Below are 53,601 nucleotides of genomic sequence, written 5' to 3' on the forward strand. Positions count from 1 at the left end.
GCAGACCATTCTTGCGCAGGTAATCCACCACGCCCGTACGGATGCCGTGATCGTCATCGACAACCAGAATATGGTCGATGTGCTCCATGGCGTGTCTCCAGTGGCTGATAGGGATGCGTGTGGAACGGGTCAGTGCTTGGCGAGAAGCTGGCGGACACGTTGCTCGGTAGTGTCGTAGTTTCCCTCGCCATAGTGGCGATAGACAATGCGCCCGTCGCGATCGATCAGATAGAGCGCCGGCCAGAAACGATTGCCGAAGGCCTTCCAGATGCGGTAGTCGTTGTCGATGACGATCGGCCAATGGATGTCGAACTCGCGCATGGCCGCTTTTACGCCATCGGGATCGCGCTCCTCTTCGTACTCAGGCGTATGGACGCCGACGATAACCAGCCCGTCCTTGCCGAACGTGTCATAGAGCGCCCTGGTGTGCGGCAGCGTGTGCACGCAATTGATGCATTCACGACTCCAGAACTCGACCAGCACCACCTTGCCGCGAAGCTCACCCGACGATAACGGCGGCGAATTGAGCCAGGCCTCGGAGCCTGCAATTTCGGGCGCGATGGCAACAGCCTGGGAATCCCCGGCGCCGGCGGTCGCCCAGCGGCCGGGCCACGCGGCGACAAGCGCCATGCCTATGGCGATCAAGGTGATGGCGGGACGTAGAAAGGTCATGGTGTGGATCTCTGCAAGAGGCAAGGGGCGCGCTGCGCCCGGACGTGCCTATTGAACGAGCCCGGCTTGTCCCGAACGTGTCCGCGATACCGGCGATTTGTATCTCTATGTACAGACGAGGCCAGGCCCGGTCGAGGGGCCGGCATGGCCGATTTGTACCGAAATGTATCGGGCGGTCGCCGCGACACATTTCGATGCGCTTGGGCACCTGGCGGGACACATCGACGATACGTGCGGATCGTCTCCTATGCACACCGGCTGGCCAACAGCCCATCCCTTCTACGCACAGGAAACCGAACCATGAGCAAGATCGATACCGTTCTCTATACCGGCCGCACCTATACCACCGGTGGCCGCGAAGGCGAGTCGCGCAGCTCCGACAATCGCCTCGACATCAAGCTGTCCACGCCCGGCTCGGCCGGCACGGGCACCAACCCCGAACAACTGCTGGCCGCTGGCTGGTCAGCCTGCTTTATCGGCGCCATGGGCCATGCCGCACGCACGCTCAATGTCCGCTTGCCCGCCGATGTGGCGGTGGCGACCGAAGTGGATCTGGGCACCGGCGAAGGCGGCTACTTCATCCAGGCCCGTCTCGACGTGAGCCTGCCGGGCATCGAGCGCAGCGTCGCGCAGAGCCTGATCGAAGCGGCCCATCAGACCTGCCCTTACTCCAAGGCGACGCGCGGAAACATCGACGTCGCGATCACCCTGGTCTGACCTCCGACCACAGCCACTCAACTTCCCAAGGAGCTTATCCATGAAAGCCACACATTCCGCTCTTGCTGCCGCCTTTGCGCTGGGCCTGGCCACACTCGCCTCGGGCGTGCATGCCGACCAAGCCAAGAAGCCGATGGAAAAGTGCTACGGCGTCGCGCTTGCCGGCAAGAACGACTGCGCCGCCGGCGCGGGCACCAGCTGCGCCGGTACATCGAAGGCCGACTACCAGGGCAACGCCTGGGTGCTGGTTGAGAAAGGCACCTGCACGCAGATCAAGACGCCCAAGGGCTACGGCTCGCTCGAGGCCAAGTCGTGATTTCCACGGTCGAACAGGCGACGTCTTCGTCGTCATGGCGCCATGCCGGTTCGGCAGTGGCGACATGGCGGTCGCGGATCTTGTCGGACGACTTGCTGCTGGCGGTCGCGCGCTGGGGCGTGGCTTCGGTGTTCTTCCTCTCGGGGCGTACCAAGGTCGAAGGCATCCTGACGATCAAGCCATCTACCTATGACCTGTTCGCCTCCGAATACGCGTTGCCGCTGATCCCGTCCGAGTGGGCGGCTCGCCTGGCGACAGGCGCCGAGCATCTGTTTCCTCTGCTGCTGGTGCTCGGTCTTTTTACCCGGACATCGGCGCTTGCACTGCTTGGCATGACCACGGTCATCGAGATCTTCGTCTATCCCGATGCATGGCCGACGCACCTGAGCTGGGCCGGTTTGTTGCTGCCGCTGGTGGCGCGCGGTGGAGGCAACTGGTCGCTCGACCGTGTCTTGCGCTCCTGGCGCGCTCATCGCTGAACGCTGTCTTCCTTTCACAACCACTGCAGGTAAAACACCATGCGTAAACTATTGAGCCTCGCCATCGCCATGATGGCACTGACCGGAACGGCCGCTGCCGCGGATGCGCCGACCGGCGTAAAGAACATCGTGATCGTGCCTGGCGCCTTCGTCGACGGTTCCGGTTGGCGTGTCGTCCACGACATCCTGGTGCACAAGGGTTACACGGTAAGCGTCGTGCAGCCGCGTATCGAAACCCTGGCCAACGATATCGAGCAGACCCGCGAACAGATCCGCAAGCAGGATGGCCCGGTGGTCCTGGTCGGCCACAGCTATGGCGGTGCGGTCATCACCCAGGCCGGTAACCGCGACAAGGTCAAGGCCCTGGTCTATGTCGCCGCAGTGCAGCCGGACGTGGGCGAGAGCCTGGCGCAGCTGGTCGCGTCGATGCCGGCGCCCAGCAACGATGTCGTTGCGACACGCGATGGCCATCTGTTCTTCGACGAGAGCAAGTTCGGCGCCGACTTCGCCGGCGACCTGACGCCGAACCGCACCAACTTCATGGCCGTTTCGCAGGTGCCGGCAACCGCCGCCGCCTTCGGCGCCACGATGCAGGTAGCTGCCTGGCACACCAAGCCGACCTGGGCGGTCGTGACCACCGATGACCGCGCACTCAGCCCCGATCTGCAGCGCTGGATGTACAAGCGCGCGGGCTCGAAAGTCACCGAGATCAAGGCCAGCCATGTCGTCTACATCTCGCAGCCCGAAGCGGTCGCCCAGGTGATCGAAGACGCCGCGCAGAGCGTGAAGTAAGCCGGCACCACCATAACCAACCATCCACTACTCAAGGTCCATCCGGGCCATATCCCTAAGGAGAACATCACCATGATCGCCACCAAGACCCGCACCAGCTTTGCCGCCGCAGCCGCCCTCTTTGCCTTCGCAGCATCGATCAGTTCCATCGCCAGCGCCGCCGATCAAAAGACCGCGCCGAAAGAAGAGCTGGGCCGCTGCTACGGCGTCAACACCTGCAAGGGCACCAGCCTCTGCGCCACGGCCAAGAACGATTGCAAGGGCCTGAACACCTGCAAGGGGCAGGGCGTGATCGTCAAGACCAAGACCGACTGCCTGGCCGCCGGCGGCACGCTGACCGAGCCGAAGTAATCACACGGCGGGCTCGCACTCCGGGCCCGCCACCTATGATCCGACAGGAGCCGTCATGTACACACCACCACCAACGTTCTCCGGTTACGGCCTGGGCTTGCGCAAGGAACACTACCGCGACTTTCTCGACACCGAGGTGCCGGTCGACTTTGTCGAAGTGATCTCCGAAAACTTCATGGTGGATGGCGGCCAGCCGCGGCACATTCTCAGGCAGGTGCGCGAACGCCATCCGGTGGCGCTGCATGGCGTATCCATGTCGATCGGCTCGGCCGACGGTCTCGACCGGGCCTATTTGAATCGTTTGCGCCAGCTTGCGGACGATATCGATCCGCTGTTCGTCTCCGACCATCTGAGCTGGTCGCGTATTGACCGCTTCAACTCGCACGATCTTTTGCCTCTGCCGTATACGGAGGAGGCTCTGGACGTGGTCTGTCGCAACATTGCGATGGCGCAGGACGTTCTGGGTAGGGCGATGCTGTTCGAGAACCCGTCGAGCTACATCGCATTCGATGGCGCGTCGATGAGCGAGTGGGAATTTCTCGACGAAATGTCTCGCCGTACGGGCTGCGGACTGCTGTTGGATATCAACAATATTTTTGTCAGCGCGAGCAACCACGGCCTGGATGCGCATGCCTATCTGCGCGGCATACCTGCAGATCGCGTACGCCAGGTGCATCTGGCAGGCCACACGCAAGGCCCTGGCATTCTGATCGACACGCACGACCAACCGGTGTGCGCAGACGTATGGGCACTGTATGCCATGGCGTCATCCATGCTTGGCCCGGTGGCGACGATGATCGAGCGCGACGATGCGATTCCGCCGCTGACTGAATTGCTCGACGAGCTCGGTACGGCGCGCGAGATCGGTCATCGCCGGCGTGGCCTGCGGGAGGCTGCATGAACCTGATCGACATGCAGCGGGACTTGCGCGCGTGGCTGGTCAGCTCCGCCACCGATACGCAAGAGCGCCTGGGCAAGAGCGCTGCAACGGGTCTGACCGTTTACCAGAACAACTATCGTGCGCAGCTTGTCGGCTGTCTTCAGGCAAGTTTTCCGCAGCTGCATGCATGGCTGGGCGACGAGCTCTTCCTCAAGGCCGCCATAGCCCACATCGACACCCACCCACCCCATGCCTGGACACTGGATGCCTATGGCATCGACTTCGGCGACACCTTGAAGTCGGTGTTTCCACACAATCCCGATGTGCATGAGTTGGCATGGATCGAATGGGCGCTTTCCGAGTCGTTCGTTGCTGCCGACGCGCCACATCTATCCGGCGATGTATGGCATGAGGTCGATTGGGATACCGCTCGCTTGTCGCTCAGCCCAAGCTTGCGTCAGCGCGCCATGTCGACGAACGCGAACGACATCTGGTCGGCGCTGGAGGATGGCGCTGCGGCACCGGAGAGCGAGATGCTCGACACGCCTGGCGGCCTGATCGTGTGGCGCAACGGCTTCACGTGTCGAATCAAGTCGATCGATAGCGCAGAGCACGCCGCCCTGTTGTCGCTGCGCGATGACGCGCGTTTCAGTGCGTTGTGTGACGCCATGGTCGAACATCTGGGTGAAGAAGCGGGAATCGCCAAAGCTGGCGCCTTTCTCGCCGATTGGATTGCTGGTGGAATTGTCGTGGGTGTCAGTTAGCCGGCTTTGTGCTCTACCATCAGATACCCATCGATAGTCACAGCCGAGCACCACTCATGCCCTCACCCATACGCGCGGCCCTGATCGGCTACGGCTACGCCGGCAAGACCTTTCATGCGCCGCTGATCCGCAGCGTCCCCGGCCTGGAACTCGCCACCGTGGTATCGCGCGACGCGGCCAAGGTACATGCGGACCTGCCGCAGGTGGCTGTCGTAGCTGACGTGCACGCTGTTATCGCAGATCCGGGCATATCCCTGGTGGTGATTGCCTCGCCCAACGATACGCATGCTCCCTTGGCGCGCGCCGCCTTGGAAGCGGGCAAGCATGTTGTCGTGGACAAGCCTTTTGCGCTCGATCTTGCGCAGGCGCGCGAACTGGCGGCCGTCGCGGAGCAGCAAGATAAGCTGTTGTCGGTATTTCAGAACCGCCGCTGGGATAGTGATTTTCTGGGTGTGCAGCAGGCGATGGCAAACGGTGTGCTGGGTGGGGTGAAGCATTTCGAGTCGCATATCGATCGCTTCCGCCCACAAGTGCGCGTGCGCTGGCGCGAACAGCCCGGAGCGGGCAGTGGCCTTTGGTACGACCTGGGGCCTCATCTGATCGATCAGGCATTGCTGCTGTTCGGCCTGCCCGATCGGGTACTGGCAAGTCTGGCCATACAACGTGATGATGGCGAAGTAACGGACTGGGCGCACGTCGTGCTGATGTACGGTACGCGCCGCGTCATTGTGCATGCCAGCATGCTGGTGGCCGGCGGTAGCGCGCGTTTCACGTTACACGGCACGCAAGCCAGCCTGGTCAAGACACACGCCGACCGGCAGGAAGCCCAACTGCTCGCAGGTGTTCACCCAGGCAGTGCAGGTTGGGGCGAAGACCCCGACCCGATCTTGATCTACGACGGCGAAGGCAAGGCGACAACGTTGCCTGCGCCCTTGGGTGACCAACGTCAGTACTACATCGCCTTGCGCGATGCGGTGCTTGGCAGAGGCGCCAATCCCGTTACCGCCGCACAGGCGATTACCGTGATGGCGGTGCTCGAAGCCGCCATGGAATCGTCCGCCAGCGGTCAAGCTGTCGCGCTGTCGTTGTCCGAGCAGGAGCGTCGAGCATGGTTCGCCTAGGGGTGCGCGGTCGCCACGTCACAGCGTTCGGGGGCGGCCTGACTGAATGTCACCACCGCGGTGCGGACAATCACGTGCACGCTATAGGCGCCGGTGATGTATGACGCCGGTACGGTGCAGGTTTGCGCCAGCATGCGCGAGATCAGCGAAAGGTTCGCCGGACTCTCGTCGACTCGCATATCCGTCACGCCCGAAACGTAGTAGCTGAGAAACGCATGCGAGTGGAAGCGATCTTCGGCAGAAAGATACGGGGAGATCAGCTGATAGATGATGGGGAACTGACTGGCGACATGCGCGGTAACCGGTGAATATCCCGCTGATCCATCCAGCATGAAAGCATCGATGATGCCGTCACCCTTCAGGCCAGCAAGATCGTCTGCCAGATGGGCGGCGATACGCGTTTCGTAGTTCTTTTGCTCACGCAATGCGTTGCCATATGCGCTGGCTATGACGCACATGCCAAGGGCAAGAATGCCTCCGACGGCCAACGCCCACTTGTCCGAAACACGCCATTGCCGCAATGCGGCCTGCGCCAGTATCAGACCGGCCGCCAACAGTGCGCCGAAGCCGATCAGCACGCGCGGCACAAAGAGTGGTTTCTCCAGGATCAACATGGGTCCAAGTGCGCATGCAAGTGCGGCGAGGGGTGTAAGCAGGCCGGCCGCAAAAAGGGCCACTCTCGTCCGGGCCGTCGCAACATCGACGCGGAGCGCATAGCGAACGCTGACGATTGCCGGAAGCGCCAGCATGCAAAGCAGAATCGGCGAGAAATAGAGCTGCCATTGCTCGCTGAAGTTGGCGCCAATGTAGGTGTAGAAGTTGACGAAGTTCGAGGCAATCAGGGGCAGCTGTTGCAAGCTGTGAATCTTCTCGCTGTGCATCCTTACCCAGCCATTGATATGAACCCCAATGATGAGCTGATACAAGAGCATCGCCAGGCCTGCCTGAAGTACCCGTGATGCAAACTGTCTGATAAGTTGCCGCGGCGTTTTTTCTTCAAGCTGTCCAAGCAGAACATCTAGGATGACAAAAACCAGATACGCATTGATGGCGGCTTGATAGAAATCCAGGCTGACGAAAATCGATGCGATACCCAGCCACCATCGTTGGCGCGACTGTCGAAGCATGACGATGGGGAGCAGCGCAAAGAATATCGCCAGGCTCATGCTCAAGGCATCGAACTTGTAGGACAGGTTCTCCAGAAAGAAAGGCTGCGCCCCGAGCGGGAATGCGGCCAGCGCCGCGATCCAGGGCGAAGCGAAGACGTAGCGTCGTGCGATGAGCACACCGGTCCAGGCAAGAATGAGGATCGCCCCCATCTGCGTCAACGGCGAGATATCGACCATGGCAGGGTCGTAGGCCTGCAGCATCCTCATCAATAACGTAGTGAGAGGTCGCCCGGTAGCATCCCAGGAACCGTGGCCGATCAGTGCGCGCTTCAGGTCATCGTTGTAGTACTGGTCCGCGCGCAAGATCGGGAAAATAACGAACGAGTAGAGCCCAAGCAACGTGAGCAGGACGCGGCTGTCGGTGCTCGACGGAGTAAAGCTTGTGTTACCTGGATTCATGGCAGCCGTCGCGGTTGGGCAAATGGCTTTGCCGGCAAAGAAAACGACGTCCCGTCGATGTGATGTTCTATCCGAACGTTGGCTACTATCCTCGCTGTCTCTTTCTTTTCTCTTAGGCGGTCAGAAAGATTGCCGCAAGAAGTCCTATGGCGAAACGATGGGTGTCGCTCCCACGCTGCTCCTTGCGTAGTGAGGCATGCGATCGTTCAGGCACTCCCAGGCGAGTTTCTCTTCCACCCAGATTTCCTTGGTGGGCGCAAAATCACCGGCTGCATCGAGGGTGGCCGTGGTGACATCGATCGTGTTTGCTTTTGACGGACGCCGGTAGGTCAATGGCGTTCCGCACGTATCGCAGAAACTACGCACCACATCGGGTGATGACGAAAACTCCTTGGGCTGCCCCGAGACGAAGACGAAATCTTCCTTCCGGAAAACGGCCCATGCGACAGAGGGTGCTCCGGTCGCAAGGCGGCAGCTTTTGCAGTGGCAGAGCGTAGCCGCGATCGGCGCACTCGTAGCACGATAACGGATGGCGCCGCACAGGCAGCCGCCTTCGATGAGGTTGCTCATGATGTCTCCGTTGACGGGTTCTTTGAAAAGGTTATAGGTTCATGACGATGACGATGACAGGCGCCTTCCCAGACATCTCTCCTACTCGTCATTCCGGCCTTCGCCGAGATGACCCGTAGGAGAGATTGCTTTTAGTCGCGACGAGCTGCAACGCCAGGGCCGGTTGCGGCTGATACCGTTCCTGAAAAACTCAGCGAGCATTCCGAGTCGAAACCTCTTGTCCATGCAGAGAATCCCATGTTCGTCAGGCAACTCCACTATCTCGTCGCGCTAGCCGAACACAAGCATTTCGCGCATGCCGCCGAAAGCTGCTGGGTGTCCCAGCCGGCATTGTCGGCTGGTATCCGTCAGCTCGAACGCGAGCTGGGGATCATGATCATTCTCCGTGATCGTCGTTTTCAGGGTTTCACGCCCGAAGGCGAGCGGGTGCTGGTGTGGGCACGGCAGACGTTGGCCTCACTGGAGGGCCTTCGCCAGGAGGCCGCGCTTGCGCAATTAGTCGCCGGCGGTCATCTGGCCATCGGCACCGTGCCCTCGGCGCTGCGCGCCGTGTCCATGCTGGCCAGTGAATATCGCCGTGCGATCCCGAAGCTTACGCTGGAAGTGTTTTCCTTGAGCACGCGCGATATTTTTCATCGTTTGAAGAACAAGGAAATTCATCTCGGCATTGCCTATGCGGATGGCTCCGATGCGGCCATAGAAGGCATCGTGCTGTATTCGGAACGTTTCGTCCTGCTGTCCAGCGACCAGGCCGGCCTGCCCAACAAGTCTTCTTACAGCTGGGCGGAGGCTGCCCGTCTTCCGCTGTGCCTGTTCAATCACGAGATGCAGAACCGCAAGATCGTCGACGCGGCATTCCTGCAAGCGGGCGTCGCGCCCAACGTCGTGGTCGAAACCAATACCTTGAGCGTGCTTTACGAAGAGGTGCGTACAGGCGAGGTTTGCAGCATCGCGCCAGTCAGTGCTCTGCCGGATTACTTCCTGGCGAGCGGCATCAATATCCGTCCGCTCGAACCACAGCAACTATCTGCCATGAGTTTGTTGCGGCTGCGCCAGGAGACGCCGCCCGCCGTCGTCGGCGCTGCGTGGGATATGACCCCGCAGCTGGACTTGCAAGGACGATTGGATGGTGTGCTTGAAAGGCCAGCCCCCTGGCTCGCCTCTTGAGTAGAACTGCTGCGCCGCGCCATGGCTAGATAAGTAACGCTTATCACGGCATACCGACAAACGATTGGCCGTCGTCGAAGATGCGCATCCAGACTGCTGGGACAACGTGGCTGCCACGTCATCAACCCACCACTGGAGTGTTTCATGGCCAAGGTTCTTTGCGTCCTGTATCCCGATCCGGTTACCGGCTATCCGCCGGCCTATGCGCGCGATGATGTCCCCGTCATCAAGGGCTATCCCAATGGCCAGACGGTGCCTTCGCCCGCCGGCGAACTCGGCTTCAGGCCCGGCGAACTGATCGGCTGCGTATCGGGCGAACTGGGCCTTAGAAAGTACCTGGAAGCCAACGGTCACGAACTGATCGTGACCAGCGACAAGGAAGGCGCCGATTCGGTGCTGGACAAGCACCTGCCGACCGCCGATGTCGTCATATCGCAGCCGTTCTGGCCGGCCTACTTGACCGCCGAACGCATAGCCAAGGCCAAGAACCTCAAGCTCGCCATTACCGCCGGCATCGGTTCGGACCATGTGGATTTGAAGGCGGCCTCCGAACATGGTCTCACCGTCGCGGAAGTCACGTTCTCCAACAGCATCAGCGTTGCCGAGCATGTGGTGATGATGGTGCTGTCCCTGGTTCGCAACTACCTGCCATCTCACCAGATCGCCAACAACGGCGGCTGGAACATCGCCGATTGCGTCAGTCGCAGCTACGACGTCGAAGGCATGCATTTCGGCACGATCGCCGCCGGGCGTATTGGTCTGGCCGTATTGCGTCGCATGAAACCCTTCGACGTACACCTGCATTATTACGATCCGCACCGTCTCTCGCCTGAGATCGAGAAAGAACTGAATGCGACCTTCCACGAGACACCCGAGTCGTTGGTCAAGGTTTGCGACGTAATCAATCTTCAGACGCCGCTGTATCCGTCCACGCAGGGCATGTTCGACGACAAGATGTTTGCCCTGGTCAAGCGTGGCGCGTATCTCATCAATACGGCGCGAGGTGCCTTGTGCGATCGCGATGCAGTAGTGCGTGCGCTGGAGTCCGGCCAGTTGGCCGGCTATGCCGGTGATGTCTGGTTTCCGCAGCCGGCACCGATCGACCACCCGTGGCGCCGCATGCCCAATCAAGGCATGACGCCGCATATATCGGGCACGTCACTTTCCGCCCAGGCGCGCTACGCGGCGGGCACGCTGGAAATCCTGCAGAACTTCTTCGAGAAGAAGCCGATTCGCCCAGAGTACCTGATCGTCGACGGCGGCAATCTCGCCGGCACCGGCGCCGCCTCCTACAAACTCACCTGAGCGGCCGCCGCACGCATGACGGAAATCAACAAGAACCCCGGGGCGATGGTCCCCGGGGCAGCAAGCGTGTCCCTGCCCAAATTCAACTTCGCCATACGCGGCTTCATCGGCGGTACGGCAGCAATCGTTGTGCTGGGCCTTGCGGGCCAAGGTTTGCATCAGACCGTGCTGATCGCCCCGTTTGGCGCATCCTGCGTGCTGCTGTTCGCCGCACCCGAGAGCCCGTTTGCGCAACCACGCAATCTTGTGTTCGGCCATCTGCTTACCGCGTCCGTAGGCTTGGCCATGCTGTGGCTTGCCGGCAGCAGTATCTGGAGTGTGGGTCTGGCCGTCGGCCTGGTGATCGCTCTGATGGAGCTGACGCGAACCGTGCATCCGCCGGCCGGCGCGAATCCCATCGTCATCATGCTGGGCGGCAAGGCAAGCCTGCTGTTCCTGCTTACCCCCGTACTGTGCGGTGTGGGCTTGTTGCTGGCGCTTGCCCTGGTCGTCAATAACGTGGGCGGCAAACGGTGGCCCTTGCGTTGGTCGTAGCATTTCCCGATCGCAAGATTTTCCCTCGGTATCGTCGGGACAATGAAACGCGCCTCCCAGCCGTCAGTGGGATATCGGCCTCGATATGGGTATTGTTAGCCGCCAAGGAGCTGCGTGCGACTATCGAGACATGAAACGAATCATTGCCCTGTTCGCCCTTATCGCACTGTGTGCCGGTTGTTTTCTGCAGGCAAAGGACGCCACCCCTGTGTACGGCTACACAGTGGTGCACACCTATCCGCATGACACCCGCGCCTATACCGAGGGTCTGTTCTTTCAGAACGGTTACTTCTACGAGGCGACCGGCGAGATACATCACTCGTCCATCCGCAAGGTGGATCCGAAGACCGGCGAAGTGATCCAGCGCGCCAATCTCGATACGTCCGACTATGGCGAAGGCATCGTTGCCTGGAAGAACAAGCTGATACAGCTCACCTGGCAGTCGCACCACGGCTTTATCTACGATCTGGACAGTTTCAAGCCGATCGGGCAGTTCGACTATCCGGGCGAAGGCTGGGCGCTCACCCAGAATGGCCATCGCATTTTCATGAGCGATGGCACGCCGACCATTCGCATTCTCGACCCGGAGACGTTGCAGCAGACCGGAAAGATCGATGTCACCGTCAACGATCAACCACTCGCCAACCTCAACGAAATAGAGTGGGTCAAAGGCCAGCTGTATGCGAACGTGTGGCTGACCCATCGCATTGCGCGCATCGATCCTGCCACCGGCAAGGTCGTCGGCTGGATCGATCTGACCGGCCTTGGACCAAAGCCGGAAGAAACCATCGATCCGAACAATGACGTACTCAACGGCATCGCCTACGACGCTGCGCACGATCGTTTGTTCGTCACTGGCAAACGCTGGCCGCTTATCTATGAGATCAAGCTGACGGCACCGAAGCCCGATTGATAAGTCGGGCATCTCGATAGCAAGCTTTCCCGCCTAGAGCCCCTTAGGTAACGGCCACTCGCCGGACCACGTCGGGTAGTTGCCATGGTCGCCCATGTGCAGACTCCTGTTATCGGGCGAGAGTTTCAGGCCTCGATCGCTGGACACCTGCATCCATGCAGGGCGTTGCGCCAGTCGCGCGTCGAGCGGCCGGTGGTCATTATGCGTCTGGCGCAACCACAGTACCGTCGCGCCCAGACGCAGGACGGCAGCCGTATCTTGCTGGCGATTGTAATAAGCGTTGAAATTGATCGTGGATATATCAAGGCGGATGACACCGGCCCAGTTGGATACCCAGTCGAACAAATCCGGGTCGGGATTCATCGACTGTGCCTCGAATCGCCGGTCGGACAACAGTTGCTCGCGCGCTCGCTCGTTACACGACACGGCGTAAACCGGAGCCGCCAGACGCTGCATGCCAGCCTCGGATAGTCGCCAGTTTTGGTACCACTTGCGATCCAGCTTTAACAGGCCGGAGCCAAGGAAACCAGCGAACTCCTCTCGCATGACGGTGCACAAGTCCACATCATCCGGAGTGACCGGTGCGAACGCCATGGAGCAGCTATCGGGCACGGCCTCGTCGGGGGGCAGTTCGCTCAGCATCTGCAAGAACAGTCGGGTGGCACCCTGTAAGCGCGCAGCGAATACCATGCTACCGATCATGGTGTTGCTATAAGCGTGGAGGCGACGCATGGTCAGCGCCTGGGTACAGGCACTTTCCAGGCCCTGCTGCGTACGTCCTTCAACAAAATCGAGTGCGGCTGCACTGGACCACAATCCTGACGAGCCGCCATAGCTCGGAATCGTCGCGAACAAATGCGAAGGCACATCATTCCAGGCGTAGTCGTAGCGGCTAAGCGCCTGATCGCGCTCAAGCCTTGCATGATGACGATCCAGCGCAGCCCGTAGCGCTTCGGGATGGGCACGGGCCTTGCCAAGGCAATCGTCGTCTCGCATGGCGCATAACAGGCTCTTGTCCTCTCCCAAGGCTGCCAATGCCGGATAAGGCGCGTGAGGACCCGGCGCATCTGAGATTGTTGCGTGATCCAAGCTAAGGTCTGCCATCCAGGCCGCTATGCGTTCGCTATCCTTGGCGTAGAGTGAATCGATCTGATCGTAGGGCACATCGAAATCAGAAAACCACAGCAAGGGATAAGCATTGCGTCCCTGCACGGGTTTCCATGGAGCGTGAAGCGTCGCCAACGCTGCAGCCTGCACTTCAGTGGGCGGTCGCAAGCGTCCCCATGCAAAGGCGAGCACAAGCAACATGCAAGCGCCTACCACAAGCCACGCCAATCCTTTCAACAACTGCTGCATAGCCTTCCCCTGGATCCCATAGGAATTCTAGCGCTATCCACTCATGCCACGTTGTTACGCAGAGAGGCCGTAGGTCCGTGCATTTACCGCTAAACAGATTTCACCTCACCGCCATCCATGCGAAGCATGGTGCCGGTCATCCAGCGCGCCGCAGGCGACACCAGAAAAGCCATGAGTTCTGCGATCTCTTCCGGCTCGCCGTAGCGGGCAATGCCCGCCTCGCGAGGAAAACGATCCATCGCCTCGGCCACTGTCATGTCATGCAGCGATGCCCAATGTTCGAGATAGGAGCGGCGGCGGCCGGTCATGACCGGGCCGGGCAGTACGCTGTTAACCTGCACACCATCGGGGATACCTCGATCCGAAAAGGCTTTCGCCAAGGCGGCAATGGCTGCATTGATAGTGCCGACGGCAGCGTAGGGTGCTTTCGGAAAAATCGCCGAGTTACCTGACGTGAATACCACCGAGCCACCTGCTTTCTTGAGAGCGTCCCAGGCTTCGATCGTCAGGCGCCGTGCACCGTGCAGCTTGAGTGCCATACCGCCGTCCCATTGCTCATCGGTCATCTCGAACAAATCGACCTGCGGTACGGCACCGGCGATATTGACCAGGGCATCGATGCGGCCGAATGCGGACAATGTCGTTTCGACAACAATTCGTGCAGACGCCTTCTCTGCAAGATCGATATCGATAACCAGGGGTTCTGCGCCGTGCGCGATAACGGCTTTCGCCGTCTCCAGCAGGTGTTCGCGATTTCTCGCCACCAGCACAACGTGGCGGAAATCCTTGGCCAGGCGAATGGCCGTGGCTTGACCGATGCCCTGGCTGGCTCCGGTGACTATGGCAGTTGAGTTGGACATGGCAGTGCTCCGGATTTCCAATCAATCAGCAAAGAAGGTGCGAATGGCATCCGCGATCTCGCTCGCATGCGTCTCCAGAGCGAAATGCCCGGTATCGACGAAGCGAATCTGCGCATCCGGGATGTCGCGCTTGAACGCTTCGGCACCCGGAGGCAGGAAGAACGGATCGTTCTTGCCCCACACTGCCAGGAAACGCGGGTGGTGCTTGCGAAAATAAGCCTGGAAGGTCGGATAGAGCGCAAGGTTGCTCTGGTAATCGAGGAACAGATCCAGCTGGATATCGTCCATGCCTTCGCGAGCGAGGTAGTAGTTATCCAGCGCGATGCCGTCGGGCGATACCAGGGATTCTTCGGCGACGCCATGGATGTACTGCCAGCGTGTGGTCCCCGGTGCCAGGAACGCACGCAGTGCCTCGCGGTTTGCGTCCGACGGGTTCTCCCAGTAGGCGCGCATGGGGCTCCAGCCGTCACTCAAGCCATCTTCATAGGCGTTGCCATTCTGAGAAATGATGCCGGTGATGCGCTCCGGATGCTTGACGGCGATACGGAAGCCGGTCGGTGCGCCGTAATCGAAAACATAGATGGCGAAGTGATCAAAGCCGATGACTTCGGTAAAGCGGTCGATCGCGTTGGCGATGTTGTCGAAGCTGTAGGTGAATTTATCGCGCGACGGCATGTCCGATCGACCAAAGCCCGGCAAATCCGGCGCGACGATATGAAAGTTCTCGCTCAGCAAGGGAATGAGATCGCGGAACATATGGCTGGAGGTCGGGAAGCCATGAAGCAACAACAGTTTCGGCTTTCCGGGTGTGCCGGCTTCGCGATAGAAAATATTGAAATCATCGACAAGAACCTGGCGATAGCGAATCGTGGACATGGCGGCTTTCCTCTATGTGCAGTTGGAATGGGATGAATTACGGTGTGTTTTTTTGTAGGAGCGACTTCAATCGCGACCAGTCGTGACGTAAACGTGGGTTACGGCTGAAGCCGCTCCTACAAACTCAGGCGGTGCTTCGTCATATGCCAGCGGCCCGGCACGTCCGGCCGCAGATAGAGCAGGAGGGCACCAAAGATCATGCCGAAGCCGGCAAGTGGCGCGACCATCGATATGAGCGACGCACTGGCGAAGATGACGAGCGTGGTCAGCGAGCGGCGCCGCAGCATGCGACGCATGGGTCCGCACATTTGCGTGGCACCTGCCTGTTTGAGGACTTCTTCCTCAAACATCCGATACGCCAGATTCACGCAAACAAAGATCGCTGCATAAACCACGACCGGTGCTGTCGCCAGTTCGGTACGAGCAACCCAGGCGGTAGTGAACGGAACCAGCGACACCGCAAACAGATGTGCGAAGTTGACCCAGATGAGCCGCGGTGTCGTGCGATGCGCCAGTTGCAACAGGTGGTGGTGATTCACCCAGACGATCGCAATGAACAGATAGCTCACCGCATAGCTCAGCAACGTCGGCCACAGCAGCCAGAGTGCAGTAAACGTGCCTGCTTCCGGCGCCTTGAGGTCTAGCACCATGATGGTGATGATGACGGCGATCACGCCATCGGAAAATGCAGCAATCCGGCTATCGAGTATCTTCTGTACGCGCATGACACGTCATCGTTCGATGCTGTGAGAGATTGAATACGGACTTCAAGCTGCGCTCTGTTGTATGGCGTCGACGATGACGTCCACGACCAGCGAAGGCGCGGTTACGCTCGGCAAGTGATCGACCGGATAGGCACTGATGTGTGCGTTCATGCGTTCGGCCATGAAACGCTGCGTCTTTTCGGGAATCATGTGATCGCGTTGCGCCACCAGGTACCAGCTGGGGACGCGCTTCCACAGTGGCGCTCCCACGGGGACCGTGATGCTTGCCGGCGAAATGGGCCGCTGGGCTGCAGCCAGCAGCTTGAGTTCCTGCGTTGTCGCGTGTTGCGCGAACGCGGTTTCAAAAGCTTCCACCGGCAAGCGGATCCAGCCGTCGCTGTCCGGCGCCAGGGCCGGCGCCTTGCTGTCGTGTTCGTAACGATAGAACACATCCGCGACCGTCTCGCCCTCGTCCGGTGCCAGGCCCGCGACGTAGACGAGCGCTTTCACCTTGTCGCTCTGCGTCGCCGCGATGACGGCGCCCGCATAGGCATGACCGACCAGGATCGCCGGCCCATCGGCTCGTTCAAGAGCGCCATCGAGCGCCGCCACGTCGTCGGGCAACGAAGACAGCGGCAATGCGAAAGTAACTGTCTTGATCCCTCTGGACTGGAGCAGGTCCACCACCTTGGTCCAGCTCGACTCGTCTGCCCAGGCGCCGTGGGCGAAAACTACGGTGACGGCCTTTGCGTTCATTTGTGCCAGTTCCTATGTGGTAATGCCTCAACGGCGGAGGCGGGCCGGCGGCTTGAAATTCACGTAACCGCCTAAATGTTGTTTAAGAGGTTACTCAAGGGAAAGTAACTTGTCAACATGCCTTTGGATGGTTACTCTAAACTCAGGAGAACGCCTCATGACTTCATCAATGCCCGCCCTTTTCCTCGCCGACTCGCTCGGACTGGACTTCCTCAATTCCGTCTTCACGCCGGTGGAGACGCCGGTCGATACGCTCGAAGACGGTGAGGGACTGTTGAGCTGGCTTCAGCAAGCGGGGCTGGTGCCCGAAGAGGTGCTCCGCTCGGCACGCGAGCGGGCCATTCCCGGAGAAGTCGACCGACTTGCGGCGCAGGCGAGGGCGCTTCGCGAGTGGTTTCGTGCTTTTGTGCGTGAGCACAAGGGGCGTCCGCTGGCGGAAGCGGACCTGATGGAACTTGCGCCGCTCAACGAGCTGTTGACTCGCGATGAGCGCTACACAGAGATCGTCGCGGGGGAATCGTCGATATTCACGCTGACCCCGATGCGGCGTTGGACGTCACCCGATGCCTTGTTGCTGCCGATCGCCGAGGCCATGGCGCGATTGGTTTGCGAAGAGGATTTCTCGTATGTGAAAGCGTGCGAGGGACCTGCATGCACCTTGCTTTTCGCCGATCACACGAGAGGTCATGCGCGTCGCTGGTGCAGCATGGCGATCTGCGGCAATCGTGCGAAACAGGCGGCGCACCGGCTTCGTCAGAAGCTCCCTGCCGCGTAATCTACTGTCAGGGCAGTTTCGCCTGGGAAGCGCCGCCAAATAGCTCGACCATCCAGTCGACGAACAAGCGCACCCTGGCGCTGAGATGGCGTGTCGGTGCAAAGACGATGGAGATCGGAATGGTTTCGAGCGACCAGTGATCGAGCACGGTGGTGAGCCTTCCTTCATCGATATGCGCCTTGGCAATCGCTGCAGGGGTCTGCACGATACCGAGTCCTGCGACACCCGCAGCCAATAGTGCGTTGGCATCGTTGACCGCGATCTGATAGCGCCCATGGACGGTGATTTCCTCGCCCGCCGCACGCATCACGATGGGCTGCGTGCGTCCCGTTCCGGCGAAGAAATAACGCACGACGACATGATCGCGCTCGAGATCGGACGGATGCGCTGGAACACCATGGCGCGCGAGGTACGACTTCGAGGCGCAGAGCACGAGCGGCAGGTCGCCAAGATGACGGGCCACCAGGCCTGGATCGGTGACTTTCCCTCCGCGCACAAGGCAATCGATCTGATCGCCGAGCAGATCACTGGGCCTGTCGCTGACGCCGATATCGAGTTGCAGATCCGGATAGCGCGCGTAGAAGTCCGGCAACGCCGGTATCACGATCTGCGTGGCCATGGCCGATGCCATGTCGACACGTATGCGTCCGCGAGGGCGTGCGTGTTTCACCGCCAGGTCCGCCTCCGCCTCCCGCCATTCATCGAGTACGCGGGACATGCGCTGGTAGTACGCAACGCCTTCGCTGGTGAGCGACACGCGACGTGTCGTGCGGTTCAGTAGTTGAACGCCGAGTTCGCGCTCGAGAAATTGCACCAGCTTGGTAACGGAGTTGCGTGGCAGCTCCAGGGAGTCGGCCGCGCGCGTGAAGCTGCCGGCGTCGACCACGCGGATGAAGGCAACCACGGCGTTGAAGCGATCCATACGGAGCTCCCGAGGGGGGCTTTATTGTCACCCATATGGGAACATAGTTGCATATTTTCCCATCTTTATCCTCACCGTCATGACAATGACAATTCGCTCCGTTGGTTGAGAGCGAAGCATCCCTTTGTCTATCCATGAGGCGGCGACATCCGACCGCCGAGGAGTTTTCCATGACCCACCATCGCGTTCGAATCTATGAAGCCGGCGGTCCCGACGTGCTGCGATATGAGCCGACGCCCGAGCCGATCGAGCGCCCGGGCGCCGGGCAGGTCCGGCTTCGGCATGAAGCCATCGGGCTCAATTTTGTAGACACGCTTTTTCGTAACGGCGCCTTCGCCATGCCGTTGCCTTTGGACATGGGTATCGAGGGCGCGGGTGTCATCGAAGAGCAGGGCCCTGGTGTAGCCCATCTCGACGTGGGCGATCGTGTTGCGTACTTCTTCTCACCCGGGGCATACAGCGATGTAAGGCTGATTGCCGCCGATGCGCTGGTGAAATTGCCGGCGACGATCAGCACGAAAATCGCTGCGGCCATCCTGACAAAAGGATTGACCGCGTGGATGCTGGTCAAGCGTGTGCATGTCATCAAGCCGGGCGACGTTGCCCTGGTTCAGGGCGCTACCGGTGGCGTCGGTCTGCTGGTAGCCGCATGGGCTCGTGCGCTTGGCGCCACGGTTATTGCAACGGCAGGCTCGGAGCAGAAAGCCCGGTCGCTTCGCGCTCGCGGTTTCGATCACGTGCTGTCCAGCGATTCGGCGACATTCGTCGAGCAGATTCGCAACCTGACCGGTGGTCAAGGCGTCGACGTGGTCTACGAAATGGTGGGGAAGGCCACCTTCGCCTCATCGATCGAAGTCCTGCGCAAAGGCGGTTCCTTCGTGCATCTGGGCAGTGCCTCCGGCGAACCCGAAGCAAAGGACAGTGCTGAAATCGAGCGCCGGATGATTCGATACAGCCAGCCGGTCACGGGGCAGGTCGTCAACGGTCCGACCGTGTTGGCCGAGGCGAGCGAGGAGCTCTTTGCAGCGTATGCGCGGGGCGATCTTGGCGAGATCGATCCTGTCTTCTTCAAGCTGCAGGACATTGTTTTGGCGCACAAGGCCATTGCGGACAGGCAACTGCTGGGTCCCGCCGTCATTCTTCCTTGAGCATGCTTTGAACATGCCTTGGGCGGCCCGGCGATGGCGCCTCGCACGGCATGGCCGATAGTCACGATGGCGCGATAGCGGGGGCGGCGATGGCGTCGTCCCCGCTGGTGCGCAGCGTCGATCGGAAAGCACACCACAATGCCAGGGAGCCCAAAGAGATGGTTCCCAGCAGCAGGAAAGAGGAACGGAAGCCGAAGGCTTCGGCCACCCATCCGCCGAGTAGTGGGCTCAATGCCGCGCCGATGCCCTGTATGGTCATCAGCGCCCCCTGTCCAACGTTCACACGGCCCGTGCCCTGCAGCAATTGCGCAACCATGGCGGGTACCGCCACGCTTTGCAGGCCCGCCCCCACGCCATCGAGCGCCTGGACCGGCCAGACGCCCCAGTCCGCAATGAAGGAGGCGGCAACGAGGCCGCGCACGGGTAGTGCGAGAAAAGTCAGCAGGATCACGAACCAATGTCCCCGGCTGCGCATCCACCCGATAGCCAGGATCGACATCACGACCATCACCGCCTGCGCGACGACGATGGTCAACGCCGTAAACAACGCGGGATTGCCCTGGTGAGCGGCGACCACGGCCATGCCATAGAGCGGCAGCATGGCTGCATTCCCAAGATGAAACAGCAGCAGGGCCAACGCGAGAATCAGCAGGGGCTTGCAGGTAAGCAGGACGTGTAGCCCCGATACCTGGTGCGGGTCGGCCAGCTTTTTTTCGAGGCCACGCGCAGCCTCATGGTCAATCGCATCGTGCCGGATCAGCAGCACGCTGATAATGGCAAGCACGGCAAACAGCGCGGACAAGCCAATGATCGCGACGAACCCGAACTTCCAGCCAAGCAGGCCAGACAGGCCCGCACCCACCACATTCCCGGCATGGTTGATGGCCTGATTTCGGCCAAACTGGCGGTCAAAGCCCGCCTTTCGAACCATGCCCAGGGTGATGCCCGCGAGCGCCGGACCCAGCGCGGCGCCCGCAACAGCCGTGCTCACCTGGGACAGCGACACCACCCAGACGGACGATGACACCAACAGCAAAGCCGACGCCAGCACAGTCAACACGCTACCGCTGACCACCAGCATTCGCTTGCGGGATGTGGCATCCACCAGGGCGCCTGCCGGCGCCGTGGCAAGCATGCCTACCAGGCCGCCCAGCGTCATGACCGCGCCGATCGCGCGGGGATGCCACCCTTGCGCCTGCAGGAAAACGCCGAGAAACGGTCCGATTCCCGCCTGTACGTCAGCCATGAAAAAATTGACGCTTTCGAGTGCCCGGATGCTTATGGATGGCTTGGGGCGATCGCTCATGAGAATCCCGGTGGGGGAGTTACGAAGCGACGCTATATCGCCTTGCGTGTGCACGCGGTGCAGCGAAGCTCGATGCGGCAACGAAGATGGCGGTACGCAGCAGCTTTTCTGAAGCCACTGCCATCTTTTTAAGCGCCACGCCCCGGCAGATTGCGCATGCAGCGCGCCATATGACTGGAGTGGGCAAAGCCACATTCCATGGCGATCTCGGTCATGCTTTTCTCGCCCTTCAGCAACAGCGCACGTGCGCGCTCCACGCGCCGCTCGAGCACGAAGCGATGCACCGGTGTCCCCGCCGCCTGCTTGAACAGCGACTTGAAGTGCGACAGGCTGAAACCGGCCACATCGGCGAGCTCGGCGAGCGCGAGATTCCGATCGAGGTTCACCTCGATGTATTCGATCACCCGGCGCAGCCGCCATGGCGGCAGGCCGCGTCCGGATTTGGGCTGCGGCTCATCGCGGCGTGTCTGCAGTGCGATCATGCGCGCCGCCAGCGCGGTGGCGAGGCTGTCCATGAACAGCCGTCCGGTCGGGCAACCCTCATGGTCTTCGGCTTGCATGATCCAGCCGATGCGTTCGATCTGCGCATCGCGCATCTGGATGCGCGGTGCGAGCTCGGCGACGTGCGGCTTTATGTTCATCGCATCGGCGGTTTCCTGCACGAACGCCGGTGACAGGCGAACCAGAAATGCGCCGGCCGGTCGATCGAACATCCAGCGATGCGCCGTTCCTGCCGGCACGATGGAGCAGTGCCCCTGGATCTGAAGACCGTGCCGTTCCTGCCCGTCCATGCGGCAGGTCACCTGAACGGGTTGGCCCAGGTGATAGTCGAACGTGTGGAAGCGGTCATCGACCGGGGGCTCGATATATCCCGAAGGGACTGGCACCGTCACAAGATCGGCCAGTGGCACGCGCTTCTGGCCGCCATCGGGCGCAACCGCAGACGGGGAGGGCGGTGTGGTATCGGGGTGGCGCGGGGAACCGTCGCTCATGACCGGATTCTTCTATGTCCTCCGGCGTGGCGCAAGAAAAAAACCGCCCGTGCCCGCTATCGGCCATTTATGCGCGCGAAGCGTTGGCCCGGCAACCCATATTGCCGTGACATGGGTTGCCCGGAGAATCGGCATGAGACGAAGAGAGTTTCTGGCATTGACCGGCACCACTTTGGTCGGCGCGGTCATGGGCAGTTATGCGTCGCGTGCGAATGCGCACCCGGGCGCGGCGCAAACGAATGCATCGCAACCGATGAACGCGGCGGCATACCGCGCGTTGCGGCGCTATGCGAAAACGCCTTTTGGCGATATCGCCTATGTGGAGCGTGGCAATGGCGCCGCTGCGCTGTTTGTGCACGGATACCTGCTCAACGGGTTCCAGTGGCGCGGTGCGCTGGAACGACTGTCGGCACACCGTCGTTGTATTGCGCTGGACCTGATGGGGCTGGGCTATACCGAAGTGGCCCGGGGGCAGAGCGTGACGCCGGATGCGCAGGTGGCGATGATGGTGAGCTTCCTGGATGCGCTGTCCATAGACAAGGTCGACATCGTTGCCAGCGATAGCGGAGGCCAGGCTGCGCAACTGCTACTTGTGCGGCATCCCGCCAGGGTCCGCAGCATACTGCTCACCAATTGCGACACCGAACCCGATAGCCCGCCGGCTGCACTGAAAAAGACGCTGGAATGGGCGCACGCTGGGACCCTGCCGGAGCGGCTTATAGCGCCCTGGATCGCAGACAAGGATCGGGCTCGCCGGGAGTACCGGGATCTCTATACCTATCCGACCCATCCCACCGACGAGGCGAACGAGTACTACTTTCCGCCATTGATCAGCACGACGAGGCGCAGGGAGCTCGTGCAGGCCTACACCATCGGGCTGGAACACAATCCGTTGATCGGCATTGGGCCATTACTCAAACGTAGCTCCGTGCCTGCGCGCATCGTATGGGGCACGGGCGACACCATCTTCTCGCCGGCCGGTCCGGACTATCTGGATCGCAGCTTCGGTCATTCGCTGGGCGTTCGCCGGGTCGAGCAAGCCAAGCTGTTTTTCCCGGAAGAACTGCCGGACGTGGTTGCCGAAGAGGCTCGGCGACTATGGAATGTGCCTGGATGAGCGGTGCTGCATTGCATTTGTTACGCCGGGCATGAATGGCGATACTCGCGATCGGCACGGGGCCAGCATGCAAGGCGAAAGATTCCATGAATCCATCCGAACGTATCGACCAGTTGATCGCGAGTATCGAGGATTGGCGCGGCAAGACATTCGCCGCCGTCCGCAAGAGCATCCTTGCGGCCGACCCGGAGATCGTCGAGGAATGGAAATGGATGGGCAGCCCGGTGTGGTATCGCGATGGCATCATCGCGGTGGCCAATGCCCACAAAGGAAAGGTGAAGCTGACTTTCTCCTATGGGGCGAGCCTTCCCGATCCCGACAAACTGTTCAACGCGGGTCTCGACGGCAACGCGCGACGAGCGATTGATTACTTCGAAGGCGACAAGGTCGATAGTGCCGCTCTGAAAAAGCTCATTCGGGCCGCCATTGCCTACAACCAGAGCAAGTCGAAGAAGAAAGCGCCCGCGGCTGTGCGAGCGAAAGCGACGAAAAGCAAGAAGGCGTGAAGCCGTAGCGGCAGCCCAGGCTATCGACGCGCGTACCGCGTGGTGGTCCAATCGACAACATGTCTCTACGTCCACATCGCACATTCACAGGGGGCTTTCATGGATCGCCTTGATGCCATGAAGGTCTTTATCGCGGCGCTCGATGAGGGCAGCCTCGCGGGTGCCAGTCGCCGAACCGGGCGTTCGGCGGCGGCGGTAAGCAGGGCGGTGGCATTTCTCGAGGCGCATGTCGGCGTGCCGCTGCTCCATCGCACCACCCGGTCGATCAAGCTGAGCGAGGCGGGCGAGCGTTATGCCCTGGCCTGTAGAAAAGTACTCCTGGATCTGGAAGAAGCAGACAGGAATGTCGCCGGCGAAAAATCCGTGCCCAGAGGCACCTTGACGATTACCTCCACTGTGTTCAGCGGCGTGGAGATACTGCGCCCCATCGTCGACGCGTTCATGGACGAATACCCGACGGTCAATGTGCGGATGCATATGCTGGAGCGGCCGGTCAATCTGATCGATGAAGGCATGGACCTCGCGTTGCGCATTACGCACCTGGCCGACTCGACGCTGGTGGCGCATCGGGTGGGCGAAGTTCGAAGAGTTATCGTGGCATCGCCGCGTTATCTGGCGACGCATCCGCGGATTGCGGAGATTGCCGACCTGGCCAAGCATCAGATCATCGCCATGTCGCATATGGGGCAGGAGTCATGGAGCTTTCCTCCCTTGGCGGGTTCGTCGGTTCCGCGCTCCGTCTCGCTGGTGCCGCGTCTGGTGATCAACAACGTGCGCGCCGCGGTGGAGTCGACGCTCGAAGGGTATGGCGTGTCGCGGCTGCTCTCTTATCACGTCGCACAGGAGGTCAAGCAAGGATTGCTTCGCATCGTCCTGGCCGACGCCGAGCCTGCGCTCATTCCGGTGCATCTGGTATCGCCATACGGCCGTCTTGCGGTGCCCAAGGTGCGTGCGTTCGTCGACTTCGCGCTTCCGCGTCTGCGCACGATATTCGCATCCCGGGCCAGAGAGATCGAGATGGCCCCCGATCCGGCGATTCCACCGCGGCGCGGAAGAAAGTCTGCCGAATAGCGGGGATTCGCTAATCGGCAGCGTGCTCCTAGATTGAAGACATCCCGGCACTGAGTCGGGCCCCTTCCTCTTGGAGTGATACATCATGACTAGCCAACAGAAAGTCGCCATCGTTACCGGCGCATCGCAAGGTATTGGTGCAAGCGTGGTCAAGGCGTTCCGCGATCGCAATTATCGCGTGATCGCCAATTCCCGTTCGATCAAGCCGTCGAGTGACCCCGATGTCATCGCCGTGCCGGGCGATATCTCCGATCGCGCTGTCGCCGAGCGCATCGTTTCCGAAGCCATGTCGCGTTTCGGCCGTATCGATACCTTGGTGAACAACGCAGGCGTATTCGTCGCCAAACCGTTTACCGCCTACTCCCAAGAAGACTATGCAAGCATTCTTGCGGTGAATCTGAACGGGTTTTTCCATATCACGCAGCTGGCGATCGCGGAGATGGAGAAACAGGGCAGCGGACATATCGTCAACATCACCACGACGCTTGCCGAACAGGCCATCGAAGGCGTTCCGTCGGTGCTGGCATCGCTCACGAAAGGCGGCTTGAACGCCGCGACCAAGTCGCTCGCCATCGAGTACGCCAAGCGCGGCATCCGGGTGAACGCCGTGGCGCCCGGCGTCATCAAGACACCGATGCACGCTCCAGAGACTCACGCCATGCTCGCGGGATTGCATCCGGTCGGTCGGATGGGTGAGGTTTCCGATGTCGTGGACGCGATTCTTTATCTCGATGGCGCAGGATTTGTCACGGGCGAGATCCTGCATGTCGACGGCGGGCAGAGCGCGGGTCATTGATCGCTCCCGGGGTGGGCATCTCGCCCGCCCCGATCTCGCGCGGCTGCACAGGAGTTAGTCGGCCGACGGGTCCATGGGGACCAGCAGGCCGCGTTTGAGCGTGCTCAATGCGACCCGTGTCTGGAAGCGTCGTACATTCGCGTTTTCCGTAACCATTCTTTGCATCACCGCTTCGAAATCTTCCACATCGCGCGCGACGACGATGAGCACATAGTCGCCCGCGCCGGTGACATACCAGGCTTCCTGGATCAGCGGTTCGGTGGCGATCCATTGCTTGAGACTGGCCAGCAGCTCGGGGCGCTCCCGCTCGACTTCGACATCCACGATCATGGTCAGGGGATGACCGACGCTTTTGGGATCGACCACGGCAACTTCGGCCGTAATGATGGCTTCGTCGCGCATCCGGGCAATGCGTCGTTGCACCGCCGAAGCAGAGAGGCCGATCTCGGCGCCGATCAGCTCGGCAGGGCGGCGCGTGTCCTTCTGGACAATGGCCAGAATGCGCCGGTCAAGTTTGTCGAGGTCCATGGGCATCTGTGCGTGCAGCCTGCTCAGGTCGGGGGAAAAACCCGTCTTGATATAAACAGTCGCGGACTAGCCGCGTCACGGGTAACTAGCATAGGGCATACCCCGCACCGAGTTGGAACGCGTTGACCCATGAAGCTCCTGTACCAGTCGCATTCACCCTATGCGCGCAAAGTCCTGGTCGCCGCCCATGAGATGGGGCTGGCCGGGCAACTGGAAGTGATTCATCACGAAACCAGCCCGACGCTCCGGAACGAAGAAGTGTTTGCGCTCAATCCATTGGGCAAGGTGCCCGTGCTGATCTGCGACGACCAGACCGTACTGTTCGACTCCAGCGTGATCTGCGAATACCTGGATGGCTTGCAGCAAGGACGAAAACTCTTTCCGGCGTCGTCCGCGCAGCGTTTCATGGCGCTTCGCAATCAGGCGGTTGCCATGGGCATCGCCGATGCTGGCATCGCAGTTCGTTGGGAGACCGACCGTCGCCCGGAGGTGGTTCGCTGGGCTCCGCTGCGTGAAGGCTATCGGCAAAAGATCATTGCAGCGTGCGATTTTCTAGAAGCGACGATCGAGCAGGACAGGGAGCCCGACATCGGCGACATCGCATTGGCTACCGCATTGAGCTGGATAGCGTTTCGGCAGGTCTACGACTTCGAGGTGGGGCGGCCGCGATTGCAGTCCTGGTATCGGCAGATGAGTATGCGCCCATCGATGATGGCTACGCCGTTTGAGGGCGATACGGTCGACCAGGCTCCGGTTGCTCGACCCTTATCAGGAGCGTCCGATGCCGTGGCCCTGGCGTGACTTACTGTTCCTTCATGGCCACATCGTAGATATCGACTTGGCGCGCAGGTTGGCCGAGCTATCGCCAGAGAAGCCGATTTCGTGCAGCGGCAATGTGATGCCGCCCGAAGAGCGCATTCACAGTGCGGTCGCGACTGAAATCGCTCCTGCAAGCTAGCCAAGCCTGCCTGAGTCTGTAGGAGCGACTTCAGTCGCGACCGGCGCTTGCACTGCAAATAATATCGAACTAGGATGCTAGCATCCTAGCAATGATTTTGTGGCGAATGGCAGACACCGTCAAGCAATTCAACGTGTACTTGCCCACCGAACTGGTTCGCGAGGTGAAGCATCACGCGGTTGAAACCGAGCAATCGCTATCGGCGATCGTTGCCGCCGCATTGCGCGCTTATCTCGACGCACAACAGCGAAAGCGGAGGTAGCATGAAGACCAATGGCATCGATGGCATCCTCATCGAAACGCATAACTGGGGCAAAACCGTAGCGTTCTGGCAGGACCTCGGTTATGAACTCGAATTCGAGACCGACCATCATTCCGGTCGCCTGCGCCATCCCCACGGCGGTCCCTACATTTTTGTGGCGGAGCGCCCGAGCGATCACGTCCTGCAAGTCGTGCTTGGCGTTGCGATCGACGACGCTGCGCAATTCACGCCGCCGCGCAGCGGCACGGTAACCCAGCCCTTTGAGAAACAGCATTGGCCTGCGCTGCAGATGTTGCTGAACGATCCCGATGGACGCCAGCTTGCGGTAGAAGCCCCGTTACCGCCGAATCTCTGATGCCGAAGATCGCAACCCGATCGTTGAGAAGATCGCCATGAGTGACGACCAAAGCCTGAAGCCGGAAGGTACAGCCGCGCGTGTTGCGCTGTGGCGCGCGATGCATGTTGAGGCCGATGCTGCGCCGCATGTCTTCGAAGACACCGTTGGCCTTCGGTTGATCGATCCACCCGATGATTGGCGGCAGCGTCCGGATATGGATCTTGCAGGGACATCAGGTTACCGGGCGGGTGTGGTGGGCCGGGCGCGTTTCATCGAAGACCTGGTTACGGAACAGGTCGGTCTTGGCGTTAGCCAGTATGTGCTTCTCGGTGCGGGTCTGGACACATTCGCCCAGCGCCGGGCCGGGATTGCTTCGCGTATGCGCGTCTTCGAAGTCGATCAACCCGGTCCGCAAGCATGGAAACGGCATCGCCTTGTCGAGCTTGGGTTCGGCGTTCCTGAGTGGCTGAAGCTGGTATCGGTCGATTTCGAGGCCGGGCAGTCGTGGTGGAACGAACTGCTGCGTGCGGGCTTCGATCCGTTCAAGCCGGCGGTGGTGGCTTCCACAGGCGTCTCCATGTACCTCCGGCGGGACGCGAATATCGCATTGCTGCGACAGGTCGCCCAGCTTGCGCCGGCATCCACGCTGGCCATGACGTTCCTGCTGCCGCTGGACCTGATCGATGCGAAAGAGCGTCCTCAGCACCAGGCGCTACATGAGCGTGCACGTGCCGCCGGCACGCCCTTTCTCAGCTTCTTCAAGCCGATGGAGATGCTGGCGCTGGCAAACGAGGCGGGTTTTCGGCAGGCCACTCACGTCTCCACTGCGGATCTGGTCCAGCGCTATTTTGCCGATCGAGCCGATGGTCTGAAGCCTGCTCACGGCGAATCGTTCCTGGTCGCCGTAAGTTAAGTAGAGACGCGGGTAACGCGTCACTCGTCGGCAGGCCAGCGCAACGCGCCGTTGCCTTTATCGGCAAGACAATCGGCCGGATTGCTCAGCTTGCAGCGTTGCAACGAAAGGCAGCCGCAGCCGATGCAGTCGCTGAGCTGGTCGCGCAAGGCCAGCAATTGAGCCACACGTGCATCGAGCGTGTGCCTCCATGCACGTGACAGGCGCATCCAGTCCGCGCGTGTGGGTGTGCGCGAATCGGGCAGCTGCGCCAGTGCGTCCTGGATGTCTCGTAGCGAAAGGCCAACGCGCTGGGCGATGCGGATCAAGGCAATCCGCCGCAGCACGTCCCGCGTGTAGCGGCGCTGATTTCCGGCATTGCGCATGCTGCGGATCAAACCGCGTGATTCGTAGAAGTGCAGCGCCGATACGGCCACGCCGCTTCGCCTGGCGAGTTCACCCACGCTGAGTTCGGGGGAGGGCATGGCTTGACCTCAAGTTAACTTGAGGGATTAGCCTGGGGCAACCCTCATCTGAAGTCAAACCGCATGGATATCGATGTTGCACAAATCTCGCCGACGGGTTCCCAGGACAGGCGAAGCCCGTCGAAGAATGGCGTAAGCAGGGACGAAAGCGTTTTATCGCCACGTTATCGGGCCGCGACCATCGGTATGGTTGCTCTGGTTGCGCTCGGTGCTTTTGAATCCCTGGCCGTAGCCACCGCGATGCCGACCGTCGCCGCCGCTCTGGATGGCGTATCGCTTTATACGCTCAGTTTTGCCGGTGCGCTCGCGGCCAATATCGTCGGCATGGTCGCCGCCGGGCGCTGGAGCGACGTGCGTGGACCGATATCACCGCTATGGATAGGCGTTGCGCTGTTCATGGCCGGATTGCTTGTCAGTGGCTGGGCGCAGGACATGACCTGGTTTCTGTGGGGCCGTATCGTGCAAGGTGTCGGGTCGGGCGCCATATCGGTCGTGCTCTACGTCATCGCCGCCAGGACGTATCCGGAGCGATTGCAACCGAAGATATTTGGTGCGTTCTCGGCAGGCTGGGTGATCCCTTCCCTGATCGGCCCCACCTTGACCGGCGTCATCGTCGAGCATGTCGGCTGGCGCTGGGTTTTTCTGGCGGTTCCCTTGTTGGCGCTGCCCGCTGCACTGATGATGCGTCCTGGCATGCGCTCGCTCGCATCGGCTGGTCGCAAGCCGCTGACCGGCGTACTTCGTCTGTTCGATGCGCGCGTTGCCTGGGCCTGCGCTGCGGCGGTCGGTGTCTGTCTTCTGCATCTGGCCAGCGAACCATCCGAGCATGGTCATGCGTTGTTGACGGTGGTTGCACTGATCATGTTGTTTGTATCGGCCAAACGCCTGTTGCCGAAAGGATCGTTGCGGGCCCGGCCCGGGGTGGCCAGCGTGATTGCGTTACGTGCGATCGCCGGCGCGGTGTTCTTTGGCACGGAGGCGTTCATTCCTTTGCTGTTGTCGCGCGAATACGGCCTGTCGCCGGTCTGGGCGGGAGCGGTGTTGATGATTGGCGCACTAGGCTGGTCACTGGGCTCGTGGTACCAGGGAAATACCCAGCAAGCGCAGGCGCGTAGCGGGCTGTTGCGCACAGGTATGAGCCTGATGATTGCCGGCGTGCTGATGTTGAGCGCAGCCATCGCGCTCATATATGTGTACCCCATGGAACGAGCAAGTCTTGTCGCTATCGGCGGGGCGCTGGTCGCGTGGGCGCTGACCGGTGCCGGCATGGGATTGGTCTACCCCAGCCTTTCCGTCTTGCTGCTGGCCTACAGCGCACCGGAAGAAGTAGGCAACAACAGTTCGGCGCTCCGGCTTGCCGACGCGCTGGGTGTTGCCGGCGTGCTGGCATTGGACGGGGCGATCTTTACCCGGCTGCTGTCGCACGCGCCATCGATGGCGTATCTCGCGGTTTTTTTGCTCAGCGCCGTGTTGGCTGTGCTTGGGCTTGCTCTGACGCGACGGACTGAAATCGCTCCTGCGAACTAGCTGCACCTTGCTGATCTTGTAGCAGCAACTTCAGGGAATCTCTAGAAACTTTTCCTATTCGTCATTCCGGCGAAGGCCGGAATCCACGCCTCAGCGCGGATACTTGCCACATACTGTCTGACAAGCGGCAACTGAGGAATGGATCCCGGCCTACGCCGGGATGACGAAAGGGAAACTGAGGTCGCTGGAGGCTGGCCTCAGTCGTGACCGTCGTCGCATCACCGCGATGCAAGCGTTACCAACGGCGCTTCTTACAGGTGCAAGTCGCACTCCAACTGGATGAACTGTTACAACGACGCCGACTCACGCCACAGATCGGTACCGCCTTCCGTCGCGTACTTATCGATTTCAGCGAGTTCATCGGCCGAAAAATCGAGCCGCTTGACGGCATCGAGCGAGTTGTCGAGCTGCTCCACCGTGCGTGCGCCGATCAGCGACGAGGTGACGCGCGGGTCGCGCAAGGTCCAGGCGATGGCCATCTGGGCGAGCGTCTGCCCACGCCGTTCGGCCAGCGCATTCAGTGCGCGAATGTGCCGGAGATTGGCCTCGCTCAGCATGTCCTTGCCGAGCGAACCGCCGCGCGCCGCGCGTGCATCGGCCGGAATGCCGTTGAGGTATTTCGACGTAAGCATGCCCTGCGCCAGCGGCGAGAAGGCAATGCAGCCGGTGCCCAGGTCTTCGAGCGTGTCGAGCAGGCCGTTTTCGATCCAGCGATTGAGCATCGAATAATTCGGCTGATGGATAAACAACGGTACGCGTTCCTCGGCAAGAATGGCCGCCGCCTTGCGTGTCAGTTCGGGCGAGTAGCTGGAAATGCCGACATACAGCGCTTTGCCCTGGCGATGCAGGTGCGCAAGCGCGCCCATGGTTTCTTCCAGTGGCGTGGTAGCGTCGACGCGATGTGAATAAAAAATATCCACATACTCCAGCCCCATGCGCTTGAGCGACTGGTCGAGACTGGCGATCAGGTATTTCCGGCTGCCACCGATGCCGCCATAAGGGCCGGGCCACATATCCCAGCCTGCCTTGGTCGAGATAATCAATTCGTCACGATAGGGCGCGAAGTCGCCGGCCATGACGCGACCGAAATTTTCTTCCGCCGAACCATAGGGTGGGCCGTAGTTGTTGGCCAGGTCGAAATGGGTCACGCCACGGTCAAATGCGCGTCGCAAGATCGCACGACCGGTCTCGAAGACGTCCGCGCCGCCGAAGTTCTGCCACAAACCCAGCGAGATAGCCGGCAGATCGATGCCGCTCCTGCCGCAGCGGCGATAAGGCATGGCGTGGTCATAACGGTCGAGGGCGGCTTGGTAAGGCACGAGGCGGGTCTCCAGGCATGTGGGTGTGGGGGAATCGGCCAAGTTTAGGCGAGGGGAGGCATTTGCGGATGGGGCGCCGGTATAGGAATATCGGGAGATAGCATTTCCACGGAGGCCTCACTCCGTGTGTGACATCGCAGTTTCCGTTGGGTTTCGGGGGCATGATTGAGCGATGTCGACGTTGTTGCGCATACCGCCGTTGTGCTTAGGGATGTCCGATCTCGAAGGGGTAGCCGAATGAGTGGTTTTTCACGAGGGAACGTGTGGCTACAGCATGCGGCAGTGGCTGTCGCCTATGCGCTCGGCTATGCGTTGCTCAGGCAGCTTTCCTGGTCGCACTGGGTTCTGTTTGCCGGTTATCGGTTATCGGTGTTGATGCTGACCCCCTACCGCTATTGGCCCGCGCTGATCGTGGGCGAGCTGGTGCCGGTGGGTTACACCAGCCTCTCGTGCCTGGAAACCTTCGGCTGGCTTTGGTCCAGCGTCATGATGGTGCCGCCTATCGCACTGGCGATGCCGGCGGTGAAGTTCTGCCGGGAGCGCTTGGGGATGGTGCCTGCCAAAGGGCAGATACCGATGGGTGTCGTCCTGGCGTGCACCCTGGTCGTGTCCGGGGTGTGGACCCTGGCCAATGCGGCCGCGCTTTCCGTGGCGTTGTTGCCGCCGAATGCGCCTGCGATCGACTATGGCGTCGAAATCTCCCGCTGGTTCGTGGGTAACTTTCTCGGCATTTTGACCGTCGTACCGCTGGTACTCCTGGTTCGAAGCCGGTGGTCCCGGCGCGCCAATACCCCATGGGCGATCTTCTTGCAGGTCACGCAATGCCGTCTGGTCCTCGAGGCCGCAGGCTTGTTGGTGCCCGCCCTGGCCTTGCTGGTATGGATCGGCCTGGACGCCCGAAGCGAGGGTTCTCGCCAGGTGGCCCAGATGTTGATGTTCCTGCCGGTCATCGCGCTCGCGCTTCGTCATGGCTGGCATGGCGCCGCGATTGGCGGCACCGTCGCCAGCCTCTGCATCGTGCTGACGATGCCGGAGCACTACGACACGACGACCTTGCAGTCGGAAGTCTTCGTGGCGTTCGCGATCAGCTCGATGTTGCTGTTCGGAAGCCGGATTGCGGCACTGCATTGGGCGGACAAACAGCAAGCCCACACGAGCGACCCATCGATCGAGCTGGCGCTGAGAATCCAGGCCCAGGCGGAGGAACAGTTCCGTCAGGCCGCGCAAGCCATCGAACTGGTGAGCGAGTCGGTGCATGAGACCGAAGAGGTGATGTTCGAACATCTGCGCCAACTTTGGCCGGCGGTGGACACGCGCGCATTACGGCGCCGGACCACGCTGTCCCGGGAGCAGCTGTTCCAGGTCGTCGACGGACTGCATCCGGTGACGTTGCGAGAACAGGGACTGGTCGCCGCACTCCGCCATGGCGGAGTGGCCCGCGCGCTGGATACCCATCGCATCGGCTACTGGGTGCACGCCCATGGCAACACCCAGCAACTGTCGAAATCCCTGCAACTGGCATTGCATCGCATCGTTTACGAGGCGGTCAATCACTTGTGCGCAAGCCACGGCGTCAGCGACCTCACGGTTCGGATTCGCGGCGGCCAGTTCGGCGAGCGGCGATGGGTCGTCGTACGGGTGGATGCGCTCTTCGCCAGCGATCCCACGCAGCGCATCCACGGTGGTCCCTTGCTTTATCGTCTGGGTGCCACCGGGCTGGGCATCGATGCCATCAAGGATCGTGTTGCGCTCTACGATGGAAAAGTCCGTGTGCGTACGACCGAGCACGGCGAGCTGATCAGCCTGATGCTGTATGAGGCCGGTGCTGCGCCGGAACGGACGACCAGGGTGGTGCGTGTGAATCAACAACCCAACACCACCCCGGCGTTCCTCACTTTGCGTTGAGGTGGGTGCTGCATTCCACCGGGTTGGTGCAGGTGGAGGCTTTCAGAAGCGTGGTTCCGTTGGATTGCGTGGCGGCGGTCACGCTCACGGAACTGTCCTGGTAAACCGTGACGCCCGGCGATGACGTCGATGCGGCCGTGGCCGGAGCATCCTGCGGCGTCTGCAGATTGGCGGCTTCACGCCCCATGGGCAGCGGCAGGAACGTGCCGTTCGCGGTAGCGAAGGCGGCAAGGACGTTGCCGGCGTTGTCGTTGATCTGCACGTATTTCACGCCTCCCTTGACCCAGGCATAGGCATGGAACCCAGGTGTGCGGCTGACATCCTGGGCGTCGGCGGGCCAGGCGCTACCCAAGCCGGAGGCGGGTTGCTGCTGGGCCATCGCCGGACCGGCCAGCGTGACGGCCATCAGTCCGATGAACAGGGCGGGCCGAACGGCAAATGCTTTCTTCAACATGGGTGTATTCCCCTTCGGTTATCGTGATAGTCAATCGAATGTATCACCGTTGCCGAAGGGCAAAATGTGTCATGGGCCAGGATGATTGGCTCTACGCGCCTTGCCGGAAAGGCTTATGGCTGCTCGCGATACGCATGGCTTGTGGCGCCTGATACACCCATGTCTCCGGGCCCCGGGGGTCTGGCAAGCGCATGCCGCCGGAATGCCGGCTTAATCGATCCGACCATTGCCCCTGGGTCTGCGGCAGGCGCGGTCACCATAACCGTATAAAATGGTCGTCTTTTGACCAGCCCAATCGTGCAGAACCCTCAACGGACGACTGTCCGTGGCCCGACGTTCATTCGTTTGCTTGCTCGTCTGGCGAACGTCGATGCCCCACAATCGAGTCCCTCGCTACCGGACCGGCTCAGCCAATGGCTCAGCTGGGCCCACGCCATTGCGCTGTCCACCGCGCTGGACAGCGGGCCGTCCGCGATGAATGCCGGTGCGCCAACCTTCGATAGCGCGGCGGAGGAGGAGTGTGCCCGCGTGCACGGCTCGCTGGTTCAGGCCATTGCTGGCGACCGCGACGTGGGGCTGGCCGGTGCTGCGGTCGATTACAAGATTTTTCGCCAGCGTTACCTCACCCGGCAGCGGGCCATGATGGCGGCCACGGGCAATCTGCGTGGCCGGCTGCGCGACATGCTTGCGCAGACATCGGTGGAGATGGCGCGTCTGGCGGACGTGGATGCCGTCATGGAGCTTGCACTGAGTCCGCGTGAGCAGCAGCTACTGGCGACTGTGCCTGCGCTGCTCGGAGAACACTTCGAACGCCTGCGCCAGGCCGAGCAGACGTTGGATACCGCAACGCCCGGCGCATGGCTGGACGTGTTTCGCAACGACATGCAGAGCGTGTTGCTCGCCGAACTGGACGTTCGTTTTCAACCGGTCGAAGGCCTGCTTGCAGCGCTTCGCACCAGCTAACTGGGAAGTCATGTTTAGAAATCTTCTGAATCTCACGGTGTTCTTGATCGGCTTTGTCGCCGTGTGCTGGATCGGCGTGGGCTATGTGGGCTCCAATCCGCTCGGTGCGGCCGTCGCCTTATTGATCGGCGCCTGCTATCTGGCGGGCGCGCTCGAGCTGTATCGGTATCGCGAGGCTACAGCGACGCTACAGCACGCCGTGATGGACCTTTCCGCGGCACCGTCCAGCCTCGGCGCATGGCTCGACCGCTTGCATCCGAGCCTGCGCAACGCAGTGCGTCTGCGCGCCGAGGGTGAGCGCGTGGCATTGCCGGCGCCGGCACTGACGCCTTACCTGGTGGGCTTGTTGGTCTTGCTGGGCATGCTCGGCACGTTGCTGGGCATGATGGCGACGCTGCGGGGCACTGGCATGGCACTGGAAAGCGCGACGGATCTGCAGGCGATCCGTGGGTCGCTCGCCGCACCGGTCAAGGGCTTGGGCTTTGCGTTCGGCACGTCGATCGCAGGCGTGGCCAGCTCGGCGATGCTCGGTCTGCTCTCGGCGCTTTGCCGGCGCGAGCGGCTCGCGGCGGTACAGCTGCTGGACGCGAAGATCGCCTCGACCTTGCGCATCTACTCGCAGGCCTACCAGCGTGAGCAGGCATTCAAACTTCTGCAGCAGCAGACCGAGTTGATGCCCGCGCTGATTGATCGGCTACAGACGATGATGACAACCATCGAGCAGCACAGCATGGCCACGAGCGAGCGACAGCTGGCCAGCCATCAAGCGCTTCATGCCACGACCGAGTCCATCTATACGCGGCTGGCCGCGTCGGTGGACCAATCGCTGAAAGAGAGCGCTGCCGAAAGCGCGCGCGCGACGGGCGCGGTAATGCAGCCGGTCGTCGAATCCACGATGGCAGGTCTCGCACGTGAAACAGCATCGCTACACGACACTGTCACGCAAGCCGTAAAGCAACAACTGCAAGATCTGTCGACGGGCTTCGAAACGGCGACCGCCACGGTAGCGGATATCTGGAAGAGCGCGCTGGCTCAGCACGAGCGATCGAACGAAGCGCTTGCCAAGGATCTGCGCAGCTCGCATCAACATTTCACCGAGACTTTCGAGCAGCGCTCGGCCGGTCTGCTGGAAAATGTTTCGGCCCGTCTCGATGCGACGGCCGGCAGCGTCGCGGATGCGTGGACCAGGGCGCTATCGCAGCAGGAAGCGGTCAACGAAGGCCTGGCCGTCCGCAACCAGCAGGCCATGGCCGCCGCCGCGGCAACCTTCGAGGAGCGCGCGACATCGTTGGTCCGCGTGGTGCACCAGTCGCATACGGACCTGCAGGCAACGCTCGAATCCAGAGACCAGGAGCGGCTGACGAGCTGGGCAACGACGCTCGATGCGATGACCGGCGCGTTGAGCAAAAACTGGGAACAGGCCGGCGAGCATGCGGCGAGCCAGCAGCAGGCGATCTGCGACACGCTTGCAAGCACGGCTCGCGATATCTCGGCACAGACGCAGGCACACGCCCGCGACACCATCGCGGAAATTTCGCGCCTCGTGGAGGCGGCATCGGAAGCGCCCAAGGTGGCCGCCGAAGTCGTTGGCGAACTGCGTCAGAAGCTCTCTGACAGTATGGTTCGCGATACCGCCATGCTGGACGAACGCAGTCGTCTGCTGGCGACGCTCGAAACCCTGCTCGATGCCGTGAACCACGCCTCCACCGAGCAGCGAGTCGCTGTCGATGCGTTGGTCACCACATCGGCTGATTTGCTCGATCGTGTCAGCACTCGCTTCACCGATCACATCGAGGCCGAAACCGGCAAGCTCGGCGCGGCCTCTGCCCAGGTCACCAGTAGCGCGATCGAAGTGGCGAGCCTGGGCGAGGCATTCGGCGTGGCCGTACAGCAGCTGGGCAAGTCGAACGACGGCTTGATGGACCGCCTGCAGCACGTCGCCACCGCGCTCGATGCATCGCTCGCCCGTAGCGACGAACAGCTGGCGTACTACGTGGCGCAGGCGAAGGAAGTGATCGACCTGAGCATGCTTTCGCAGAAACAGATCATTGAAGACATGCAGCGGCTCGCCGATCAGCGCGCCTCCGCAGGCGTCGAGCCGGCATGAGCGACGACATCGAAGTCGACACCGAGTCGACGGCACCGATCTGGGCCGCGTTCGGCGACCTGATGTCGGTATTGCTCGGCGTGTTCGTGCTGATTCTTGTCGGCGTGATCGGCGTGCAGCTGCAACTCTCCAACCGGCTGGACGAAGAGGTCAAGCAGCGGCAGGTCGAAGCGCAGCGCCGCATGACCCTGGAGCAGGCGCTGGCGGCGCCGCTGGCGCAGGGCCGTGTGACGCTGATCAATGGGCGCATCGGCATTCGCGGCAGCGTGCTGTTCGCCTTGAACTCCGATCAGCTCCAACCCGAAGGGCTGGATGTACTGAAGAGCCTGGCGGGCCCGCTTTCCAACTACCTCAAGTCCCGCGACGAGATCCTGATGGTGAGCGGCTTCACCGACGACCAGCAAGTGCACGATGGCAACCGCCATTTCGCCGACAACTGGGAGCTTTCGGCACAACGCGCATTGACCGTCACGCGTGCACTGATCGCCGAAGGCGTCCCCGCCTCGTCGGTATTTGCCGCCGCGTTCGGCTCACAGCAGCCGGTCAGTTCCAACGTCAACGACGAAGGGCGAGCGAAGAATCGTCGCGTGGAAATCGCACCCATTCCCAAGCCGTCGGCAACCGATACGAATGCCCATGAGTAAACGCGGCATGGGCGTCCGGGCAACCATCGACGCGTGGCGCGAACAAGGCGCCGATCGCCTGGATGCCATTCGCTTTCATTACATGGACGCGCTGGAGAGGCGCGCTGCCGGTCATGAGGGCGAGGTGCGGCGCGTGCTGGACGAGAAACTGGCCGTGTTGCTTGACGCGTATGCGGCCGATCTGAAAAAAGCCAAGGCACGGAAAGCCAACACATCGGCATCGCCAGCCGCGCCTGCTCGTGAGACGCTGAGTAGTCTGGTCGAGCACATGACCGGCCACAGCGCTGCATCGTTTCCGGAACTGGAAGCGCTCGATACGTTTCGAAACATCTGGTCCAAGCTCCGAAGCGAGAACCAGTTGCGGCAGGCGCTCGATCATCTGCCGACAAACGCCGGGCCGCTCAACTCGAGCGCCCTGGTGCATCGATCGATCGTGCTGATGCGCGAGCTTTCGCCGGGATATCTCCAGCAGTTTCTATCCTATGTCGATGCCTTGTCGTGGATGGAGCAGATGAATGACGCCGTCGCTCTGGCAGCTAAAGATGCTGCCCGGCCAGTGAGCGCCAAGAGAGCGCGCAAAAAATAAAGCGTAGAAGACGCAAACAACCTCAGTCTCCATCGTCGCCCCGGCGAAAGCCGGGGCCCAGCGTCTTCAGCACATTGAAGCGTAAGGCACTGGGTCCCGGCCTTCGCCGGGACGACGGATAGAGGACGTTTCAAGTTGGCCCTGACCTACACAGCCTCATTCGTCACCTCCGTCATCTCGTAATGACGCATCTCCTCGATCCGACTCACATACGGTCGAATAGCCGCCAGAAAAGGCGGGAACTGCGGACTATGCCGAAACCCCTGCATATGATCATCCGCCGACGTCCAACGAATGCGCAGGATATATATGCCGGCTTCCTCAATGCAGCGCGCCAGTTCGTAACCCAGGCAATACGGACTGGCGGCGAGATGAGTGGCAGCAGTGGCGTAATCACGTTCGAAGCCTGCCGAGTCGGCCTCTGGCAGGCGGTAGCGGATATATTCGACGATCATGTGCAGACTCGCTCTTCACGGGGCGGAAGGCTGCATGATGATGCGTGAGCCATCAACGCGATACGCACCAATCGGTAACCGGGAGTGGCGATGGACGTGGAAGAAACAACCACCTATGTGTGTCCGGTAGAGCTTGCCTTGAGCGCGATCGCCGGCAAATGGAAGCCTGCGATTCTGTGGGAGCTTAGTGCCGGCCCGAAGCGCTTCGGTGAATTGCAGGCGACCTTAATCGGCATCTCGCACAAGGTGTTGAGCCAGCAACTGACGCAGCTGCATCGCGATGGCATGGTGGAGCGCGGCGATGCCGGCGGTGATGCGATGGGTTACACGCTGACCACGCTGGGCGGCACACTACGTCCGGCGTTGAATGCGCTGGCTCAATGGGGCAAGGAGCACGGTGCGATGGGGTCGCAGCGCTAGGGAGCTAGGCTGGATCGTTGTGATATCAGCTCACAACGATATAAAGCCTGTCGTCTACCAATAATTTGGCAGCTATGCGAAAGAGATCTGCATCGGATCGCAGCCTGGGTCATGTCGCAGCTTTACCCGTCAACTTGACGTTCGAACGCCGGGCAAAGCTGAGGATGGCGGATTCTTGTTGCTTGCTAAGCTCGTTGCGTCCGAAGAACCACGCGGCTTGTTTCGTTAGATAGAAAAAGCAGGTTTTCCTGGTGAACTTTATTTGTTTGATCCCGGACCAGGGAACGCGAGTCACCACGAGCCCGCTCTTGCATGTGGCACTCTCTTCGTCAAATGAAAAGACAGGCTGTCCAGTGGATCGAGACCATTGCCTGATCTTCCATGCCTGGATGGCAAATATCAGGGGCAGCATGAATGCGACCCAGACAAGTCCCCCGATCACAGCGAACCATGGGTACCGTTGGTCATAGAACACGTAGGCTATGAGCGCGGTTATGAACGCTATCGACAGATATCCGGATGGAGTGGTAAACCATAACTGAGTGACGACAATGAAGCTTCCAGCGAAGGTTCGTTTCGCGGTGACCGATATGACGTCATTCATTAAATGCCCCTGACCCTGTCCTTGGGAACTATCCGTTTAGATCGCGGACATATCCCACCCTAGCGACTATGAAACCACTCGAGAAATTCTTCCGCAATGCCTTGATCGAGTTCCATGACTGCTTCGGCAATGATCGGTTGCCCCTTCGCTGCCGCGACAGCCGCGAGGGCGCAGCGCATGAAGCCGTCATCCCATGGCCGCTTACTGGCCTCGGCGACCAGTCCAGGTAATCGCGATAGCGCGGATCGGTATGCCCAGAGTAAGTCTTCTGGAACCTGCATGCCCTGACGGGAGCGGCAACATTCGACCCAGGCAGGAAACTGAAAGTAGGTCGCGTCGGCAGTCGTTGGATTATCCGCGAGTGCCGCGACCACGTGAGGGACCGCTGCGAATGAAGCTGGATAGACGTCACCCTGATGTGCGAGAGCGCTCCAGAGTGCGTGCCATGGTTCCGCCTCGGCCGAAGGAAGTTTGTCCAATTGGCGTAACAACGCCGGAATATCCGAAGCCTTGCCATAAGCATGGGAAAGCTCACCCCACCGTGGATCATCTAAAGCCAGCATGTCTTCCCCTTTTTGTGTCCTGAGGTTGAGGTTTCGCCGTGCTTCTTTACACCCGTTTCTCTTAAAGTCACTGCAATTCCGTCTGCTCCCGCACATACGTCGTCGGCGGTACCCCGACATGCCGGGTGAAAGCAACGCTGAACGTGCTGGCGGAACTGTAGCCGACGCGTTGGGCAACATCAGCGACGCCGCCTTCGTTTTGGCGCAACAGATGCTTTGCCATCGCCATGCGCCAGGCGAGCAGATATTCCATCGGCGCCACGCCCACCGCGCGGTTGAATCGTTCGAAGAATGCCGAGCGGGAAAGCGCGGCCTCTTTCGCCAGTTGCGCGACGGTCCAGGGCTTGGTCGGATGTTCGTGCATCTGTCGTATCGCAGCCGCGAGACGGCTGTCGGCAAGCCCGCGCACAAGGCCTGGCGATGCCGCGGTTCCTGTGGTGGAGCGAAGGGCTTCGATGAGAAGCACTTCGAGCAGACGCGCCAGGATGACGTCGCGAGCGGGCCGTCGCTCGCGGGATTCCTCTCCGACAAGTTGCACGATGGTGGTCAGCCTCTTCTCGCCGCGAACATGCACGAGTTGCGGAAGAAGCGAAACCAACAATGCCGCATCCGGAGAACCGAAGGTGCAGTGACCCAGAAGCAATAGCACGTCGTGCGGCACGTCCTGGATGCCGAGCCTGAACTCGCCATGGAGCAGCTCGACGGGCGTGGTATCGAGCTCTGCCGACGTCGCCGGGTCGAGGCTCGACATCGCGAAGCCGTACGCTGATGGGATCAGGGCAAAGTCGCCTTGCTCGAGTGTGATCGGCGCGTGCCCATCGACCGCGAGGCGGCAGGAACCGTCGAGGATCACGCAATAGAAAGGCTGCCCGGCTTCCGAGCGGCGAACCCGCCAGGGGCCTGCGCCGCTGACGACTTTCGAGAACTGGGCGCCTGGCTGGAGCAGCGCGACAACCTCGGCGAGCGGGTCGATCATAGCCGGACTCCTGCAAATGAAACTTGGACTTCTGATTGTAGCAAGTCCGGTCTTCGCCCCCTATCGTTTGGGGCCTGCAACACACCTCTCTGGAGTCCTCATGAAAACCGTCCTGATTACCGGATGTTCGTCCGGCTTTGGTCTCGAAACCGCGCGATATTTCCTCGAACGCGATTGGAAAGTCGTCGCCACGATGCGCACACCGCGCGCAGACGTTCTGCCGCGTTCCGAGCATCTGCGCACACTCGCGCTCGACGTCACCGACCCTGAAAGCATCCGCCAGGCGGTGGATGCCGCGGGGCCGATCGACGTCCTGGTCAACAACGCAGGGATCGGCCTGCTGGGCGCGCTTGAAGGCGTGTCGATGGACACAGCCCGCGAGATCTTCGAAACCAATACGCTCGGCACGATCGCGATGACGCAGGCCGTGCTGCCTCAATTTCGGCAACGCAACGCCGGTGTCGTCGTGAACGTCACATCGAGCGTGACCTTGAAGCCGCTCACGCTGCTTTCCGTCTACACCGCGAGCAAGGCGGCGGTAAACGCCTTTACGGAGTCGTTGGCGCTGGAGCTCCAACCATTCAACATTCGAGTGCGCCTGGTGTTGCCGGGTCGGGCGCCGGAGACGCGCTTTGGCGAAAACGCGCAGCCGCGAATGCAAGGCGGCATACCTGATGCCTATGCCGGCCTTGCGCAGAATGTCTTCGCCCAATGGGCGCAATCTTCCGCGGTCACGCAAGCGTTGGATGTCGCCGAAGCGGTATGGCGGGCCGCGAACGATCCATCGTGTCCGCTTCGCATGGCTGCCGGTGCCGACGCGGTGGCTTTGATCGAGTCGCACTGAGTCCAGGAGATCAGGACTCAGTGCTTGAGCCGGTTCAGCGCAGCTGCTGGATACGAATCATATTGCCCGCGGGGTCGCGAACGGCGCAGTCACGAACCCCGTACGGCTGATCGGTTGGCTCCTGGACGATATCGGCATCGCGGGCCTGCAGCTGTTCGAAAGCACCTTCGAGGTCCGTGGTCGCCAGCAGGACGATGCCGAACGTACCCTTGGCCATCATCTCGGCAATGGTGCGGCGTTCGTCGTCGGTGATGCCAGGGCTGGCGTCCGGCGGATACAGGACGATGGAGAGTGCGGGCTGGCCCTTCGGCCCAACCGTGATCCAGCGCTTTCCGCCATAGCCGACGTCGTTGCGAACCTCGAAATCGAGGGTATCCCGATAGAAGGCTACAGCGGCGTCCGGGTCGTTCTGCGGCAGGAAACTCGAATGAATGGTGATGTCCATGACGTGTCTCTCAGTGGTGGTGAGGTGCATGGCGATCAGTCTAGGTCCGACCCATCAGGCGGCGCTTCTCGATTCCTGACCGGTCGCGTTACCTGCTTGGCCATGCACGACGGGATCCCCATCGTCGCGTCCGCTTCCTGGCGCCGATACGTGCCGGGCGACATGCCGACCAGCTCGGTGAATCGCGTGGTGAACGTACCCAGCGACGCGCAGCCGACCGTGAAGCAGATGTCGGTGATGCTCAGGTCGCCGCGACGAAGCAAGGCCATCGCGCGCTCGATGCGCCGCGTCATCAGATAGGAGTACGGGGATTCGCCATAAGCGAGCTTGAACTGGCGGCTCAGATGTCCGGCCGACATATGTACGCCGCGCGCGAGTGCCTCGACGTCGAGTGGTTGTGCGTAGTCCCGGTCGATCCGGTCGCGCACGCGGCGCAGCCTTGCGAGGTCTCGCAAGTGCTGCGCGGTGGTGGCTTTGTTGCTCATCTGCTCAGTCCCGCGGGCGACGCCAGCGTGCCGTCAACCTGCGCCAGGCCCACAGCCATACCAGGCATACCGGCAGCAACAAGAGCAGGAACGGCAATCCATAAGCGAGTGCCGACAGGGCATCGCCGATACCGTCGACGAGTCGATCGAGCAATTCAGTGAACGATGCGGCGAGCCGATGTCCACGGCTTTCCACGTCCGAGTCACCGAACTTGATGGTGAGCAGATTGGTTTCGATACGCCGTTTCTGTTGGGCGGCCTCGTTGAGCAGACCTTCGCGCTCGGTCTGCACCTGCGCGCGTTCGCGGGCCAGTGCGATCAGGTCGGACACGCCGATATCCTTGCGCGCCGCCAGTTCCTCCAGATGCGCCGCATAAGCATCGAGTTGCGCCTGCTTGTGCTGGGTGTCCTGCACGGCATCGGCGAGATCTTCGGCGCGGCTTTCGCGTGATGTAACCACGCCGTCCTGCGCCGCCAGTTTGGTCAGTGGCTCGACACCCGACGGCACGATGCGAACGAGCAGTTCCGCGCTCGAGCCGCTCTGCGTGATACGAAGTACGGTACATGCGCCGAAGCGATTCGCATCGCAGGCTTCACGCGCCGCGGAAACATGTCCGGAGATCTGTGCGGACGGCATCTGAACAAACAGGGTGTGCTCATAGGCGAGCATGGCTCCCGGTTTGGACGTCTGCCCCGGAATACTTCCCGGGGCGACCTCTTGCTTCTTCGAGCACGCGGCCAGTGCAGGCAGCACCAGGCCAGCGATCAATAGCAGACGCCAACGCTTCATGGATTCCCCTTTTCGGCGCGCAACGTGCGAATTGCGGTTCGATGATCATCTTGGCCGAGATCGCCTGTATTGCATAGCGGGCCAGAAAGGGGGCGTTCTCACTTTGATTTCCTTCTATTCAGGTGCAATATTAATAGCGGTTATTATCTGTCCAGGGACATGGGGAAAGGACATGCGATCAGGGATCCAGACGATTGTGCTGGCAGGGGCCGTATGGGCGATGGGAGCCATACAGCCAAGCCTTGCAAGCGGTGATTTTGGAACGGCGGCTAATGGAGCCGCATCGGTGCATGAAGCGCCCAAGGCGTCGCTCTTTTCCAGGGATGAAGTTGTTCGTTTTCTTGGCGCGGCAAAACAGGCGGAGGCCATCAAGGATCCTCTCCAGCAATGCTTTTCCTATCCCGATCCGCCTGGGAGCCACTGGTCTCCGGCGGCGACCCATGCCTACTGCGTGTATCGCATGCAGTCCTTCATGGACTACGACGAGATGAAGTCGCTCATTGAGAGCGGACACGCGGCGGACCTGGATCGCTACATGCAGGATGCGTTGCAGAAACAGCGGACACTTCCCGAATTCGTGGGTCTGCTCGACCACATCTACTTTGGGAATTTTTCGGACGCATCCAACGAGATGCGGGTATTGGTCGATGCCTGGAAAAAGCAATCGCCAAAGAGCGCTTTTGCCTACGTTGCCAGCGGTCGCTCCTATCTGCATATGGCCTGGAGTGCACGGGGAGAAATGTCTGTACGCGATACGCCAAGAGAAAACTTCGTCGCTATGGATAAATGGCTGGCGTTGGGCAAGGCGGATCTCGAAGAGGCAATCAAGCTGAACCCACGTATTGCTCACGCTTATTCGTTACTGATAGATGCGGCGATGCTGACGGGAGACGATGCCGGGGCGTCCGATGCGGCCAATCGCGGTCTTACCGTGGAGCCGACAAACTATGCGATCTACGCGCAAATGGTCTTGAGCGCCGAACCCAAATGGGGCGGATCCGTCGAGGAGATGTCGCGCATTGCGCATCGCGCGCAGGCGCAGGCGTCGAAAAACGGACTCCTGAAGTTGCTGCTGCCGCTTCCAGCGGCGTATGCGGCGAATCTCACCGATTGCAATTGTGAGGGGCGCGCGGACCTGGGAAGCTATCGGGTAGTGCTTGACGATATGCCTGCTGGCGAGATTCTTTCCGGTGTCGCGAACGTGACCAACGAGAGGCATGTCGCGAATCTGGCGGTGGTCTATCAATCGGAAGTCATTCGATTCTCTCCGTGGGCGGACTGGGTACGGTTGCAGCGCGCTCCCAATCTCGTAACCTTCCGCGAAAAACCATGGGCGTTGGAGGAAATGGCTACGCTTTCGGCGAAATGGCACAAGAATGCAAATACGCTCAAAGCGCTTGGCGATGCCTACGCGATGATGGCGGAGCCGAAGCAGGCAGAGAATGACTATCTGCAGATCATTGCAAGCAACCCTGCCGATTACGATATTCGTTACAAGCTGGGCGAGCTTTACGGCACCTGGTTCCAGCAGTGGGACAAGAGTTGGGCCATGGCCGATCAGTTGATCAAGGATGCACCGGAAAACTCGGACGGTTGGTTGCTTCGGGCATTCGTTCAGCTGAATCAGCCGCGCCAGGGCTTGCAGGACACGATGCAGTATCTCGACAAGCACTTCGAAAACGATCCCGGCATTCGAGCGCAGGTGCGGTTCCTGCGTGAGGCGTTCGTGTTGAAGAGCCAGGAGACGGCTTCGAAAGCCGGACAGGTGCACTGAAGCAGCGGGATGACTTCAAAGTCGCGGCCGTACCTTCGGGTGCACAATCGCGACTGAAGGGAGTCTCGAAAGCATCCTAGCCGTCATCCCGGCGTAGGCCGGGATCCAGTGGCTCCGGTTTTAGGTTTTCGCGATAGAGCGGATGCTTGTTGGCTCTCGCGATAACCGGTCGCAAAGTCACTGGATCCCGGCCTGCGCCGGGATGACAAATAGGGGAGCTTTCGGAGCCCCCCCCCCAAGGCTCATTTCCGCGGCGCGATGATCTCGCTGAGGTAATCAGGCGTTCCATCGACGCGTACCAAGTGCGGGTACTTCAGGCCTTCGTGATAATCCACCGGCACCGTCCGGAACCCGCCCTGGTACTTCAGCAACAGCTGGATCGGTGCTTTGCTGTTCTTGGCGGCCGCGATCGCATCCTTCAGTACATCGGTCGAATAGCTCTGGCCATTCACCGCGACCAGCGCAGCCCCGGTGCTGACGCCGGCCTTGAATGAGGGGCCATCCCAGCGTACGTCGTTGACCTCGCCTTTGTCGTTCATCGTCAAACCGATTGACCAGGCAAAGTTGTAGATATGGCGCGACGACGCTGGTCGACTGTTGTATTGCTTCTCGTATTCGCTTTCCTTGTCGGTATAGACAAGTTTCCAGCCGGTGGCGGCAAGCCCGTCCTGCAGCGGCGGATTGACCGTATTGACATGCGCGTGCAGGAAGCTCGCCCAATCGTATTTGGCCACGCCGTCCAGCGCGGCAACCACGTCGTCGAACGTGTAGGTCTTGGTGACATAGCTGCCGTTATCGACGCCAAAGAACGCACGCGCGAAATCATCCAGCGACCTCTTGCCGTGCGTCAGCGCACGTAGCTTGCCGTCGACCTCCAACCACATCATCTGTCCGCCGCTGTAATAGTCCTCGCTCATCTGCCAGCTGCGGTATGGCAGGCTGGAACGGCGTGCGGCGGTCGCGTCGTTGGTGGTGTCTTCCAGTGTGCGCCACTGGAAACCTTCGCGGTTGCGTTCGTAGTTGGCGGCGGTCATGGCCAGCGCATCGCGAAACTGCTGCGGTGTCCACATGCCGGCGCGCGCAGTCAACACGAAACCCCAGTATTCGGTCTGCCCCTCGTACACCCACAGCAGCGAATCGCCCATCGGCACATTGAAGTTGGGCGTCCAAAGATCGGCCGGGCGGCGGAACTTGCCGTTCCACGAATGCGTGTACTCGTGCGCCAGCAGGTCACGGCCGGGCGCGGAGTCGCCCCAGGCAGTGAAGTAGTCGGCGCCCAGGCCGTTTTCGCTGGACTGGTGATGCTCCGTGCCGTTGCCGGCCAGTTGATCCGACAGCGAGAACAGAAAGTCGTAATGATCGTAGTGGTGCGAGCCGAACAGCTTGGTCGCCTGCGTTGCCAGGGCGCGATGCGCCGTCAGCTGCTCGGGCGTCATCTCCAGGTACTTCGGGTCATCGGCGACGATGTCCAGGTGCACCGGCGCATCGCCGGCCGGCGTGAGATCGACGCGCTTGAAGTACTGGCCCGCGTAGATCGGCGAATCGACCAGGTTATTGAGCGTCACCGGCTTGAAGGTGGTGGTATCGCCGGATTGCGAAGCCGTCTCCAATGCGGTGCCGAGCTGCCAGCCGTGCGGCAGCGTTACGCTCGGTGCGAAGGTGATGCCGCGCGAAAAGTAGCCGGCCGGATAGAGCGCCACCTTGCTCCATTCCATATCCATCATGCGGTCGGTGATCTCGAAGCCTTCGTTGTCGGTGCGGCCAGACATGTACTGGAATTCTGCATCCAGCGTGGAGACGTCGGCGGGCACGTCGAGATGAAACGCATACACGTTGTACTTGTCGCGCTTCCACGCGAGCGGTTTGCCGTTGGCCGTGAGCTTGAGGCCGGCAAGCATGGCGATCGGACCGGTCGGCGAGTGATCGCCCGGAATCCACTGCGGATACAACAGCGTCAGCGCACCGGCTTTTACCGGGATCGTTTCATGCACGCGGAAAATGCCTTGCAGCGTATCGCTGGCATCGACATGAAGCCCCACCGTGCCGGCATATGGCGCATCCTGCGGTGGCGGTACATCGTCGGTATACGCCTGCTGCGCAGCGGCGGTGCCGGCAGTGAGCGCGACCGCGACAGCCAGGGCAAGACGCGAGAACCTGCGACAAGCAGCAGGCGACCGACCAACGGGCGGGACAGGGGACATGAGGGGCTCCGACAAGCGAGGGGGACAATCTTCAAACTTATCACCACAGCCCGGGGATGAGGCTAGGGAGATAGTCATGCTTGCGTATCGTCTGGGGGCTGGATGAAGCCGCGCCGTTGAAGCCTTGAAGCAGGCTCGATAACCCTGCACGCTTGGTTTCCGGATCAGGTGTAGAGGGTGGAGAAGTGGATGAGACGGCGGACTTTTGATCTGTTGGCGGTCGCCGGCATCTTTGTGGCGTATTCGATCACCATGCGGCTGGCTTTGAATCTCGACTTGCGCGGGAGCCTGCTGGGCGGAGCGGCCAATACAGTGCCCGTGGTGATCTTCGGGGCCATGGTGCGTCGCATTATCCTGCGCAGGCTGATCGGAAAGCCTGGGGCGATCCAGTTGATGGGTCATCTGTTGCTATGCGCGGCGTTCGTTTTTCTGTCGTACGGGCTGCTGATCGTTCTCCTGGGACTGGTCGAGGGCCAGGGGCCAAACGGATTTCTGGTGAAGCCTTTTTCGATCAGTGGAGCGAGCTGGCAGTCGCTTGAGAACGTCACGACCTACGCATTGATAGCGACCGTGTCCTATTTGCAGGGCCAACAGGGGGTGTCCGATGCAAGGGGCCGGGCTCCCGTGGCAGACGATTCCCGACAACTGGCGAGAGGAGGTCAATCCGATGGATTGATCGCCACACAGCCAACGGAAACAGCAACCGAGGACGTCGAGGCGCGGACCGATGTGGCGCTCTCCCGTTACTTCGTCCGAATCGGCGATGAGCTCCGGCCGATCGATATGGACACCGTAGTAAGCATCGGTGGCGCGGACGACTACGCGGAAGTGAGCACGCTCTCCGGCAAGCATCTGGTCCGCGTGACGCTGGCTGAGTTTGCCAAGTCGCTCGATCCGGCAAAGTACGTTCGCGTTCACCGGTCCTGGATCGTCAATGTTCATCGTGTCGCCAGGGCAGAGCCTGCCGGTGGCGGGCGCCTGCTCCTGCATATGGAAACCGGCCAGACGATTTCGACCAGTCGGGCAGGGGCACGATTGTTTCGCGACCGCGTTATTTGACCGTTCGCCGCGCACGAGCGTTCGTTCGCCGATTTCTTGGCCGTTGCTTTCCGTTCCCCGGAATCATTCAGCTGTCCGAGCCGCCGCTGGCTTCGATGAGCAGTGCTTCCCTGAGGAATGGATCGTATGAAGGTTTTCGCGCTACCCGCCCTGTTGGCCATAGGTCTGTCGGCTTCTGCGACCGCCGTTGCCCAGGGCGCCCCGATCGAGCAGGCTGACATCCCGGTCGTCGCCGCCAAGTTGATCCCTGCTTACGCTGCGGCTCAGAGCCCCGCCGACCTGACAAAACGCTTCCGGCTTCAACTTGCCGCCGGACGTTTCGCTGATGCGGAGGCGACGCTCGATCGCCTCGAGTCCGCATATCGATCGAACGAACCCAGGCTCGTTCCCGCGATCGTGCCGTGGCGGATATATGCCCGGTCCCAAGCTTATGAGGCGACGGGAACGACGACGTCCGAAGCCTTACCCCGAGCGTTCGCCGAACTCTATGGCGCCCTTTCCGATAGCCAGGCAGCCGGCATCCTGCCCTGGTACAGCCAAAACCTGGACAGTCTTCGCGTGGAGGCGTCGCGGCAGGAAAAAGCCTGCGAAGGCATGGCGCTGGAACGCTGCCCTTCGGCCGTGGATCTCATAGCCGCCCATGAGGCGTCGATGGCGTGGGGCTACCTGATGGCTGCGTCGGCGTCACTGCTCGACGCCGACACAAGGCGCCGGTTTCTGGTCGACGACCATGTGCTGATCCCGACGTCCGATGGTGCGCAGATCGCCGCGATAGTCGTGCGGCCTCGCGCTGCGGATACGCCAAAACTGACCGCCTTGCTGAATTTTACGATCTACGCAAAAGACGATTGGAGCATGAGTGACGCAGTAACGATGGCCGCCCACGGCTATGCGGGCGTAGTTGCCTATACGCGGGGCAAAGGTCGGAGCCCAGGCCCGGTGACGCCTTACGTGCATGATGGCGAAGACGCGGCGACCGTGATCGAATGGCTCGCGCGCCAAGCCTGGAGCGACGGCCGCGTTGGCATGTTCAGCGGCAGCTATAACGGATTCACCCAATGGGCCGCTGCCAAGCATCATCCGCCCGCATTGAAAGCCATCGCTACCCATGCGACCAACGCCCCCGGCATCGACACCCCGATGCAGGGCAATGTGTTTCAGAGTTTTATCTATCCCTGGCCGTTCTACACCACCGACACCAAGGCCCTGGACGATGCAACCTACGGCGACCGCGCTCGCTGGAATGCGCTGCAGAAGAAATGGTACGCGAGCGGCCGGCCGTATCGCGATCTGGACAAGATCGACGGCAAGCCCAATCCCATCTTCGACACATGGTTGCAGCACCCGGCTTACGACAGCTATTGGCAACGCTTGTTACCGTACGAGCGCGAGTTTGCCGATATCGATATCCCGGTATTCGTCGAGACCGGCTATTACGACGGTGGCATGGTCGGCGCGCTCTACTATTTTCAGGAACATCTCAAGTACCGCCCTTCCGCCGACGACCGAATGATTATCGGCCCGTATCACCATACCGCCATGCAAACGGGTGTGCTGGCCAAGGTCGACGACTATGTGGTCGACAAGGCAGCATTGATTGATCTTCAGGGCTTACGGCTGCAATGGTTTGATCATGTCTTTCGTGGTTCGCCATTGCCGTCATTGCTGAGCGACCGGGTCAACTTCGAAGTGATGGGCGCGGAGACGTGGCGACATGTGCCGACGCTCGCCGATATGGCTACCCACCGTGAGCGTCTCTATCTCACAGGCGATCGCAAAGCCGATCGATGGCTGTTCGGCGAAAGCCCGGGTAGCCGCACCCTCCCTCAACTTGTCGTCGACTTTGCCGATCGTAGCGATGTGGATTTTCAACTGCCAACGGGCGCACCCGATACCCGCAATGCCCTGGTATTCGAAACAAAACCGCTGGAGAAGCCGTTGGAGGTCGATGGCCTGTTCCAAGGCAAGCTCCAGGTCATTACCAACAAGCGTGACTTTGATCTGTCAGTCAACTTTCTGGAGCTGAGGCCAGATGGCACGTATCTCGACCTTGCGTCATATCTCGGTCGCGTCAGCTATATGCAGGACCGCACGCGCCGGCAACTGCTCCAACCGGATCAGCCACGCACCCTGACCTTCCAGAGTCAGGTGCTGACGTCACGGATGCTGACCGCAGGTAGCCGGATCGTTGCGGTGATAGGCGTCCCCAAGGTCCCGGGCGTTCAAATCAATTACGGCACAGGGCGCGACGTGAGCTCGGAGTCGATCGCGGATGCGCAGGTGCCACTGCGTATTCGTTGGCTCGCCGATAGTTATCTTGAACTGGGTGTCCGTGGGAGCGTCGAGTTTGTGCAAGAGCATTAGCTATCGACGTTGTGGATAAGGTTCGCCCATCTCCTGGAGCGTAAGCGAACCTGATGTCACGTTTTGGATGGACTCAATCTGGAATTTCCGGCTCGACCAGCTGCGCCAGCAGCGTGAGCGATTCCTGCCAACCCAGATAGCACGCTTCCACCGGGATAGCATCGGGAATACCTTCCTGCACCACCTTCAGATCGGTGCCGCAGACAACCTTCGACAGCGTCACGGTGGTTACCATCTCGCCGGGCAGATTCGGATCGTCGAAGACGTCGGTATAGCGCAGCCCTTGACCAGGCTTCAGCTCGAGATACGTGCCGCCGAAGGCGTGGCTCTTGCCGCTCGTGAAGTTGGTGAACGACATCTTGAAGCTGCCGCCCACTTTCACGTCCATATGGTGGACCTTGGCGGTGAAGCCGTGCGGTGGCAGCCACTTGACCATGGCATCGGGGTCGGTGAACGCCTTGTACAGGCGCTCTGGCGTGGTGCGAAGGACGCGATGCAGCTGAACGGTACCCATGATTCCACCTCGTTGAGTGAGTAGAGGACAGCCCTCTGATACTACGACGAACGGCGACTGCGTATTTCGACACGCGGTTCGGGCAGTGGGACTGTCGCCCAAGCGCCGATCCCCATAAGCTCGCGCTTCGGACTTATCAGGCACTGCAAGAAGGAGCGTTCGCAGCTTATGAAAAAGTCGCTTACCCAGGCCTTGTCCGGCTTGAAACACCTGCCTAATCGAACGCCAGATATGGCGTTCGGAAATGAGGCCAGCGAAGCATTTGCCGAAGTTGCACCCTACCGCGACGGAGCGGTGTATGTGAGCTATTACTCGGGCTCCAGCGAATGGGAGCGCCATCCCCAAGGCGACGAGTTGGTGATGGTGCTTGATGGGGAAACAACGATCGTGCTGCTGATGGACGGCGTGGAGGAGAAGTTCTCCCTCACCGAGAATGAGCTCATTGTCGTACCTAAAGGAGTCTGGCACCGCTTTGAAGGCTCCCGGCAGCTCAGGGCCATGACGATTACGCCACAGCCCACCGATCATCGCCTTGAAACGCCGGACACCTGAAAGTTAGCGCAGATCCGCACGAAGTTCCCGCACCCCTCGCCCCAGGCGCTGACGCAAGAGTGTCCGCAACGTGGCGCCGTCGACATAGCCCACCTCGGCGGCAATCGCTTCGAGATCGAGGCTGCTGCTCTGAACAAGCGACCGCGCGCGTTCGACGCGCAAGTCCTGAAAATAATCCAGCGGTGACTTGCCGAGTACCGTCTGGCAGCGGCGCTGCAGCGTGCGAGCGCTCGTTGCCAACGCGTTGGCGGCCTCCTGCAGCGAGAACCCTTGCTTGAGATGTTCTCGCGCCCATTTTTCGAAGCGCAGAATAAGCGGGTCCGCCTGCGCCAGATGATTAGGGATGATGTAGGGCGCTTGCGAGGAGCGTATGTCGGCAAGCAAATAACGTGAGACCAGTCCGGCCAGCTCCGGGCTGGCCTTGCGTACCAGCCACAAGGCGAGATCGAGATGTCCCATCGCCGCACCGGCGGTCACCATCCTGCCCGAGGGCACGAGCATGCGGGACTCGTCGAGAGCTACGTTCGGGTAGCGCTGACGAAACAGCGGAGCGAGCCACCAGGTGGTCGTCGCTTCCTGGTGATCGAGCAGTCCGGTTTCCGCCAGAAGAAACGATCCGATGCAGGACGCGGCGATATGCGCGCCTTCGGCATGCCATGCCAACAACTGCGTCTTGGCCTGACACACGTCCCGCCGCTCTAGCGCCGGAACCAGTCGTTCCGGCGTGCTTGTGTTGAGCGCTGGGACGATTACCCAGTCCGGCTTCAGCGCGGGTGTGATGGCTTGCACGGGCACGGATAGTCCATGACCGGACCGGACGCTCTTACGCACCCCCACGGTCGATACCTCGAAAGGCGCCGGGCCACCTGATTGCCGAGCTGCAAAATTGTTGGCGATCCCAAAGGCGTCCAGGGCGACGGTCAGGCCTGTATCGAACAGGCCGTCCAGCGCGAGGATGGAAATTCGCATGGCGTAAATGACCCTAAAGTTGTCATTTACGACGATACCGCTTCGCCAGGACGAAGACTAGATTGCTCCTCGTTGCACATCGCAATGCTCATCCAACGAGGAGACCACCAATGAAAGTCATGGCTATCGCTTCCGTGAAATCCCCGCTTACGCCTGAACAACGTCAGCAGTATCTGCCGAGCGAAGTCCCGGCCACGCTCAAACACTATCTCGACGGTCACATCGAGCAGTTCTGGTTCCGTGAGAATGCAGGGCCCATCTTCCTCATGAATGCCGAATCGGTTG

General features: G+C 60.9%; 61 protein-coding genes (2 of these 61 running past the window's edge). 35 read left to right on the forward strand and 26 right to left on the reverse strand.

The window, feature by feature from the left end; translation table 11 throughout:
- On the reverse strand, positions 1-88 hold the start of the coding sequence (locus ACZ6WW_RS12120) for a response regulator (RefSeq protein ID WP_465274409.1). The gene continues 653 nt to the left of window position 1, outside the view; 88 of the gene's 741 nt are visible here — the first part of the coding sequence; it begins with the start codon at positions 86-88; its stop codon lies beyond the left edge, outside the window.
- Positions 89-129: 41 nt separating this feature from the next.
- Positions 130-672 (reverse strand): redoxin family protein, encoded by a 543-nt coding sequence (locus tag ACZ6WW_RS12125; RefSeq protein WP_465274410.1) that lies wholly within the window; start codon positions 670-672, stop codon positions 130-132.
- 300 nt (positions 673-972) lie between these two features.
- Between ACZ6WW_RS12125 and ACZ6WW_RS12130 the strand changes: the two genes are divergently transcribed.
- From ACZ6WW_RS12130 to ACZ6WW_RS12165, 8 genes are all read left to right on the forward strand, one after another.
- A complete protein-coding gene (locus tag ACZ6WW_RS12130) occupies positions 973-1,389 on the forward strand; it encodes an organic hydroperoxide resistance protein (protein WP_465274411.1) in 417 nt (138 codons plus the stop codon).
- 40 nt (positions 1,390-1,429) lie between these two features.
- Positions 1,430-1,705 (forward strand): BufA1 family periplasmic bufferin-type metallophore, encoded by a 276-nt coding sequence (locus ACZ6WW_RS12135; RefSeq protein WP_281850912.1) that lies wholly within the window; start codon positions 1,430-1,432, stop codon positions 1,703-1,705.
- Positions 1,702-2,184, forward strand: a complete 483-nt coding sequence (locus ACZ6WW_RS12140) for a DoxX family protein (protein ID WP_465274412.1) — start codon at positions 1,702-1,704, stop codon at positions 2,182-2,184. The genes ACZ6WW_RS12135 and ACZ6WW_RS12140 overlap by 4 nt, the downstream gene beginning before the upstream one ends.
- A 39-nt stretch (positions 2,185-2,223) precedes the next feature.
- Positions 2,224-2,976 (forward strand): alpha/beta fold hydrolase, encoded by a 753-nt coding sequence (locus ACZ6WW_RS12145; RefSeq protein WP_465274413.1) that lies wholly within the window; start codon positions 2,224-2,226, stop codon positions 2,974-2,976.
- A gap of 72 nt (positions 2,977-3,048) precedes the next feature.
- Positions 3,049-3,327: a BufA2 family periplasmic bufferin-type metallophore gene (gene bufA2, locus ACZ6WW_RS12150; RefSeq protein ID WP_465274414.1), complete on the forward strand. Its 279-nt coding sequence runs from the start codon at positions 3,049-3,051 to the stop codon at positions 3,325-3,327.
- 55 nt (positions 3,328-3,382) lie between these two features.
- Positions 3,383-4,228: an MNIO family bufferin maturase gene (bufB, locus tag ACZ6WW_RS12155; RefSeq protein WP_465274415.1), complete on the forward strand. Its 846-nt coding sequence runs from the start codon at positions 3,383-3,385 to the stop codon at positions 4,226-4,228.
- Positions 4,225-4,971, forward strand: a complete 747-nt coding sequence (locus tag ACZ6WW_RS12160) for an HvfC/BufC family peptide modification chaperone (protein ID WP_465274416.1) — start codon at positions 4,225-4,227, stop codon at positions 4,969-4,971. Before bufB ends, ACZ6WW_RS12160 begins: the two co-directional genes overlap by 4 nt.
- Before the next feature lie 56 nt (positions 4,972-5,027).
- Complete coding sequence (locus ACZ6WW_RS12165; RefSeq protein ID WP_465274417.1) at positions 5,028-6,092, forward strand: oxidoreductase; 1,065 nt, start codon at positions 5,028-5,030, stop codon at positions 6,090-6,092.
- Here ACZ6WW_RS12165 and ACZ6WW_RS12170 read toward each other — a convergent pair.
- Positions 6,089-7,660, reverse strand: coding sequence for a glucosyltransferase domain-containing protein (locus tag ACZ6WW_RS12170; protein WP_465274418.1), 1,572 nt, complete (start codon positions 7,658-7,660; stop codon positions 6,089-6,091). The genes ACZ6WW_RS12165 and ACZ6WW_RS12170 overlap by 4 nt on opposite strands.
- A 144-nt stretch (positions 7,661-7,804) precedes the next feature.
- A complete protein-coding gene (locus ACZ6WW_RS12175) occupies positions 7,805-8,230 on the reverse strand; it encodes a GFA family protein (RefSeq protein ID WP_465274419.1) in 426 nt (141 codons plus the stop codon).
- Between the two features lie 237 nt (positions 8,231-8,467).
- Here ACZ6WW_RS12175 and ACZ6WW_RS12180 point away from each other — a divergent pair, with 237 nt between their 5' ends.
- From ACZ6WW_RS12180 to ACZ6WW_RS12195, 4 genes are all read left to right on the forward strand, one after another.
- A complete protein-coding gene (locus ACZ6WW_RS12180) occupies positions 8,468-9,397 on the forward strand; it encodes a LysR family transcriptional regulator (protein WP_465274420.1) in 930 nt (309 codons plus the stop codon).
- Between the two features lie 144 nt (positions 9,398-9,541).
- Positions 9,542-10,702, forward strand: coding sequence for an NAD-dependent formate dehydrogenase (locus ACZ6WW_RS12185; RefSeq protein WP_465274421.1), 1,161 nt, complete (start codon positions 9,542-9,544; stop codon positions 10,700-10,702).
- Positions 10,703-10,768: 66 nt separating this feature from the next.
- A complete protein-coding gene (locus tag ACZ6WW_RS12190; protein ID WP_465274422.1) occupies positions 10,769-11,236 on the forward strand; it encodes an HPP family protein in 468 nt (155 codons plus the stop codon).
- Between the two features lie 130 nt (positions 11,237-11,366).
- Positions 11,367-12,149 (forward strand): glutaminyl-peptide cyclotransferase, encoded by a 783-nt coding sequence (locus ACZ6WW_RS12195; RefSeq protein WP_465274423.1) that lies wholly within the window; start codon positions 11,367-11,369, stop codon positions 12,147-12,149.
- A gap of 33 nt (positions 12,150-12,182) precedes the next feature.
- Here ACZ6WW_RS12195 and ACZ6WW_RS12200 read toward each other — a convergent pair whose 3' ends face one another.
- From ACZ6WW_RS12200 to ACZ6WW_RS12220, 5 genes are all read right to left on the reverse strand, one after another.
- The gene (locus tag ACZ6WW_RS12200; RefSeq protein ID WP_465274424.1) at positions 12,183-13,457 is read right to left on the reverse strand and encodes a hypothetical protein; all 1,275 of its coding nucleotides are present in this window, start codon (positions 13,455-13,457) and stop codon (positions 12,183-12,185) included.
- A 137-nt stretch (positions 13,458-13,594) separates the two neighbouring features.
- Positions 13,595-14,365 carry an SDR family oxidoreductase gene (locus ACZ6WW_RS12205; protein ID WP_465274425.1) on the reverse strand — a complete coding sequence of 257 codons (771 nt, stop codon included), beginning with the start codon at positions 14,363-14,365 and terminating at the stop codon, positions 13,595-13,597.
- A gap of 21 nt (positions 14,366-14,386) precedes the next feature.
- Positions 14,387-15,241 carry an alpha/beta fold hydrolase gene (locus tag ACZ6WW_RS12210; RefSeq protein ID WP_465274426.1) on the reverse strand — a complete coding sequence of 285 codons (855 nt, stop codon included), beginning with the start codon at positions 15,239-15,241 and terminating at the stop codon, positions 14,387-14,389.
- Between the two features lie 116 nt (positions 15,242-15,357).
- Positions 15,358-15,966: a TMEM175 family protein gene (locus tag ACZ6WW_RS12215; RefSeq protein WP_465274427.1), complete on the reverse strand. Its 609-nt coding sequence runs from the start codon at positions 15,964-15,966 to the stop codon at positions 15,358-15,360.
- Between the two features lie 42 nt (positions 15,967-16,008).
- Entirely contained in the window at positions 16,009-16,701 is a 693-nt protein-coding gene (locus ACZ6WW_RS12220; protein ID WP_465274428.1) for an alpha/beta fold hydrolase, read from the reverse strand.
- Between the two features lie 157 nt (positions 16,702-16,858).
- On the opposite strand from ACZ6WW_RS12220, the gene ACZ6WW_RS12225 reads away from it, so the two are divergent.
- Positions 16,859-17,476 (forward strand): CGNR zinc finger domain-containing protein, encoded by a 618-nt coding sequence (locus ACZ6WW_RS12225; RefSeq protein ID WP_465274429.1) that lies wholly within the window; start codon positions 16,859-16,861, stop codon positions 17,474-17,476.
- 7 nt (positions 17,477-17,483) lie between these two features.
- On the opposite strand, the gene ACZ6WW_RS12230 is transcribed toward ACZ6WW_RS12225, so the two are convergent.
- Complete coding sequence (locus ACZ6WW_RS12230) at positions 17,484-18,398, reverse strand: LysR family transcriptional regulator (RefSeq protein ID WP_465274430.1); 915 nt, start codon at positions 18,396-18,398, stop codon at positions 17,484-17,486.
- Between the two features lie 170 nt (positions 18,399-18,568).
- Between ACZ6WW_RS12230 and ACZ6WW_RS12235 the strand changes: the two genes are divergently transcribed.
- Positions 18,569-19,546: a quinone oxidoreductase family protein gene (locus ACZ6WW_RS12235; protein ID WP_465274431.1), complete on the forward strand. Its 978-nt coding sequence runs from the start codon at positions 18,569-18,571 to the stop codon at positions 19,544-19,546.
- 61 nt (positions 19,547-19,607) lie between these two features.
- On the opposite strand, the gene ACZ6WW_RS12240 is transcribed toward ACZ6WW_RS12235, so the two are convergent.
- Positions 19,608-20,852, reverse strand: a complete 1,245-nt coding sequence (locus ACZ6WW_RS12240; protein ID WP_465274432.1) for an MFS transporter — start codon at positions 20,850-20,852, stop codon at positions 19,608-19,610.
- Between the two features lie 128 nt (positions 20,853-20,980).
- On the reverse strand, positions 20,981-21,844 hold the full coding sequence (locus ACZ6WW_RS12245) for an AraC family transcriptional regulator (protein ID WP_465274433.1): 864 nt from the start codon (positions 21,842-21,844) through the stop codon (positions 20,981-20,983).
- A 133-nt stretch (positions 21,845-21,977) separates the two neighbouring features.
- Between ACZ6WW_RS12245 and ACZ6WW_RS12250 the strand changes: the two genes are divergently transcribed.
- From ACZ6WW_RS12250 to ACZ6WW_RS12265, 4 genes are all read left to right on the forward strand, one after another.
- Positions 21,978-22,961 (forward strand): alpha/beta fold hydrolase, encoded by a 984-nt coding sequence (locus tag ACZ6WW_RS12250; RefSeq protein WP_465274434.1) that lies wholly within the window; start codon positions 21,978-21,980, stop codon positions 22,959-22,961.
- A gap of 35 nt (positions 22,962-22,996) precedes the next feature.
- Positions 22,997-23,467, forward strand: coding sequence for a DUF1801 domain-containing protein (locus ACZ6WW_RS12255; RefSeq protein WP_465274435.1), 471 nt, complete (start codon positions 22,997-22,999; stop codon positions 23,465-23,467).
- Positions 23,468-23,566: 99 nt separating this feature from the next.
- Positions 23,567-24,538: a LysR family transcriptional regulator gene (locus ACZ6WW_RS12260; protein ID WP_465274436.1), complete on the forward strand. Its 972-nt coding sequence runs from the start codon at positions 23,567-23,569 to the stop codon at positions 24,536-24,538.
- 85 nt (positions 24,539-24,623) lie between these two features.
- Complete coding sequence (locus ACZ6WW_RS12265) at positions 24,624-25,334, forward strand: SDR family NAD(P)-dependent oxidoreductase (protein ID WP_465274437.1); 711 nt, start codon at positions 24,624-24,626, stop codon at positions 25,332-25,334.
- Between the two features lie 54 nt (positions 25,335-25,388).
- On the opposite strand, the gene ACZ6WW_RS12270 is transcribed toward ACZ6WW_RS12265, so the two are convergent.
- Positions 25,389-25,862 (reverse strand): Lrp/AsnC family transcriptional regulator, encoded by a 474-nt coding sequence (locus ACZ6WW_RS12270; protein ID WP_465274438.1) that lies wholly within the window; start codon positions 25,860-25,862, stop codon positions 25,389-25,391.
- A gap of 129 nt (positions 25,863-25,991) precedes the next feature.
- Between ACZ6WW_RS12270 and ACZ6WW_RS12275 the strand changes: the two genes are divergently transcribed.
- The 4 genes from ACZ6WW_RS12275 (at position 25,992) to ACZ6WW_RS12290 (ending at position 28,332) form a co-directional block, all read left to right on the forward strand.
- On the forward strand, positions 25,992-26,663 hold the full coding sequence (locus tag ACZ6WW_RS12275) for a glutathione S-transferase family protein (RefSeq protein ID WP_465274439.1): 672 nt from the start codon (positions 25,992-25,994) through the stop codon (positions 26,661-26,663).
- 263 nt (positions 26,664-26,926) lie between these two features.
- Positions 26,927-27,082, forward strand: a complete 156-nt coding sequence (locus tag ACZ6WW_RS12280) for a ribbon-helix-helix protein, CopG family (RefSeq protein WP_281850886.1) — start codon at positions 26,927-26,929, stop codon at positions 27,080-27,082.
- 1 nt (position 27,083) lies between these two features.
- Positions 27,084-27,437 (forward strand): hypothetical protein, encoded by a 354-nt coding sequence (locus ACZ6WW_RS12285; RefSeq protein ID WP_465274440.1) that lies wholly within the window; start codon positions 27,084-27,086, stop codon positions 27,435-27,437.
- Between the two features lie 37 nt (positions 27,438-27,474).
- The gene (locus tag ACZ6WW_RS12290; protein WP_465274441.1) at positions 27,475-28,332 is read left to right on the forward strand and encodes a class I SAM-dependent methyltransferase; all 858 of its coding nucleotides are present in this window, start codon (positions 27,475-27,477) and stop codon (positions 28,330-28,332) included.
- A gap of 20 nt (positions 28,333-28,352) precedes the next feature.
- Here the strand turns inward: ACZ6WW_RS12290 and soxR are convergent, their stop codons facing one another.
- On the reverse strand, positions 28,353-28,796 hold the full coding sequence (gene soxR / locus ACZ6WW_RS12295; RefSeq protein WP_465274442.1) for a redox-sensitive transcriptional activator SoxR: 444 nt from the start codon (positions 28,794-28,796) through the stop codon (positions 28,353-28,355).
- A 186-nt stretch (positions 28,797-28,982) separates the two neighbouring features.
- On the opposite strand from soxR, the gene ACZ6WW_RS12300 reads away from it, so the two are divergent.
- Complete coding sequence (locus ACZ6WW_RS12300; RefSeq protein WP_465274443.1) at positions 28,983-30,323, forward strand: MFS transporter; 1,341 nt, start codon at positions 28,983-28,985, stop codon at positions 30,321-30,323.
- Between the two features lie 287 nt (positions 30,324-30,610).
- On the opposite strand, the gene mgrA is transcribed toward ACZ6WW_RS12300, so the two are convergent.
- Positions 30,611-31,642, reverse strand: a complete 1,032-nt coding sequence (mgrA, locus tag ACZ6WW_RS12305; RefSeq protein WP_465274444.1) for an L-glyceraldehyde 3-phosphate reductase — start codon at positions 31,640-31,642, stop codon at positions 30,611-30,613.
- A gap of 237 nt (positions 31,643-31,879) precedes the next feature.
- On the opposite strand from mgrA, the gene ACZ6WW_RS12310 reads away from it, so the two are divergent.
- Positions 31,880-33,547, forward strand: coding sequence for an MASE1 domain-containing protein (locus ACZ6WW_RS12310; RefSeq protein ID WP_465274445.1), 1,668 nt, complete (start codon positions 31,880-31,882; stop codon positions 33,545-33,547).
- Here ACZ6WW_RS12310 and ACZ6WW_RS12315 read toward each other — a convergent pair.
- Entirely contained in the window at positions 33,534-34,001 is a 468-nt protein-coding gene (locus tag ACZ6WW_RS12315) for a hypothetical protein (protein ID WP_465274446.1), read from the reverse strand. The genes ACZ6WW_RS12310 and ACZ6WW_RS12315 overlap by 14 nt on opposite strands.
- 282 nt (positions 34,002-34,283) lie before the next feature.
- On the opposite strand from ACZ6WW_RS12315, the gene ACZ6WW_RS12320 reads away from it, so the two are divergent.
- The 4 genes from ACZ6WW_RS12320 to ACZ6WW_RS12335 are packed head-to-tail and all read left to right on the forward strand — an operon-like array spanning position 34,284 to position 38,301.
- The gene (locus ACZ6WW_RS12320) at positions 34,284-34,964 is read left to right on the forward strand and encodes a DUF3348 domain-containing protein (RefSeq protein ID WP_465274447.1); all 681 of its coding nucleotides are present in this window, start codon (positions 34,284-34,286) and stop codon (positions 34,962-34,964) included.
- A 10-nt stretch (positions 34,965-34,974) separates the two neighbouring features.
- Entirely contained in the window at positions 34,975-37,071 is a 2,097-nt protein-coding gene (locus tag ACZ6WW_RS12325; protein ID WP_465274448.1) for a DUF802 domain-containing protein, read from the forward strand.
- Complete coding sequence (locus ACZ6WW_RS12330; protein ID WP_465274449.1) at positions 37,068-37,715, forward strand: OmpA family protein; 648 nt, start codon at positions 37,068-37,070, stop codon at positions 37,713-37,715. Before ACZ6WW_RS12325 ends, ACZ6WW_RS12330 begins: the two co-directional genes overlap by 4 nt.
- Entirely contained in the window at positions 37,708-38,301 is a 594-nt protein-coding gene (locus tag ACZ6WW_RS12335) for a DUF2894 domain-containing protein (RefSeq protein ID WP_465274450.1), read from the forward strand. The genes ACZ6WW_RS12330 and ACZ6WW_RS12335 overlap by 8 nt, the downstream gene beginning before the upstream one ends.
- 146 nt (positions 38,302-38,447) lie before the next feature.
- On the opposite strand, the gene ACZ6WW_RS12340 is transcribed toward ACZ6WW_RS12335, so the two are convergent.
- Complete coding sequence (locus ACZ6WW_RS12340) at positions 38,448-38,756, reverse strand: antibiotic biosynthesis monooxygenase family protein (RefSeq protein ID WP_465274451.1); 309 nt, start codon at positions 38,754-38,756, stop codon at positions 38,448-38,450.
- Positions 38,757-38,846: 90 nt separating this feature from the next.
- On the opposite strand from ACZ6WW_RS12340, the gene ACZ6WW_RS12345 reads away from it, so the two are divergent.
- Positions 38,847-39,176 carry a winged helix-turn-helix transcriptional regulator gene (locus tag ACZ6WW_RS12345; protein WP_465274452.1) on the forward strand — a complete coding sequence of 110 codons (330 nt, stop codon included), beginning with the start codon at positions 38,847-38,849 and terminating at the stop codon, positions 39,174-39,176.
- A 109-nt stretch (positions 39,177-39,285) separates the two neighbouring features.
- On the opposite strand, the gene ACZ6WW_RS12350 is transcribed toward ACZ6WW_RS12345, so the two are convergent.
- From ACZ6WW_RS12350 to ACZ6WW_RS12360, 3 genes are all read right to left on the reverse strand, one after another.
- Positions 39,286-39,780: a YcxB family protein gene (locus ACZ6WW_RS12350; protein WP_281850872.1), complete on the reverse strand. Its 495-nt coding sequence runs from the start codon at positions 39,778-39,780 to the stop codon at positions 39,286-39,288.
- Positions 39,781-39,839: 59 nt separating this feature from the next.
- Positions 39,840-40,343 (reverse strand): hypothetical protein, encoded by a 504-nt coding sequence (locus ACZ6WW_RS12355; protein WP_281850871.1) that lies wholly within the window; start codon positions 40,341-40,343, stop codon positions 39,840-39,842.
- Between the two features lie 67 nt (positions 40,344-40,410).
- Complete coding sequence (locus tag ACZ6WW_RS12360; protein ID WP_465274453.1) at positions 40,411-41,319, reverse strand: AraC family transcriptional regulator; 909 nt, start codon at positions 41,317-41,319, stop codon at positions 40,411-40,413.
- Positions 41,320-41,419: 100 nt separating this feature from the next.
- Here ACZ6WW_RS12360 and ACZ6WW_RS12365 point away from each other — a divergent pair, with 100 nt between their 5' ends.
- Positions 41,420-42,163, forward strand: a complete 744-nt coding sequence (locus ACZ6WW_RS12365) for an SDR family oxidoreductase (RefSeq protein WP_465274454.1) — start codon at positions 41,420-41,422, stop codon at positions 42,161-42,163.
- A gap of 34 nt (positions 42,164-42,197) precedes the next feature.
- Here ACZ6WW_RS12365 and ACZ6WW_RS12370 read toward each other — a convergent pair whose 3' ends face one another.
- The 3 genes from ACZ6WW_RS12370 to ACZ6WW_RS12380 are packed head-to-tail and all read right to left on the reverse strand — an operon-like array spanning position 42,198 to position 43,883.
- Positions 42,198-42,608, reverse strand: coding sequence for a VOC family protein (locus ACZ6WW_RS12370; RefSeq protein WP_465274455.1), 411 nt, complete (start codon positions 42,606-42,608; stop codon positions 42,198-42,200).
- A gap of 35 nt (positions 42,609-42,643) precedes the next feature.
- Positions 42,644-43,093 carry a helix-turn-helix transcriptional regulator gene (locus tag ACZ6WW_RS12375; protein ID WP_465274456.1) on the reverse strand — a complete coding sequence of 150 codons (450 nt, stop codon included), beginning with the start codon at positions 43,091-43,093 and terminating at the stop codon, positions 42,644-42,646.
- A gap of 4 nt (positions 43,094-43,097) precedes the next feature.
- On the reverse strand, positions 43,098-43,883 hold the full coding sequence (locus tag ACZ6WW_RS12380; protein WP_465274457.1) for a DUF4349 domain-containing protein: 786 nt from the start codon (positions 43,881-43,883) through the stop codon (positions 43,098-43,100).
- A gap of 172 nt (positions 43,884-44,055) precedes the next feature.
- Here ACZ6WW_RS12380 and ACZ6WW_RS12385 point away from each other — a divergent pair, with 172 nt between their 5' ends.
- Entirely contained in the window at positions 44,056-45,657 is a 1,602-nt protein-coding gene (locus ACZ6WW_RS12385) for a DUF4034 domain-containing protein (protein WP_465274458.1), read from the forward strand.
- 242 nt (positions 45,658-45,899) lie between these two features.
- Here ACZ6WW_RS12385 and ACZ6WW_RS12390 read toward each other — a convergent pair whose 3' ends face one another.
- Positions 45,900-47,858, reverse strand: a complete 1,959-nt coding sequence (locus tag ACZ6WW_RS12390; protein WP_465274459.1) for a M61 family metallopeptidase — start codon at positions 47,856-47,858, stop codon at positions 45,900-45,902.
- Positions 47,859-48,035: 177 nt separating this feature from the next.
- Here ACZ6WW_RS12390 and ACZ6WW_RS12395 point away from each other — a divergent pair, with 177 nt between their 5' ends.
- Together ACZ6WW_RS12395 and ACZ6WW_RS12400 are read left to right on the forward strand one after the other, a co-directional pair.
- Complete coding sequence (locus ACZ6WW_RS12395) at positions 48,036-48,917, forward strand: LytR/AlgR family response regulator transcription factor (protein ID WP_465274460.1); 882 nt, start codon at positions 48,036-48,038, stop codon at positions 48,915-48,917.
- Between the two features lie 126 nt (positions 48,918-49,043).
- Positions 49,044-51,281 (forward strand): CocE/NonD family hydrolase, encoded by a 2,238-nt coding sequence (locus ACZ6WW_RS12400; protein WP_465274461.1) that lies wholly within the window; start codon positions 49,044-49,046, stop codon positions 51,279-51,281.
- A 73-nt stretch (positions 51,282-51,354) separates the two neighbouring features.
- Here the strand turns inward: ACZ6WW_RS12400 and ACZ6WW_RS12405 are convergent, their stop codons facing one another.
- Complete coding sequence (locus ACZ6WW_RS12405; RefSeq protein ID WP_281850860.1) at positions 51,355-51,795, reverse strand: SRPBCC family protein; 441 nt, start codon at positions 51,793-51,795, stop codon at positions 51,355-51,357.
- A gap of 168 nt (positions 51,796-51,963) precedes the next feature.
- Between ACZ6WW_RS12405 and ACZ6WW_RS12410 the strand changes: the two genes are divergently transcribed.
- Entirely contained in the window at positions 51,964-52,347 is a 384-nt protein-coding gene (locus ACZ6WW_RS12410) for a cupin domain-containing protein (protein WP_465274462.1), read from the forward strand.
- A 3-nt stretch (positions 52,348-52,350) separates the two neighbouring features.
- Here the strand turns inward: ACZ6WW_RS12410 and ACZ6WW_RS12415 are convergent, their stop codons facing one another.
- On the reverse strand, positions 52,351-53,316 hold the full coding sequence (locus ACZ6WW_RS12415; RefSeq protein ID WP_281850859.1) for a GlxA family transcriptional regulator: 966 nt from the start codon (positions 53,314-53,316) through the stop codon (positions 52,351-52,353).
- Between the two features lie 110 nt (positions 53,317-53,426).
- Between ACZ6WW_RS12415 and ACZ6WW_RS12420 the strand changes: the two genes are divergently transcribed.
- Positions 53,427-53,601, forward strand: partial view of a YciI family protein gene (locus ACZ6WW_RS12420; protein WP_465274463.1) — the 5' portion only. 116 nt of this gene lie beyond the right edge of the window; 175 of the gene's 291 nt are visible here — the first part of the coding sequence; it begins with the start codon at positions 53,427-53,429; its stop codon lies beyond the right edge, outside the window.

This window comes from Dyella sp. NPDC103356 (assembly GCF_055584465.1).

What these genes read in the sequence shown, in the direction of transcription:
- ACZ6WW_RS12125 (WP_465274410.1), bottom strand. Translation starts at nt 672, where the DNA reads ATGACCTTTCTACGTCCCGCCATCACCTTGATCGCCATAGGCATGGCG.
- ACZ6WW_RS12130 (WP_465274411.1), top strand. Translation starts at nt 973, where the DNA reads ATGAGCAAGATCGATACCGTTCTCTATACCGGCCGCACCTATACCACC.
- ACZ6WW_RS12135 (WP_281850912.1), top strand. Translation starts at nt 1,430, where the DNA reads ATGAAAGCCACACATTCCGCTCTTGCTGCCGCCTTTGCGCTGGGCCTG.
- ACZ6WW_RS12145 (WP_465274413.1), top strand. Translation starts at nt 2,224, where the DNA reads ATGCGTAAACTATTGAGCCTCGCCATCGCCATGATGGCACTGACCGGA.
- bufA2 (WP_465274414.1), top strand. Translation starts at nt 3,049, where the DNA reads ATGATCGCCACCAAGACCCGCACCAGCTTTGCCGCCGCAGCCGCCCTC.
- bufB (WP_465274415.1), top strand. Translation starts at nt 3,383, where the DNA reads ATGTACACACCACCACCAACGTTCTCCGGTTACGGCCTGGGCTTGCGC.
- ACZ6WW_RS12160 (WP_465274416.1), top strand. Translation starts at nt 4,225, where the DNA reads ATGAACCTGATCGACATGCAGCGGGACTTGCGCGCGTGGCTGGTCAGC.
- ACZ6WW_RS12165 (WP_465274417.1), top strand. Translation starts at nt 5,028, where the DNA reads ATGCCCTCACCCATACGCGCGGCCCTGATCGGCTACGGCTACGCCGGC.
- ACZ6WW_RS12170 (WP_465274418.1), bottom strand. Translation starts at nt 7,660, where the DNA reads ATGAATCCAGGTAACACAAGCTTTACTCCGTCGAGCACCGACAGCCGC.
- ACZ6WW_RS12175 (WP_465274419.1), bottom strand. Translation starts at nt 8,230, where the DNA reads ATGAGCAACCTCATCGAAGGCGGCTGCCTGTGCGGCGCCATCCGTTAT.
- ACZ6WW_RS12180 (WP_465274420.1), top strand. Translation starts at nt 8,468, where the DNA reads ATGTTCGTCAGGCAACTCCACTATCTCGTCGCGCTAGCCGAACACAAG.
- ACZ6WW_RS12185 (WP_465274421.1), top strand. Translation starts at nt 9,542, where the DNA reads ATGGCCAAGGTTCTTTGCGTCCTGTATCCCGATCCGGTTACCGGCTAT.
- ACZ6WW_RS12195 (WP_465274423.1), top strand. Translation starts at nt 11,367, where the DNA reads ATGAAACGAATCATTGCCCTGTTCGCCCTTATCGCACTGTGTGCCGGT.
- ACZ6WW_RS12200 (WP_465274424.1), bottom strand. Translation starts at nt 13,457, where the DNA reads ATGTTGCTTGTGCTCGCCTTTGCATGGGGACGCTTGCGACCGCCCACT.
- ACZ6WW_RS12205 (WP_465274425.1), bottom strand. Translation starts at nt 14,365, where the DNA reads ATGTCCAACTCAACTGCCATAGTCACCGGAGCCAGCCAGGGCATCGGT.
- ACZ6WW_RS12210 (WP_465274426.1), bottom strand. Translation starts at nt 15,241, where the DNA reads ATGTCCACGATTCGCTATCGCCAGGTTCTTGTCGATGATTTCAATATT.
- ACZ6WW_RS12215 (WP_465274427.1), bottom strand. Translation starts at nt 15,966, where the DNA reads ATGCGCGTACAGAAGATACTCGATAGCCGGATTGCTGCATTTTCCGAT.
- ACZ6WW_RS12220 (WP_465274428.1), bottom strand. Translation starts at nt 16,701, where the DNA reads ATGAACGCAAAGGCCGTCACCGTAGTTTTCGCCCACGGCGCCTGGGCA.
- ACZ6WW_RS12225 (WP_465274429.1), top strand. Translation starts at nt 16,859, where the DNA reads ATGACTTCATCAATGCCCGCCCTTTTCCTCGCCGACTCGCTCGGACTG.
- ACZ6WW_RS12230 (WP_465274430.1), bottom strand. Translation starts at nt 18,398, where the DNA reads ATGGATCGCTTCAACGCCGTGGTTGCCTTCATCCGCGTGGTCGACGCC.
- ACZ6WW_RS12235 (WP_465274431.1), top strand. Translation starts at nt 18,569, where the DNA reads ATGACCCACCATCGCGTTCGAATCTATGAAGCCGGCGGTCCCGACGTG.
- ACZ6WW_RS12240 (WP_465274432.1), bottom strand. Translation starts at nt 20,852, where the DNA reads ATGAGCGATCGCCCCAAGCCATCCATAAGCATCCGGGCACTCGAAAGC.
- ACZ6WW_RS12245 (WP_465274433.1), bottom strand. Translation starts at nt 21,844, where the DNA reads ATGAGCGACGGTTCCCCGCGCCACCCCGATACCACACCGCCCTCCCCG.
- ACZ6WW_RS12250 (WP_465274434.1), top strand. Translation starts at nt 21,978, where the DNA reads ATGAGACGAAGAGAGTTTCTGGCATTGACCGGCACCACTTTGGTCGGC.
- ACZ6WW_RS12255 (WP_465274435.1), top strand. Translation starts at nt 22,997, where the DNA reads ATGGCGATACTCGCGATCGGCACGGGGCCAGCATGCAAGGCGAAAGAT.
- ACZ6WW_RS12260 (WP_465274436.1), top strand. Translation starts at nt 23,567, where the DNA reads ATGGATCGCCTTGATGCCATGAAGGTCTTTATCGCGGCGCTCGATGAG.
- ACZ6WW_RS12265 (WP_465274437.1), top strand. Translation starts at nt 24,624, where the DNA reads ATGACTAGCCAACAGAAAGTCGCCATCGTTACCGGCGCATCGCAAGGT.
- ACZ6WW_RS12270 (WP_465274438.1), bottom strand. Translation starts at nt 25,862, where the DNA reads ATGGACCTCGACAAACTTGACCGGCGCATTCTGGCCATTGTCCAGAAG.
- ACZ6WW_RS12275 (WP_465274439.1), top strand. Translation starts at nt 25,992, where the DNA reads ATGAAGCTCCTGTACCAGTCGCATTCACCCTATGCGCGCAAAGTCCTG.
- ACZ6WW_RS12280 (WP_281850886.1), top strand. Translation starts at nt 26,927, where the DNA reads ATGGCAGACACCGTCAAGCAATTCAACGTGTACTTGCCCACCGAACTG.
- ACZ6WW_RS12285 (WP_465274440.1), top strand. Translation starts at nt 27,084, where the DNA reads ATGAAGACCAATGGCATCGATGGCATCCTCATCGAAACGCATAACTGG.
- ACZ6WW_RS12290 (WP_465274441.1), top strand. Translation starts at nt 27,475, where the DNA reads ATGAGTGACGACCAAAGCCTGAAGCCGGAAGGTACAGCCGCGCGTGTT.
- soxR (WP_465274442.1), bottom strand. Translation starts at nt 28,796, where the DNA reads ATGCCCTCCCCCGAACTCAGCGTGGGTGAACTCGCCAGGCGAAGCGGC.
- ACZ6WW_RS12300 (WP_465274443.1), top strand. Translation starts at nt 28,983, where the DNA reads ATGGTTGCTCTGGTTGCGCTCGGTGCTTTTGAATCCCTGGCCGTAGCC.
- ACZ6WW_RS12310 (WP_465274445.1), top strand. Translation starts at nt 31,880, where the DNA reads ATGAGTGGTTTTTCACGAGGGAACGTGTGGCTACAGCATGCGGCAGTG.
- ACZ6WW_RS12315 (WP_465274446.1), bottom strand. Translation starts at nt 34,001, where the DNA reads ATGTTGAAGAAAGCATTTGCCGTTCGGCCCGCCCTGTTCATCGGACTG.
- ACZ6WW_RS12325 (WP_465274448.1), top strand. Translation starts at nt 34,975, where the DNA reads ATGTTTAGAAATCTTCTGAATCTCACGGTGTTCTTGATCGGCTTTGTC.
- ACZ6WW_RS12330 (WP_465274449.1), top strand. Translation starts at nt 37,068, where the DNA reads ATGAGCGACGACATCGAAGTCGACACCGAGTCGACGGCACCGATCTGG.
- ACZ6WW_RS12335 (WP_465274450.1), top strand. Translation starts at nt 37,708, where the DNA reads ATGAGTAAACGCGGCATGGGCGTCCGGGCAACCATCGACGCGTGGCGC.
- ACZ6WW_RS12340 (WP_465274451.1), bottom strand. Translation starts at nt 38,756, where the DNA reads ATGATCGTCGAATATATCCGCTACCGCCTGCCAGAGGCCGACTCGGCA.
- ACZ6WW_RS12345 (WP_465274452.1), top strand. Translation starts at nt 38,847, where the DNA reads ATGGACGTGGAAGAAACAACCACCTATGTGTGTCCGGTAGAGCTTGCC.
- ACZ6WW_RS12350 (WP_281850872.1), bottom strand. Translation starts at nt 39,780, where the DNA reads ATGAATGACGTCATATCGGTCACCGCGAAACGAACCTTCGCTGGAAGC.
- ACZ6WW_RS12355 (WP_281850871.1), bottom strand. Translation starts at nt 40,343, where the DNA reads ATGCTGGCTTTAGATGATCCACGGTGGGGTGAGCTTTCCCATGCTTAT.
- ACZ6WW_RS12360 (WP_465274453.1), bottom strand. Translation starts at nt 41,319, where the DNA reads ATGATCGACCCGCTCGCCGAGGTTGTCGCGCTGCTCCAGCCAGGCGCC.
- ACZ6WW_RS12365 (WP_465274454.1), top strand. Translation starts at nt 41,420, where the DNA reads ATGAAAACCGTCCTGATTACCGGATGTTCGTCCGGCTTTGGTCTCGAA.
- ACZ6WW_RS12370 (WP_465274455.1), bottom strand. Translation starts at nt 42,608, where the DNA reads ATGGACATCACCATTCATTCGAGTTTCCTGCCGCAGAACGACCCGGAC.
- ACZ6WW_RS12375 (WP_465274456.1), bottom strand. Translation starts at nt 43,093, where the DNA reads ATGAGCAACAAAGCCACCACCGCGCAGCACTTGCGAGACCTCGCAAGG.
- ACZ6WW_RS12380 (WP_465274457.1), bottom strand. Translation starts at nt 43,883, where the DNA reads ATGAAGCGTTGGCGTCTGCTATTGATCGCTGGCCTGGTGCTGCCTGCA.
- ACZ6WW_RS12385 (WP_465274458.1), top strand. Translation starts at nt 44,056, where the DNA reads ATGCGATCAGGGATCCAGACGATTGTGCTGGCAGGGGCCGTATGGGCG.
- ACZ6WW_RS12390 (WP_465274459.1), bottom strand. Translation starts at nt 47,858, where the DNA reads ATGTCCCCTGTCCCGCCCGTTGGTCGGTCGCCTGCTGCTTGTCGCAGG.
- ACZ6WW_RS12400 (WP_465274461.1), top strand. Translation starts at nt 49,044, where the DNA reads ATGAAGGTTTTCGCGCTACCCGCCCTGTTGGCCATAGGTCTGTCGGCT.
- ACZ6WW_RS12405 (WP_281850860.1), bottom strand. Translation starts at nt 51,795, where the DNA reads ATGGGTACCGTTCAGCTGCATCGCGTCCTTCGCACCACGCCAGAGCGC.
- ACZ6WW_RS12410 (WP_465274462.1), top strand. Translation starts at nt 51,964, where the DNA reads ATGAAAAAGTCGCTTACCCAGGCCTTGTCCGGCTTGAAACACCTGCCT.
- ACZ6WW_RS12415 (WP_281850859.1), bottom strand. Translation starts at nt 53,316, where the DNA reads ATGCGAATTTCCATCCTCGCGCTGGACGGCCTGTTCGATACAGGCCTG.